Source organism: Neptuniibacter sp. QD37_11 (genome assembly GCF_047778105.1).
Taxonomy (GTDB): Bacteria; Pseudomonadota; Gammaproteobacteria; order Pseudomonadales; family Balneatricaceae; genus Neptuniibacter.
Map to the genome: position 1 here is coordinate 1094676 of NZ_CP180552.1, position 57671 is coordinate 1152346.

General features: G+C 43.6%; 53 protein-coding genes and 8 tRNA genes (2 of these 61 cut by a window edge). 41 read left to right on the forward strand and 20 right to left on the reverse strand.

The features are described 5' to 3' along the window. The 11 genes from thrS to ACMXYT_RS04930 form a co-directional block, all read left to right on the forward strand. Window positions 1-555, forward strand: partial view of a threonine--tRNA ligase gene (thrS, locus tag ACMXYT_RS04880; protein ID WP_415911935.1) — the final stretch only. The gene continues 1365 nt to the left of window position 1, outside the view; the window shows 555 of its 1920 coding nt (coding positions 1366-1920); the start codon falls outside the window, past its left edge; the stop codon is at window positions 553-555. A gap of 27 nt (window positions 556-582) precedes the next feature. Next, on the forward strand, window positions 583-1128 hold the full coding sequence (gene infC, locus ACMXYT_RS04885; protein WP_415901097.1) for a translation initiation factor IF-3: 546 nt from the start codon (window positions 583-585) through the stop codon (window positions 1126-1128). A gap of 104 nt (window positions 1129-1232) precedes the next feature. Continuing rightward, on the forward strand, window positions 1233-1427 hold the full coding sequence (rpmI, locus tag ACMXYT_RS04890; protein WP_007022505.1) for a 50S ribosomal protein L35: 195 nt from the start codon (window positions 1233-1235) through the stop codon (window positions 1425-1427). A gap of 38 nt (window positions 1428-1465) precedes the next feature. After that, a complete protein-coding gene (gene rplT / locus ACMXYT_RS04895) occupies window positions 1466-1822 on the forward strand; it encodes a 50S ribosomal protein L20 (RefSeq protein ID WP_415881844.1) in 357 nt (118 codons plus the stop codon). 163 nt (window positions 1823-1985) lie between these two features. Further along, the gene (gene pheS / locus ACMXYT_RS04900) at window positions 1986-2969 is read left to right on the forward strand and encodes a phenylalanine--tRNA ligase subunit alpha (protein ID WP_415900473.1); all 984 of its coding nucleotides are present in this window, start codon (window positions 1986-1988) and stop codon (window positions 2967-2969) included. A gap of 49 nt (window positions 2970-3018) precedes the next feature. Then, window positions 3019-5415 (forward strand): phenylalanine--tRNA ligase subunit beta, encoded by a 2397-nt coding sequence (pheT, locus tag ACMXYT_RS04905; protein ID WP_415911936.1) that lies wholly within the window; start codon window positions 3019-3021, stop codon window positions 5413-5415. 20 nt (window positions 5416-5435) lie between these two features. Beyond that, complete coding sequence (gene ihfA, locus ACMXYT_RS04910) at window positions 5436-5741, forward strand: integration host factor subunit alpha (RefSeq protein ID WP_415881841.1); 306 nt, start codon at window positions 5436-5438, stop codon at window positions 5739-5741. Continuing rightward, window positions 5719-6072 (forward strand): MerR family transcriptional regulator, encoded by a 354-nt coding sequence (locus tag ACMXYT_RS04915; RefSeq protein ID WP_415881840.1) that lies wholly within the window; start codon window positions 5719-5721, stop codon window positions 6070-6072. Before ihfA ends, ACMXYT_RS04915 begins: the two co-directional genes overlap by 23 nt. Window positions 6073-6231: 159 nt before the next feature. Then, entirely contained in the window at window positions 6232-7461 is a 1230-nt protein-coding gene (locus tag ACMXYT_RS04920) for an FIST signal transduction protein (RefSeq protein ID WP_415900475.1), read from the forward strand. A 79-nt stretch (window positions 7462-7540) separates the two neighbouring features. Further along, a tRNA-Pro gene (locus ACMXYT_RS04925) sits at window positions 7541-7617 on the forward strand. Between the two features lie 240 nt (window positions 7618-7857). Further along, entirely contained in the window at window positions 7858-8484 is a 627-nt protein-coding gene (locus ACMXYT_RS04930) for a class I SAM-dependent methyltransferase (protein WP_415911937.1), read from the forward strand. A 110-nt stretch (window positions 8485-8594) separates the two neighbouring features. On the opposite strand, the gene ACMXYT_RS04935 is transcribed toward ACMXYT_RS04930, so the two are convergent. The 12 genes from ACMXYT_RS04935 to ACMXYT_RS04990 all read right to left on the reverse strand — a co-directional run bounded on the left by ACMXYT_RS04935 (window position 8595) and on the right by ACMXYT_RS04990 (window position 22461). Next, complete coding sequence (locus tag ACMXYT_RS04935) at window positions 8595-9965, reverse strand: glycosyltransferase (RefSeq protein ID WP_415911938.1); 1371 nt, start codon at window positions 9963-9965, stop codon at window positions 8595-8597. Between the two features lie 214 nt (window positions 9966-10179). Further along, the gene (locus ACMXYT_RS04940; protein ID WP_415911939.1) at window positions 10180-11502 is read right to left on the reverse strand and encodes a Na+/H+ antiporter family protein; all 1323 of its coding nucleotides are present in this window, start codon (window positions 11500-11502) and stop codon (window positions 10180-10182) included. 262 nt (window positions 11503-11764) lie between these two features. Further along, window positions 11765-12502, reverse strand: coding sequence for a MipA/OmpV family protein (locus ACMXYT_RS04945; protein WP_415896627.1), 738 nt, complete (start codon window positions 12500-12502; stop codon window positions 11765-11767). 236 nt (window positions 12503-12738) lie between these two features. After that, window positions 12739-14124, reverse strand: coding sequence for a TRAP transporter large permease (locus ACMXYT_RS04950; protein WP_415911940.1), 1386 nt, complete (start codon window positions 14122-14124; stop codon window positions 12739-12741). Further along, the gene (locus ACMXYT_RS04955) at window positions 14124-14657 is read right to left on the reverse strand and encodes a TRAP transporter small permease subunit (protein ID WP_415911941.1); all 534 of its coding nucleotides are present in this window, start codon (window positions 14655-14657) and stop codon (window positions 14124-14126) included. The genes ACMXYT_RS04950 and ACMXYT_RS04955 overlap by 1 nt, the downstream gene beginning before the upstream one ends. 113 nt (window positions 14658-14770) lie before the next feature. Further along, window positions 14771-15841 carry a TRAP transporter substrate-binding protein gene (locus ACMXYT_RS04960; RefSeq protein ID WP_415911942.1) on the reverse strand — a complete coding sequence of 357 codons (1071 nt, stop codon included), beginning with the start codon at window positions 15839-15841 and terminating at the stop codon, window positions 14771-14773. A 75-nt stretch (window positions 15842-15916) separates the two neighbouring features. Next, entirely contained in the window at window positions 15917-17203 is a 1287-nt protein-coding gene (gene eno, locus ACMXYT_RS04965) for a phosphopyruvate hydratase (RefSeq protein WP_415911943.1), read from the reverse strand. Next, window positions 17190-17333, reverse strand: a complete 144-nt coding sequence (locus tag ACMXYT_RS04970; RefSeq protein ID WP_415881830.1) for a hypothetical protein — start codon at window positions 17331-17333, stop codon at window positions 17190-17192. The genes eno and ACMXYT_RS04970 overlap by 14 nt, the downstream gene beginning before the upstream one ends. Window positions 17334-17356: 23 nt before the next feature. After that, window positions 17357-18802: a pyruvate kinase gene (pyk, locus tag ACMXYT_RS04975; protein WP_415911944.1), complete on the reverse strand. Its 1446-nt coding sequence runs from the start codon at window positions 18800-18802 to the stop codon at window positions 17357-17359. A 250-nt stretch (window positions 18803-19052) separates the two neighbouring features. Continuing rightward, entirely contained in the window at window positions 19053-20195 is a 1143-nt protein-coding gene (locus ACMXYT_RS04980) for a glycerate kinase (protein ID WP_415881828.1), read from the reverse strand. A 164-nt stretch (window positions 20196-20359) separates the two neighbouring features. Then, on the reverse strand, window positions 20360-21523 hold the full coding sequence (locus ACMXYT_RS04985; protein WP_415900486.1) for a sugar diacid recognition domain-containing protein: 1164 nt from the start codon (window positions 21521-21523) through the stop codon (window positions 20360-20362). 197 nt (window positions 21524-21720) lie between these two features. Then, window positions 21721-22461, reverse strand: a complete 741-nt coding sequence (locus ACMXYT_RS04990; RefSeq protein ID WP_415900487.1) for a hypothetical protein — start codon at window positions 22459-22461, stop codon at window positions 21721-21723. A gap of 210 nt (window positions 22462-22671) precedes the next feature. On the opposite strand from ACMXYT_RS04990, the gene ACMXYT_RS04995 reads away from it, so the two are divergent. From ACMXYT_RS04995 to ACMXYT_RS05040, 10 genes are all read left to right on the forward strand, one after another. Further along, window positions 22672-22747: transfer RNA gene (locus ACMXYT_RS04995), tRNA-Glu, on the forward strand. A gap of 33 nt (window positions 22748-22780) precedes the next feature. Further along, window positions 22781-22855: transfer RNA gene (locus ACMXYT_RS05000), tRNA-Gly, on the forward strand. Between the two features lie 376 nt (window positions 22856-23231). After that, window positions 23232-23307, forward strand: a tRNA-Glu gene (locus tag ACMXYT_RS05005). A gap of 32 nt (window positions 23308-23339) precedes the next feature. Further along, a tRNA-Gly gene (locus ACMXYT_RS05010) sits at window positions 23340-23414 on the forward strand. A gap of 26 nt (window positions 23415-23440) precedes the next feature. Beyond that, window positions 23441-23516 (forward strand) — tRNA-Glu (locus tag ACMXYT_RS05015). A 33-nt stretch (window positions 23517-23549) separates the two neighbouring features. Further along, window positions 23550-23624 (forward strand) — tRNA-Gly (locus ACMXYT_RS05020). Between the two features lie 26 nt (window positions 23625-23650). Continuing rightward, window positions 23651-23726: transfer RNA gene (locus ACMXYT_RS05025), tRNA-Glu, on the forward strand. A 149-nt stretch (window positions 23727-23875) separates the two neighbouring features. Then, complete coding sequence (locus ACMXYT_RS05030) at window positions 23876-24286, forward strand: hypothetical protein (protein WP_415900488.1); 411 nt, start codon at window positions 23876-23878, stop codon at window positions 24284-24286. After that, window positions 24261-25457, forward strand: a complete 1197-nt coding sequence (locus ACMXYT_RS05035; RefSeq protein ID WP_415900489.1) for a hypothetical protein — start codon at window positions 24261-24263, stop codon at window positions 25455-25457. The genes ACMXYT_RS05030 and ACMXYT_RS05035 overlap by 26 nt, the downstream gene beginning before the upstream one ends. A 5-nt stretch (window positions 25458-25462) precedes the next feature. Beyond that, window positions 25463-28306 (forward strand): EAL domain-containing protein, encoded by a 2844-nt coding sequence (locus ACMXYT_RS05040; protein WP_415911945.1) that lies wholly within the window; start codon window positions 25463-25465, stop codon window positions 28304-28306. A gap of 25 nt (window positions 28307-28331) precedes the next feature. On the opposite strand, the gene ACMXYT_RS05045 is transcribed toward ACMXYT_RS05040, so the two are convergent. Further along, a complete protein-coding gene (locus tag ACMXYT_RS05045) occupies window positions 28332-28727 on the reverse strand; it encodes a PA2817 family protein (RefSeq protein WP_415900491.1) in 396 nt (131 codons plus the stop codon). Between the two features lie 178 nt (window positions 28728-28905). Between ACMXYT_RS05045 and ACMXYT_RS05050 the strand changes: the two genes are divergently transcribed. The 6 genes from ACMXYT_RS05050 (at window position 28906) to ACMXYT_RS05075 (ending at window position 34810) form a co-directional block, all read left to right on the forward strand. Then, window positions 28906-29826: an ABC transporter ATP-binding protein gene (locus ACMXYT_RS05050; RefSeq protein WP_415900492.1), complete on the forward strand. Its 921-nt coding sequence runs from the start codon at window positions 28906-28908 to the stop codon at window positions 29824-29826. Between the two features lie 8 nt (window positions 29827-29834). Beyond that, the gene (locus ACMXYT_RS05055) at window positions 29835-30608 is read left to right on the forward strand and encodes an ABC transporter permease (RefSeq protein WP_415888751.1); all 774 of its coding nucleotides are present in this window, start codon (window positions 29835-29837) and stop codon (window positions 30606-30608) included. Then, window positions 30609-31433, forward strand: coding sequence for an NADPH-dependent 7-cyano-7-deazaguanine reductase QueF (gene queF, locus ACMXYT_RS05060; RefSeq protein WP_415900493.1), 825 nt, complete (start codon window positions 30609-30611; stop codon window positions 31431-31433). It begins immediately after the preceding gene. Window positions 31434-31441: 8 nt separating this feature from the next. After that, window positions 31442-32002, forward strand: a complete 561-nt coding sequence (locus ACMXYT_RS05065; protein WP_415900494.1) for an NAD(P)H nitroreductase — start codon at window positions 31442-31444, stop codon at window positions 32000-32002. A gap of 10 nt (window positions 32003-32012) precedes the next feature. Next, window positions 32013-32474: a YiiD C-terminal domain-containing protein gene (locus tag ACMXYT_RS05070; RefSeq protein WP_415900495.1), complete on the forward strand. Its 462-nt coding sequence runs from the start codon at window positions 32013-32015 to the stop codon at window positions 32472-32474. 122 nt (window positions 32475-32596) lie between these two features. Next, on the forward strand, window positions 32597-34810 hold the full coding sequence (locus tag ACMXYT_RS05075) for a heavy metal translocating P-type ATPase (RefSeq protein WP_415911946.1): 2214 nt from the start codon (window positions 32597-32599) through the stop codon (window positions 34808-34810). Here ACMXYT_RS05075 and ACMXYT_RS05080 read toward each other — a convergent pair. Then, window positions 34796-35377 carry a peptidylprolyl isomerase gene (locus ACMXYT_RS05080; protein ID WP_415900498.1) on the reverse strand — a complete coding sequence of 194 codons (582 nt, stop codon included), beginning with the start codon at window positions 35375-35377 and terminating at the stop codon, window positions 34796-34798. The genes ACMXYT_RS05075 and ACMXYT_RS05080 overlap by 15 nt on opposite strands. A 241-nt stretch (window positions 35378-35618) precedes the next feature. Between ACMXYT_RS05080 and ACMXYT_RS05085 the strand changes: the two genes are divergently transcribed. Then, a complete protein-coding gene (locus ACMXYT_RS05085) occupies window positions 35619-35990 on the forward strand; it encodes a VOC family protein (protein ID WP_415892089.1) in 372 nt (123 codons plus the stop codon). Between the two features lie 136 nt (window positions 35991-36126). Beyond that, window positions 36127-37815 (forward strand): methyl-accepting chemotaxis protein, encoded by a 1689-nt coding sequence (locus ACMXYT_RS05090; protein WP_415911947.1) that lies wholly within the window; start codon window positions 36127-36129, stop codon window positions 37813-37815. Between the two features lie 349 nt (window positions 37816-38164). Here ACMXYT_RS05090 and ACMXYT_RS05095 read toward each other — a convergent pair whose 3' ends face one another. Further along, window positions 38165-38605 carry a hypothetical protein gene (locus ACMXYT_RS05095; RefSeq protein WP_415900501.1) on the reverse strand — a complete coding sequence of 147 codons (441 nt, stop codon included), beginning with the start codon at window positions 38603-38605 and terminating at the stop codon, window positions 38165-38167. Window positions 38606-38826: 221 nt separating this feature from the next. Here ACMXYT_RS05095 and ACMXYT_RS05100 point away from each other — a divergent pair, with 221 nt between their 5' ends. The 4 genes from ACMXYT_RS05100 to ACMXYT_RS05115 all read left to right on the forward strand — a co-directional run bounded on the left by ACMXYT_RS05100 (window position 38827) and on the right by ACMXYT_RS05115 (window position 42999). Next, window positions 38827-40245 (forward strand): PLP-dependent aminotransferase family protein, encoded by a 1419-nt coding sequence (locus ACMXYT_RS05100; RefSeq protein ID WP_415900502.1) that lies wholly within the window; start codon window positions 38827-38829, stop codon window positions 40243-40245. A gap of 97 nt (window positions 40246-40342) precedes the next feature. Further along, window positions 40343-41662 carry a deoxyguanosinetriphosphate triphosphohydrolase gene (locus ACMXYT_RS05105; protein WP_415901098.1) on the forward strand — a complete coding sequence of 440 codons (1320 nt, stop codon included), beginning with the start codon at window positions 40343-40345 and terminating at the stop codon, window positions 41660-41662. Between the two features lie 57 nt (window positions 41663-41719). Next, a complete protein-coding gene (locus ACMXYT_RS05110) occupies window positions 41720-42094 on the forward strand; it encodes a translation initiation factor Sui1 (protein WP_415900503.1) in 375 nt (124 codons plus the stop codon). 134 nt (window positions 42095-42228) lie between these two features. Next, a complete protein-coding gene (locus ACMXYT_RS05115) occupies window positions 42229-42999 on the forward strand; it encodes a retropepsin-like aspartic protease (RefSeq protein WP_415900504.1) in 771 nt (256 codons plus the stop codon). A gap of 4 nt (window positions 43000-43003) precedes the next feature. Here ACMXYT_RS05115 and ACMXYT_RS05120 read toward each other — a convergent pair whose 3' ends face one another. From ACMXYT_RS05120 to ACMXYT_RS05135, 4 genes are all read right to left on the reverse strand, one after another. Next, complete coding sequence (locus ACMXYT_RS05120) at window positions 43004-44206, reverse strand: hypothetical protein (protein ID WP_415911948.1); 1203 nt, start codon at window positions 44204-44206, stop codon at window positions 43004-43006. Window position 44207: 1 nt separating this feature from the next. Then, a complete protein-coding gene (locus ACMXYT_RS05125; RefSeq protein ID WP_415900506.1) occupies window positions 44208-45005 on the reverse strand; it encodes an outer membrane lipoprotein-sorting protein in 798 nt (265 codons plus the stop codon). Beyond that, window positions 44980-47397 (reverse strand): efflux RND transporter permease subunit, encoded by a 2418-nt coding sequence (locus tag ACMXYT_RS05130; protein ID WP_415900507.1) that lies wholly within the window; start codon window positions 47395-47397, stop codon window positions 44980-44982. Before ACMXYT_RS05130 ends, ACMXYT_RS05125 begins: the two co-directional genes overlap by 26 nt. Window positions 47398-47532: 135 nt before the next feature. Beyond that, entirely contained in the window at window positions 47533-48285 is a 753-nt protein-coding gene (locus ACMXYT_RS05135; protein WP_415900508.1) for a TetR/AcrR family transcriptional regulator, read from the reverse strand. 435 nt (window positions 48286-48720) lie between these two features. Between ACMXYT_RS05135 and ACMXYT_RS05140 the strand changes: the two genes are divergently transcribed. Continuing rightward, the gene (locus ACMXYT_RS05140) at window positions 48721-49116 is read left to right on the forward strand and encodes a hypothetical protein (RefSeq protein WP_415900509.1); all 396 of its coding nucleotides are present in this window, start codon (window positions 48721-48723) and stop codon (window positions 49114-49116) included. A 77-nt stretch (window positions 49117-49193) separates the two neighbouring features. Here the strand turns inward: ACMXYT_RS05140 and ACMXYT_RS05145 are convergent, their stop codons facing one another. Then, window positions 49194-50147, reverse strand: a complete 954-nt coding sequence (locus ACMXYT_RS05145) for a methylenetetrahydrofolate reductase (RefSeq protein WP_415900510.1) — start codon at window positions 50145-50147, stop codon at window positions 49194-49196. Window positions 50148-50292: 145 nt separating this feature from the next. Between ACMXYT_RS05145 and ACMXYT_RS05150 the strand changes: the two genes are divergently transcribed. The 7 genes from ACMXYT_RS05150 to rlmF all read left to right on the forward strand — a co-directional run. Then, the gene (locus ACMXYT_RS05150) at window positions 50293-50859 is read left to right on the forward strand and encodes a DUF1285 domain-containing protein (protein ID WP_415911949.1); all 567 of its coding nucleotides are present in this window, start codon (window positions 50293-50295) and stop codon (window positions 50857-50859) included. Window positions 50860-50918: 59 nt separating this feature from the next. Next, window positions 50919-52067, forward strand: coding sequence for a response regulator (locus ACMXYT_RS05155; RefSeq protein WP_415911950.1), 1149 nt, complete (start codon window positions 50919-50921; stop codon window positions 52065-52067). A 186-nt stretch (window positions 52068-52253) separates the two neighbouring features. Next, window positions 52254-53255, forward strand: coding sequence for an ABC transporter substrate-binding protein (locus ACMXYT_RS05160; protein WP_415905460.1), 1002 nt, complete (start codon window positions 52254-52256; stop codon window positions 53253-53255). A 170-nt stretch (window positions 53256-53425) separates the two neighbouring features. Next, on the forward strand, window positions 53426-53821 hold the full coding sequence (locus ACMXYT_RS05165) for a YbaN family protein (RefSeq protein WP_415905461.1): 396 nt from the start codon (window positions 53426-53428) through the stop codon (window positions 53819-53821). A gap of 13 nt (window positions 53822-53834) precedes the next feature. After that, complete coding sequence (locus tag ACMXYT_RS05170; protein ID WP_415911951.1) at window positions 53835-55226, forward strand: diguanylate cyclase; 1392 nt, start codon at window positions 53835-53837, stop codon at window positions 55224-55226. A 359-nt stretch (window positions 55227-55585) separates the two neighbouring features. After that, window positions 55586-56833: an HDOD domain-containing protein gene (locus tag ACMXYT_RS05175; RefSeq protein WP_415911952.1), complete on the forward strand. Its 1248-nt coding sequence runs from the start codon at window positions 55586-55588 to the stop codon at window positions 56831-56833. A gap of 158 nt (window positions 56834-56991) precedes the next feature. Continuing rightward, on the forward strand, window positions 56992-57671 hold the 5' portion of the coding sequence (gene rlmF / locus ACMXYT_RS05180) for a 23S rRNA (adenine(1618)-N(6))-methyltransferase RlmF (protein WP_415911953.1). 313 nt of this gene lie beyond the right edge of the window; only the first 680 of its 993 coding nucleotides appear in the window; the start codon lies at window positions 56992-56994; its stop codon lies off the right edge, out of view.

A 57671-nucleotide genomic window follows, 5' to 3' on the forward strand; every position in this document is an offset into this window, starting at 1 on the left:
GGTGAAGGTGCGTTCTACGGTCCTAAGATTGAATTCTCTCTGAAGGATTGCCTTGGTCGAGTTTGGCAGTGCGGTACAATTCAGGTTGATTTCTCTATGCCGGGTCGTCTTGGTGCACAGTTTGTAAACGAACATGGTGAACGTGAAACACCTGTGATGTTGCACCGTGCAATCCTTGGTTCATTTGAGCGTTTCATTGGTATTTTGATCGAAAACTTTGCGGGTGCATTACCGACTTGGTTAGCGCCTGTACAGGCTGTTGTGATGAATATTACGGACAAACAAGCTGATTATTGTCAAAAAGTTGTTCAAAATATTGAAAATCAAGGATTCAGAGCCGAGTCAGACTTGAGAAATGAGAAGATCGGCTTTAAAATTCGCGAGCGTACTTTACAGAAGGTGCCTTACCTTCTTGTAATAGGCGATAAAGAAGTAGAGGCGGGTGAGGTTGCTGTACGTACTCGTACGGGTGAAAACCTAGGCGCTATGCCTCTAGAAGATTTTGTAAACCTTCTTAGCAGTGATGTCGCTAAGAAAGGTCGTCAGGACTCATAAGTCTAAAAACAGTCAGGAGATAAGACTATCAGGCGTGATAATAGAAGGGGCGCTCGCAGAGAAGAGCCCATGATCAATGAGAATCTACTGAAAGTAGCTAAACAGTGCAGACTTATTGGTCCAGACGGAACACAGATTGGCATCGTACCGGTAAATGACGCTCTTGTGGCAGCACAAGAAGCGGGACTTGATCTGGTGAAAATTTCTGAAGCTGATCCCATCGTTTGTAAAGTGATGGATTATGGCAAGCATCTTTATGAGCTGAAAAAGCAAAAGAATGAAGCCAAGAAAAAGCAGCATCAGGTCCAGATCAAGGAAGTGAAATTCCGTCCTAATACGGAAGAAGGGGATTATCAGGTCAAGCTACGCAACCTGGTACGTTTCCTTGAAGCAGGAGATAAAGCCAAGATAACTTTGCGTTATCGTGGTCGTGAGATGGCCCATCAGGAACTGGGTATGCAGTTACTCCAACGAATCGAGAAAGATTTGGAAGAGTTAGCAGCTGTAGAACAGCGTCCTAAGATGGAAGGCCGTCAACTGGTCATGGTCTTAGCTCCGAAGAAGAAAAAGTAACTCGTTACTTTCCTTAACCCGTGACTGACTTGTAAAAGTTGGCTACGGGTTTTGTCGTTTGTTTCGGGCGAAAAAAAATTAACGAATGCGTGGAGATTTTAGTAATGCCTAAGATGAAATCCAATAGTGGTGCGGCTAAGCGTTTTAAGAAAACCGCTAACGGCTTCAAACACAAGCAGTCTTTCACTAGTCACATTCTGACTAAGAAATCTACTAAGCGTAAGCGTCAGCTTCGCCCTATGCTGCAGGTACATGCTGCAGACAAGGCGTTGGTTCGTCGCATGCTGCCTTATATTTAATCGATTTTTTAGCTAACAGAATTTAGAGGAAGAAAGACATGGCTCGCGTAAAACGTGGTGTTGTTGCTCGTCGTCGTCACAAGAAAGTCCTGAAAAAAGCAAAAGGTTATTACGGTGCTCGTAGCCGTGTATTCCGCGTTGCTAAACAGGCGGTAATCAAAGCTGGTCAATATGCATACCGTGACCGCCGTCAGCGTAAGCGTCAGTTCCGCGCATTGTGGATTGCACGTATCAACGCTGGTGCTCGTATCAACGGTTTGTCTTACAGCCGTTTCATTGCTGGTCTGAAAAAGGCTAACATCGAGATCGACCGTAAGGTTCTAGCTGATCTTGCTGTTCACGAAGCTGGCGCATTTGCAGCGATCGTAGAGAAAGCTAAAGCTTCTCTAGCGTAAGCTAGCACCCAGTGTCGTGTAAGCGACTACTTTGAAATAGGGGAAGGGTGCGAACTCTTCCCCTATTTTTTCGGTTATTTTGCCCAGTTTTCTAGGGAAAACTGGGCAAAGTAACTGATTACTAACCAATTACCGTATTTATCCTTCTATTCGGAGCCGGATAATGGAAAACATTCAAAGCCTTTTGGCAGCAGGTACTGAAGCTGTCGCTATGGCAACTACTACTCAACAGTTGGACGATGTTCGCGTTCAATACTTGGGTAAAAAAGGTGAACTTACTGCACTTCTTAAAGGCTTAGGCAAGCTATCTGCAGAGGAGCGCCCACAAGCTGGTGCTAAGATCAACGAAGCCAAACAAGCGCTTCAAGAAGTGATTAATGAGCGTAAAACAGCACTAGAAGCTGCAGCGCTAGAAAGTAAGCTTGCTGCTGAAACAATCGATGTAACTTTACCAGGACGTGGTCAAGCACTCGGTGGTTTACACCCTGTGACTAAAACCATGGAGCGAATTGAAGAGTTTTTCGGTGGTATCGGCTATACGGTAGAAGAAGGTCCAGAAATCGAAGATGATTACCACAACTTCGAAGCGCTAAATATTCCTTCGCACCATCCGGCTCGTGCTATGCACGACACATTCTATTTTAATGCGAATACACTGCTACGTACGCACACTTCAGGTGTTCAGGTACGTACAATGGAATCGCAAGAACCACCACTACGTATTATCTGCCCAGGCCGTGTATATCGTTGTGACTACGACCAAACGCACTCTCCAATGTTCCATCAGGTAGAGGGTTTGATTGTGGATAAAGATATCAGTTTTGCTGACCTAAAAGGCACACTAGAGCAGTTCCTACGTGAATTCTTCGAAGAAGATGTTCGCGTTCGATTCCGTCCGTCTTACTTCCCGTTCACTGAGCCTTCTATTGAAGTTGATATAGACCGTGGTGATGGTAAATGGTTGGAAGTACTCGGTTGCGGTATGGTGCATCCAAAAGTATTTGAAGCTTCAGGTATCGATCCTGAAGAGTACACCGGCTTTGCTTTCGGTATGGGTGTAGAGCGTTTGGCTATGTTGCGTTACGGCGTAAATGACCTGCGTCTATTCTTTGAAAACGACCTGCGTTTCCTGAATCAGTTCAACTGATCAAGACAACGTTTTAAGCGGTTATTAACAGGATTTTCGGGAAAGCAAAATGAAATTCAGTGAAAAGTGGTTACGCGAGTTGGTTAACCCTGCAATCAGTACGCAGGAGCTAGTTGATCAAGTCACAATGGCAGGTCTGGAAGTAGACGAAGTTGAAGCAGCAGCTAAAGATTTTACCGGTGTTATCGTAGGTGAAATTCTAACGGCTGAGCAGCACCCAAATGCAGATAAACTTCAGGTTTGCACAGTCACTAATGGTAGTGAAGTTGCACAGGTTGTATGTGGTGCACCTAACGCTCGTGCCGGTTTAAAAACAGCTTTCGCAACGGTGGGCGCGGTATTACCGACTCCAGATGGCAAAGAGTTTAAGATTAAAAAAGCGAAACTACGTCAGGTAGAGTCTTTCGGCATGCTATGTGCGGAAGATGAGCTAGGTATTTCAGATGATCACGACGGTATCATGGAGCTTCCAGCGGATGCGCCTGTAGGTACTTGTATTCGTGAATACCTAAATCTAGATGATAAAGTTATCGATGTAGATCTAACGCCTAACCGTGGTGACTGTCTAAGTATTTCTGGTTTAGCACGTGAAGTGGGTGTGCTAAATAAAGCGCCAGTTACTTTTGTTGCTGACAATGCAGTTGAAGCCACTATCGATGCGACTTTCCCTGTAGAGTTAAAAGATGCAGCTGACTGCCCACGTTATGTTGGCAGAGTTATTCGTGGTATCAATCCACAAGCAGAAACACCATTATGGATGAAACAGAAGCTTGAGCGCTCTGGTGTGCGTAGCATCGATCCAGTTGTAGATGTAACGAATTATATCCTTCTAGAGCTTGGTCAGCCAATGCACGCTTTCGATCTGGATAAACTATCCGGTGGTATCGTTGTTCGCCGTGCGGAGCAGGGTGAAAAGCTAACGCTTTTAGACGGTCAAGAAGTTGAGCTTAATGCTGATACGTTGGCAATTACCGACGCTAATGGCCCAGTTGCTATAGCAGGTATCATGGGTGGCGAGCCTACCAGCGTTACTTCTGAAACACAGAATATTTTCCTAGAAAGTGCATTCTTTAACTCGATCTCGATTGCTGGCCGTGCGCGTTCTTATGGTTTGCATACAGATTCCTCTCACCGTTTTGAACGTGGTGTAGATTGGCAGTTGCAAAATCAAGCAATTAACCGCGCTACAGAGCTTCTCCTTGAGATCGTAGGCGGAGAAGCTGGTCCAGCTGTTGAAACTGTTAATCAAGATGAGTTACCAGCTGCGCGTCAGGTATTCCTACGTCATAGCAAAGTGAATGCGATGCTGGCGTTTGAAATGCCAGCTGACGAGATTGAAGAGATCTTAACGCGTCTTGGTTTGGTTGTAGAGAAGACTTCTACGGAAGGTGAGTGGCACGTTTCTGTTCCATCTTATCGCTTTGATATCGCAATTGAAGTGGATCTGATCGAAGAATTAGCGCGTGTGTACGGCTATAACAACCTACCTGTACGTACGCCAACAGCGTCTATGCCAATCAAGGCAAACGATGAAACTAAAGTAACAATCCAGAATGTTCGTCGTGCATTGATCGCACGTGGCTATCAGGAAGCGATCACTTATAGTTTTATAGAGGCTGGCCTACAAAAGCAGTTCGATGACCAATTCGAAGGTATCGCACTAGCTAACCCAATCTCTGCTGAAATGGCGGTGATGCGTACAACAATCTGGCCAGGCCTAGTAAAAGCCTTGCAGTACAACCAGAATCGTCAGCAAGCGCGTGTACGCTTATTTGAAAGCGGCCAGCGTTTCCTACCAACTTCTGGTGATGAGATCATTCAGGAAAACGTAGTTGCTGGTTTACTAGCAGGTGCGCGAGATCCTGAAGGTTGGAATGCTGGTAAAGATCAAGTCGATTTCTTTGATATCAAAGGTGATCTAGAAAGCCTGCTTTCCCTAGGTGGAGCTGAAGATGAGTTTACGTTTGTAGCTGATCGTCATGTTGCTTTGCACCCAGGTCAGACTGCGCGTATTGAACGTAATGGCGAAAAAGTTGGTTACATTGGTGCATTGCATCCTAATTTGGTTAAAGAGTTGGGTCTGAATGGTGCGGTATATCTTTTCGAGATTAACCAAGCTGCTTTGACTCAAGGCAAACTACCTCGCTACCAAGAAATTTCTAAGTTCCCAGAGTCCCGTCGTGATCTAGCACTTATTGTAGATGAGGGCGTAGCTTTCGATTCAGTTCGTCAATTGGCTGAAAAAGAAGCGGGTGAATTCGTTAAAGAAGTAACGCTTTTTGACGTTTACCAAGGCCAAGGTATTGAAAAAGGTAGAAAAAGTCTTGCTGTGGGCTTGACGTGGCAGCATCCTTCGCGCACTCTTAATGATGAAGAAATAAACAGCGCCACAAGTGCGGTTATTTCTGCACTAGCCAGTGAGTTTGGTGCCTCATTGCGAGAATAAGCAGCGAAAGGTGATTTATCATGGGCTCGTTAACAAAAGCTGAAATGGCGGAACGCCTGAACGAAGAGCTAGGATTAAATAAACGTGAAGCCAAAGAGATGGTGGAATCGTTCTTTGATGAAATCCGGGCATGTCTGGCTGCTAACGAGCAGGTAAAATTGTCCGGCTTCGGTAACTTTGACCTTCGCGATAAGCGTCAAAGACCGGGCCGGAATCCTAAAACTGGGGAAGAAGTACCTATCTCGGCTCGCCGCGTTGTAACTTTCCGCCCAGGTCAGAAACTGAAGGACCGTGTCGAAACCTATGCTGGAGACACCCCAGAGTAACGATCCCAACCCGATCCCGGGTAAACGCTATTTTACGATTGGCGAAGTTGCTAAGCTTTGTGATCTCAAGGCGCATGTATTGCGTTATTGGGAGAAAGAGTTCTCACAAATCTCGCCTGTTAAACGAAACAACCGCCGTTATTACCAACGACAGGATGTTTTGTTGATCCGTCAGATCAAAAGCTTGTTGCACGATCAAGGTTACACCCTAAGTGGTGCTAAACAGTATCTTGCGGGTGACAATAATGAAGATGATCAAAGCCAATATAAGCAGTTGCTTCGACAGACTATCTCCGAATTAGAAGATCTATTGGAATCTATTAAGCGCTAGTTTGCTCTTAGTGCTTAATTTTGCCCCTCTATTAAACGCTCGTTTTACTTATATAGTTTATTTCTACTTACACTTTGGCACTGTTTCACGCCTTAGCGGTTGGCTGTGCTCTATAGCTTGATTAGCATCTAGGTTGTTAAACCAGCTAGGAAAGTAGAGATGGCGATTTTAAGAGTAGGTTTAGGTCATGACCAAGATGCTTCTGAGGCTGCAAGTCAGGCCATGGAGTCCACACCTAAACCAGACTTGGTCATCTGCTTTGTTAGTTTCTCTTTGGATGTTGAGAAAGCCTACAGTGACATTAGGTCAGTTGTAGGAGATGTTGTTCCCATTGTAGGCGGTAGCTCCTGGGGAGAAATTTCTAGCCTTAAGCAAGGGCCACAGGAGGCGAGCGTTGTTGTAATGACGCTGCAGAGCGCTTATTTCAGTGTCGGTTTGGGCGTTGGTCAAAACCTATCAAAGCAACCTGAACAAGCTGCCAAAGACGCTATTCGCGAAGCTTATTCAAACTTGCTCTCAAACCCTGCTGTCATGTCTTTGATGGCCATTGCCTTAGACAGCAAAGGGGCAAAAGAGGTCTCTAGAATAAAGCCCTGCATTAATATGGTCTTACCTGATGGCACTTCAGCGCAAGAAGAAGCTTTTTTGCGTAGTCTCATTTTAGAAACAGGCACGGTCTCCCAAGTCATTGGTGGTTCGACGGCCACGGATTTCTCAGATGCTAAAAGTTATCAAATCAGCAATGGTGTTCATCAAGACTCTGCGGTTGTTGCGAGCTTTAGCAGTGGCTTAAAAATTGGTACCGCTATGGGCCATCCTTACGTGGCAGCTAATAAAGGTGCTGTTGTTACTCAGGCTAAAGGGCGGACGGTGCAGATGCTCAATGGTAAGCCAGCAACAGAGGTGCTTCAAAAGCTGTTAGGTGGGGAAGAATTGACGCCAGAGCTGTTTATTCAAAACCCTTTTGGTATTAAATCCTCTGATGTTTTTGCAGAGTACACAATCAAAAGCGCTCAACAGGTTCATGATGACGGTGGCGTGAGCTTTTATGCAGAAATTCCCAAAGGTGCGTTTCTGCGTGAAATGAAAACGGATGCTGATATTGCGAGGGAGCGTTTCAAGGAAACGTTACAGAAGGCGATTATCGATGCCGGTAGCCCGAAGAAGATAGGCGCAGTAATTATTTTTAACTGTATTTTACGTCACCTGTTGAAAGCGCGCTTAGATGTGGATGATGTCTGCTTGGTTAAGGAAGTATGTGGTGAAGACGTGCCTGTCATAGGTTTCAATACATTTGGCGAACAGGGAGCAACTCAGGGCGGTTCAATCGGTCACTATAACCAGACGGCAACAATCATGGTGATAGGTGAAGAGGTTATCACTCAATAAGCGGAAAATATCTTTCCAGATTCAGAGTGTTCAGTTAAGATAACCGCCACTTGAAAGTGTTCATTTTCAAGCTCTTAGTCGGGATGTAGCGCAGCTTGGTAGCGCACCTGCATGGGGTGCAGGGGGTCGTAGGTTCAAATCCTATCATCCCGACCATTTCTTAATAATCCTATGATTTCTCTAAGCTAACTCTCTATGAGGTATTGGTGTTTGATGTTGTATGCCTCAAACTGAACGTTTACGGCATCCTGTCGGCGCTGAACCAATCAATCTTGTCGTGCCTTGTCCATTTGATTCTGTATTGATCCATTTGAAGCGCGCTAAGATAGGGTGATGAGTAAGCTGATGTCATTACTTTAAAAGACAATTTAAAAAATCATTTGTGTGAATTTCTATATGGGCAATCGCTATAGCAAAGAAAGTTTAAGCGAAATCGAACGCGTGACTTTAGGGCATTATGAATCGAATGCAGTGTCTTATTGGCAAGGTACTCGTGATCATGATGTTAGTCAGAATATTGATGCTTTATTAGGTGCATTACCGCAACGAAAAGGGCTGGATATTTTAGATTTGGGTTGCGGGCCAGGCCGCGATCTTCTTTCTTTTAAAGCCTTAGGTCATTGTCCTACTGGGCTCGATGGAAGTAAGGCTTTCTGTGAGATGGCCCGATTACATAGTGGTTGTCCTGTGCTGAATCAGTCGTTTTGTCATCTCGATTTAGGGGAAGAGTGCTTTGATGGAATTTTTGCTAATGCTTCTATGTTCCACGTCCCCAGTCAGATGCTCGGTGAGGTTTTGTCTAAATGCTATATTGCGTTGAAACCAAATGGGATCTTATTTACTTCAAATCCTAGAGGGGCGGCGGAAGGGTGGAATGGTGAGCGTTTTGGTCACTATATGGAGTTAGAGGTGACTGCTCAATATCTAGAGGATGCAGGCTTTCGTATTCTTGATCATTATTATCGCCCAGCAGGTTTACCTTGTGAGCAACAGCCTTGGTTGGCAATTGTCAGTCAGCGTTGAGGTTGTCGGTCTTTGTTAATTCTTTTCTTTATTTGAGAGCCTTGTTTTAAAGAGCTTAACGATGACCAATTTAGAATCCATTAAGAAGTCGAATGAGTAGAGTCTTTTCGTTATAGCATCGGTTTTTCAGGCTCAGTAGGTGATGGATTTGCTAATCCTGTTCTATTCCATGATTGCCATTGAAGACCTTCTTTGCGTTTTAGTCGCTTTAAGCTTCTGATGAGTGCTTGGAACTCGACCGCATCGACGACATACCAGATAAGCCAAGCGATGGGAGCGTAATAGAGCATCCGCACATGGAAACGAGGCTGGGAGTCATACGAAGTCTGGAAACTAACAAGTGCCGAGATTAGTAAGATGCAAAGACTTAGGGTGATATAGTCACCAGTGTAAACAATGTAGGTGAAAAATAGGGTTAGCAAGGGAAGCTCTAGTAGTAATAGAAACTCTGCATAAAGCGCTGTTGGCAAAAGTAACCAGGACAGATAATAGTTATTGGTTTTCGAACTATTAAAAAACAGTTCACGATGCTTGAGAAAGGTTTGAAAACGCCCATACTTCCAGCGCAAACGCTGATTGCAGAGGCTCTTTAGATCCGAAGGGCCCTCCGTATAAATGATGGCGTCAGGTGCGTAACGGCAGTGATAACCCATGCCTAGTATACGGGTAGATATTTCAATGTCTTCAGTAATGACATTGTGATCAAATCCACCTGCCTCAATAAGTACGGATCGGCGATACGCTGCAGCGGCCCCACCAATAATGTAAACCGCATTGAAAACAGAATCAGCTCTTTTCATAAAGAAGCCACAGAGATATTCGAGTTGTTGGATAATCCCGAGCCCAGCATGGCCATTACCGATGGCTACGTTGCCAGCAACAGCAGCTACCTTATCGGATGAAAATTTCTTCACCATGTTCCGAATAGCCTTGGGGTGCATTAGGCTGTCAGCGTCGATAGTGAGTACGATCTCTCCTTTCGCATACTGTAGTGCATGATTAAGCGCTTTGGCTTTGCCCCCGTTCTCTAGTACAAAGTAGCGTAGTTTTATTGGATTGTTGGGGGTGTAATATGTAATGAATTCACTAAGGAGCTGGTGGGTTTTATCAGTTGATCCATCATTGATGACGATCACTTCATAGTTGTTATAGTCGGCAGCTAACGCAGATCGTAGGGTGTTTATAATCCCAACCTCTTCATTCCATGCTGGAATTAATACACTTACAGAAGGTTCTTGGCCTAAAGCGGGTTTGTCTCGAAAGAAATCAATGACTCCTGAGAGGGGAGCTGTGATCAGTTGGATCAAGAACTTTATGATAATTGGGATAAATACAAGCGTTAATACTAAGCGGTAGTTAGCTAAAAACTCAGTTTCATGGCCGGTCTGTGTATAGGCAAGGCATAGAATAAAGCCGGTTAAGCTGTACGCGATGACTGTATTAATAATCGATCGAGAGGAAATTCGGCCTTTCTGCAACATGCTGATGTCTCGACCCCTGAAGGGCGTGTTAAAGATTTGGCGCGGATTATGCGCCTAGTTGCTCAGCTAATAAAGCAATTCCCATAGATCCTTAGTCTTAGTTCTTAAGAATTATTTTCTAATCTTTGCTAAAGAGTAAATGTAGATTGAAGCAGTGCTCTCGGAGGCAGGGTGCAGGCCTTACTTTAAGATAAGGCCTGCCTGTTCTGTGCTTTTATAACGTTACAGCTGCAAACCAACCAAAGGCAAGTAGAGGCAAGTTATAGTGTAAGAATGTCGGTACAACCGTATCCCAGATATGATTGTGTTGCCCATCGACGTTTAAGCCTGATGTTGGGCCTAGGGTCGAGTCAGACGCCGGGGAGCCTGCATCACCTAAAGCTGCTGCTGTGCCGACTAGAGCAACGATAGCTAAAGGGCTAAAGCCTAACTGAATAGCTAATGGTACGTAGATAGCTGCAATAATTGGGATTGTTGAAAACGATGAGCCTATACCCATAGTAATTAGCAAACCCACCAATAACATCAAGAAGGCCGCTATCGGTTTATTTTGGCCAATAACGTCTACTGAACTTGTCACTAGTGCAGCGATATCGCCGGTTTCTTTAAGCACCTCTGCAAAACCTGATGCGGCAATCATGATAAAGCCAATGGTTGCCATCATTTTCATACCATCGGTCAATACGCCGTCAGATTCTTTCCAACGGATCACGCCAGTAACGGTAAATAGGATAAAGCCAAGCATAGCCCCCATGATCATGGAGTTGGTAACTAGCTGTGTTACGAACGCTACGCCGATTGCTAACAGAGCAACGATAATGCTCTTAGAATTAAAGTCATTAACGTTGTTTTCGACAGCTTTAATCTTTGACTGATCATATCGACGTTTCCCGCGATAGCTGATGAAAACTGCGATCAATAGTCCACACAACATGCCTGCAGCAGGTATGCTCATCGCTTGCATCACAGAGATGCCTGTTGTATCGAGTCCGCCTTGACCGATATGTTTAAGTAGAATTTCGTTAAGGAATATTCCTCCGAAGCCTACCGGTAAAAGCATATAAGGGGTTACTAGGCCAAAGGTCAGTACGCAGGCAATTAAACGTCGATCCAATTTCAGTTTGCTCATCGCTAGAAGCAAAGGTGGTATTAAAAGTGGGATGAACGCAATATGGATCGGGATTAAGTTTTGTGACGAAATGGCTACCGCTAAGATGATTAGGAGTAGCAGTGTTTTGATCTTGTTGACGCGTGCTGGTGTAGGATCTTGCCCAATCACTGTTATTGCTTTATTCGCTAACAAGTGTGGTAGGCCTGATTGTGCAATTGCGACTGCAAAGCCACCAAGCAATGCATAGCTTAAGGCAACGCTTGCGCCGCCGCCAATCCCAGCATTAAAAGCATTGATTGTAGCATCTAGACTCAATCCTCCTGACAAGCCGCCGACAAGCGCGCCAATCAAAAGAGCAATAACCACATGGGTTCTAAAAAGGCTCAGTACCAACATGGTTAGCACTGCAATAATCACTGCGTTCATAGTTAAGCCTAGGGCTCCACATTTTAAAAAAAGGGCGCACCATGGGGGAAGAGCGTAGGGGAGTCAATATGTAAAATTCAAAACAGGTTTAGCGGCTAAAATTACTTTTTTCTCGCGCTATTAGCCTAGTTTTTTTACGAAATTCAGGGCGAAATACTACAGATAAAAGGGATTGGTAATGGGTAGTTGAAATATAGAGTTGAGGTCACGGCAATATAAAAGTGGCCTGTTATTTATCTGCCGTAACCTCCAACTAGATCGACTAGAAACGGAAAGTGTAAGCTGCTTTTACTTCAGGGCTGTTGCTGCGATCAACAATAGGGCTATCCTCTACCTCACTGCCCCAACCATTAACGCCGATACCCATCTGGATAGTTTGCTGCTTATCCACTACATAAAAAGCATCCACACCTGCTCGGTAGCTCATACTGCTATCTGCTTTGTACACAGCTCGTTGTGCGGTTGCTTCGTTCGACTTTACGCCGTAGTAATAATTGTTCAGGTCATCACTTCGCCAGCTTAGTTCCATTGAGGGTTTAACCATCCACTTGGCATTAAGCTGATAAGGTTTAGTCCAGCCTACAGATAGTTCATGTCCTTCGTGAGTATTTGAGATATCTGTCAAAAAAGAGGCTGACAGGATACCGTAGTGTGTGTCGAGCGTTGCACTGATACCTGCTTCGAGTGCGCCATCACGTTCTACCATGCCATTTAGGGCAAATGAATCATCAGCTTCATAGCCTTCGAAACGGTATTGGCCCAATAGATTGACTTGGAATTTACTATTACCGTAAAGGCTGTATTGGGCTTTGTTGCCTACTAACAAAAAGTTGCCTTTTTGTGCGTACAGAGTTGGAAATACAAAGGTTTCAGTGCCTACACCTTGATAAGCACTTTCGTGACTTTTAATCCCAGCACCGATACCGAAGATCCATTCTTCATCAGCTGCTGCGTTGAAGCTTAATAAAACGCCTGTAACTATCGCTATTTGTGATTTCAATTTACCTATCTCCTATAAAGGATCTTCCTGAGTGAGTAATCAGTTACTCAATCTAAGCGAAGGGGAGTGCTTTGAAAGAATTAACCTGTACTAACTAGCTTGAGGTTAAGGATGCCAGCATCGGTATAACCTCAAAATTAGGGATTACAGATAGGCGAGTAGGTGTTTATCCATATTGTAAAAACAAAAACTCCTCATAAAGAGGAGTTTTGTAGGTATCTGATATCTAAATCTTATTAGCCATAAGCAAAGGCGGGTAGCCTGGTTACCAATTGAGGCCAGAAGACGAGCATCACTAGTGCAGCTAATTGCAGTAGGATGAAAGGAATCACGCCACGGTAAATTTGAGTAAGTTTTACCTCTGGCGGGCAAACACCTTTTAAGTAGAACAATGCAAACCCTACCGGTGGGGTGAGGAATGATGTTTGTAAGGCCATTGCAACGAGCATGACGAACCAAACCAATTCTGGGTTATCCACTACGCCATAGCCGTTGATATCTAATCCTAGTGCTGAAATAACTGGCGCTAATAGAGGCAAAATAATCAGCGTGATTTCAATCCAATCGAGGAAGAATCCCAGCAGGAATATAATCAACAGAATAAACGCGACAATGCCGTAATCCCCAAAAGGTAAGCCGGTTAGGAAACTTTCGATCAGTTCATCACCGCCCAACTCTCTTAATACCAGAGCGAAACAGGTAGCACCGATAAAGATGGCAAAGATATAAGCAGTAGTGTTGTAAGTGCCGTGTAAAACTTCCTTAAGTACTTTGAAGTTGTATTTGCGATTGTATATTGCAAGCAGAGTAGCACCAAAGGCACCCACACCTGAGGCCTCTGTCGGCGTTGCTATACCAGCGAATATGGAACCTAAAACAACGAAGATAAGTAGTACTGTTGGGGTGATTGCTTTTAATACCTTGATTACCGTCTTCATGGTAACAGGCTGGACGTCCTGAGGAACTGGGGCCGCTTCAGGGTTAATAAAGCCTGTGATCAGGATGTAGGCGATATACAAACCGCCCAAAATCAGGCCAGGGAATACCGCACCCATAAACAGATCGCCTACAGACAAACCTAATTGGTCGGCCATGATCACCAGCATAATACTTGGTGGTATTAAAATACCTAAAGTACCAGCACTGGCGATTGTGCCTAACGCAAGCGGTAGTGAGTAACCCTGTTTTTGCATCGACGGTAGTGACATCATAGCGAGTAGAACTACTGACGCACCGATAATGCCAGTGGAGGCCGCAAGGATGATACCTATCACTGTAACAGTGATAGCCAAGCCGCCGCGGACTTTGCCAAACAGTTCCTGTAGGGATTCCATCAGCTGCTCTGCTACACCTGATTTGTCTAGCATATTGCCCATGAAAATGAACATGGGTAGGGCGACCAGAATCCAGTTATCCATAATCTTAAACAGACGGTTAACTACAAGCCCTAAGGTGGTGAAGTCTAATCCAGTTAAAGTGCCTAAGTAGATATCAGATAAGTAGCCTACTAGGGCAAAAATAACGCCAATACCACCCAGTACGTAGGCAACGGGGATACCGGTAAAAAGTAGTGCGATGAATGATAGGAACATCGCAATGACAAGAATCTCATTGATTTCCATCAGTGCTTACCTCGTAACAAAAAGCAGATATCTCGAATAAATCGTGACACACAAGCTAGGAATAAAAGGCCAAAACTGGCAGGTATGACTGCTTTAATGAGCCAGCGGTATGGAAGTCCAGAAGGGGCGTCGGAATGCTCATTGATGATCCATGCGGAATGAACAAATTCGAGACTGTGGAAAAATACGACGGCAATAAAAGGGAAGACCAGAAATAGCATGCCCAAAATTTCGACCCATGCCCTGGTACGTAACCGGAATTTTCCGTAGAGAAGATCAACGCGGATATGAGCGTTATTGACTTGCGCATAAGCTAAACCAAACATAACGCCGACAGCGTATAGATGCCATTGCAGCTCTTCTAAAGCGATTAAACCACTAGCAAAACCTTTACGCAGAACTACCTGGGTGATGATCACCAGTACTAATACGACATATACCGATGCGATAAGCATCCCAGTCCTGCGTATGAACAGATCGATTGCATCAGCAAATGCAACCTGCTCTTGATGAGAGGAAGACAGATTATTCACGGGACCCACCCTTGGAAACTCTGAAAAGAAAAGAGGTGTTCAGAACGGTCGAATAACCGTTCTGAACAGGTATGACATAGACCTGACTCGGTGTGAATCAGGCTATTTGATGCTTAGTCTTGAGGCTTAGTACGTGGAAGGTAAGCCAAAGACTCCCATAAATCGTAACCACCGCGGAACTGACTCATGTCATCCCATACTTTCTTGAAGAAAGCGTTTTCACTTTGCTCTGCCACCACTTCATCCCAAGAGGATTTGAAGGCTGTTAACATAGTGTCGTTCCAGTAACGTAGTTCAACGCCTTTTTCTGCGGACTGCGCTAACACTTCAAACTGACTTGCTTCACCCTCTGCTAGAGACTCAGTGATAGAGGCTTTACAGGTTGTTTCAATAATTTCTTGTTGAGCAGGAGAAAGCTTATTCCAAGTGTCTTTGTTAATAAGCAGCTCATGCAGTGTTGCTTGCTGGTGCCAGCCAGGGAAGTAGTTATATTTAACGATCTTATGGAAACCTAGGCGTTGATCGATCTGTGGCAGGGAAAACTCAGTGGCATCGATTGCACCTTTTTCCAAGGCGCCAAAGATTTCACCACCAGGTAGCTGTACCGTACCTACGCCCATTTTTTCCATGACCTTAGCGCCTAGGCCAAAGAAGCGCATATTGATGCCTTTAAGGTCTTCCGGTTTTTCGATCGGTTTAGAGAACCAGCCAGAGGTTTCTGGTGGATTAATGGCGCAAGGGATGTTGTGTACGTTATAGCCATGAGAATCGTACATTTCCTGCCATAACTTACGGCCATTGCCATAGTACAACCAAGCTAAGTATTCACCTGCTTCGGGACCAAACGGTACTGCTGAAAACAATGCGGATGCTGGGATCTTACCTTGCCAATATCCAGCCGTTGCATAGCCTGAATTAATCTTACCTGTAGATACGGCATCAAGGATTTCTGGTGGAGCAACAAGTTTACCTGGCTCATACACCTTCATTTTGATATTGCCACCACTAATCTTATTTAGGCGTTCTGCTACTTCAACAATAGGAGAGCCTAATGCTGGCAGGTTGGTCGCAAAAGCAATCGGTGTTTTCAACAGTACTCTGCCTTCTGCTAATACTGTGGAAGACATTGATACAGTAGCTGCAACAATCGCTGTACTCAGAATGGTTTTTCTCATGGTTTTCATAAGTAACTCCAGTTTCTATTTTTATAGTAGTAATGCGGATATCGACTTATTCGCATGGGGTTCTTGAGGTAATGCTTAGTTAAAAATTGTTGCTCCGGGATAAGGAGCTTCGCCGGTCAATTCGGCTTCAATTCGAAGAAGACGGTTGTATTTCGCGACACGATCAGAACGACATAAAGACCCGGTTTTTATCTGGCCCGCAGCAGTACCAACGGCTAAATCTGCAATAGTGGTGTCTTCGGTTTCACCTGAACGGTGAGAAATTATGACGCTATAACCCGCGGCTTTGGCCAAGCGAATAGCATCCAATGTTTCAGATAGAGTGCCGATCTGGTTGAATTTGATCAGTATTGAGTTAGCAACCTTCTGTTCTATTCCCTGTTGTAGAATTTTGCTATTGGTCACAAACAAATCATCACCGACCAATTGGACTTTATCGCTTAGCTTTTGCGTAAGTTCTGACCAGCCCTTCCAGTCGGATTCGTCCATGCCATCTTCGATCGAACGAATTGGGTATTTAGCAGCCAGTTCAGCTAGATAGCTGCTGAATTCACTGGCACTAAACTGCTTGTTTTCACCACTTAGCTGATAGAGGTTATCTTGGTAAAATTCTGATGCAGCGCAATCTAATGCTAGGCTAATATCAGTACCTAGTTGATACCCAGCCTGTTCAACAGCCTGCTGAATAATGATTAACGCCTGCTCATTGCTGCCTAAATTTGGAGCGAAGCCGCCTTCATCACCTACCGCAGTATTTAAGCCTTGTTGTTGTAGTACTGTTTTCAAACTATGGAAAACTTCTGTGCCACAGCGCAACGCTTCAGAAAAACTGCTGAAATTCAGTGGCTGTACCATAAATTCCTGAATATCCACATTATTGTCGGCATGCTCACCGCCGTTAAGAATATTCATCATTGGTACTGGCATTAGGTATTCACCGGGAGTGCCATTCATTTCTGCAATGTGGGCATACAGAGGCATTTGCTTTTCGATAGCAGCCGCTTTAGCAACAGCTAAAGATACCGCTAAGGTGGCATTGGCACCCAGGTTCGCTTTGTTTTCAGTACCGTCCAGATTGATCAAGCATTGGTCTAACTGTTGCTGGTCTAAACAATCCATGCCTTGTAGGGCTTGGTTGATGGATCTGTTTACATTGGCAACTGCTTTTAAAACGCCTTTTCCTTGATAGCGTTTTTTATCGCCATCCCGTAGCTCTAAAGCTTCTCGGGAACCGGTGGATGCGCCTGAGGGAGCACAAGCAGATGCAGAAACGCCCGAGTCCAGAATGACATCCGCTTCAACCGTTGGATTACCGCGTGAATCTAGGACTTCGCGACCGATGATCTGTTTAATCTTGCTCATGACTTTTACCTTCGGTTTCATTCGCAGGGGGATGCGGTATCTCTAGCAATTCTTGCTGCTCGGACACTTCTATTCGAAAGTCAAAATCTCTCGGCCAAGCAGCGGGTTCGTAGGTATTAGTTGGTTCCATGGCATCTCCTCCTGTTATGTTTCTTATTTGATATCACTGCCAACACGAACAATTTTTAGCGTGTTGGTACCACCGTGAACATTGAGGTAATCCCCTTTGCTGATCATGACCAAATCACCTTCGGTGACGATTTTTGCGTCGATTAAGCTGTTTACAGCAGACTGATTAATCTGTTCGTGAGATATGGAAGAGGCATCGAAAAATAGAGGTACGACACCACGAAATATGGCTGCTCGATGCAAGGCTTCTTGATTAGGGCTTAAGGCAAAAATCGGTAAGCCTGAACGGATGCGAGACATTAGTAACGGAGTGGCACCGGTCTCGGTCATCGCAATAATCGCTTTAACCCCAGATAGGTGGTTGGCGGCATACATTGCGGCCAGGCCGATGGTTTCATCAATATTTGAGAATGATTGATGTATTCGGTGACCAGAGGTTCTTGTTTGAGGTTGAGTTTCCGCGCCCTCTATTACACGCACCATGGCTTCAACAGTTTCGATCGGATAATCACCAGCAGCCGTTTCAGCTGATAGCATGACTGCATCGGTGCCATCCAGAACTGCGTTGGCGACATCAAAAACTTCGGCACGGGTTGGCATCGGGTTCGTGATCATCGATTCCATCATCTGGGTTGCCGTTATCACTACACGGTTTAATTGTCGTGCCCGTTGGATTATCTGCTTTTGCACACCGATTAGTTCGGCATCCCCAATTTCGACCCCTAAGTCTCCGCGCGCGACCATAACGCCATCAGAGGCTTCGATAATTTGATCAAGTACTTCTGGATTGCTGACAGTTTCAGCGCGTTCAATCTTTGCTATTAAACCGGCACTACTACCTGTCGGAGTGAGCAGGGCGCGTGCTTCCTGCATATCGGCGGCATCGCGAGGGAACGAAACGGCTAGGTAATCCACACCGATCTCTGCGGCAGCTAAAATATCTGCTTTATCCTTATCTGTTAGCGCGGCTGCTGATAATCCGCCGCCTTGGCGATTTATACCCTTGTTATTCGATAGGTAGCCACCAAGAACAACGGTGCAATGGATTTCAGGGGCGTTGATATGTTCAACACGCATAGTTAGGCGGCCATCATCTAGGAGTAGCATGTCACCGGCTTGGCAGTCTTCAACTAAGCCTTTGTAATCAAGCCCGACTTGATCTTGGTTGCCAGCGTCTGTATCCAACTCTGCATTAAGGGTAAAAGCCTGACCTGCTTTGAGTAGGACTTTGCCATCAACAAAGCGGGATATGCGGATTTTTGGACCTTGAAGGTCGCCTAATATTGCAACGTAGCGGTTAGCCGATTTGGCTGCTTCACGTACACGTTGTGCACTAATTTTATGGTCAGACACAGTTCCGTGGGAGAAATTCAGGCGGACAACATCGACACCTGATTGAATCAGCTGACTGATTACCGCAGGGGAATCAGAGGCTGGGCCAAGAGTGGCAACGATTTTTGTTCTTCTCATGATCTGTGTTCCTGTAGCCTTTTAGGTATGAACACATTATCGGATGATGAGAAAGGACCTGCCTCGGCAGGTGTACAAAATTAATAGCTAATTCAGATCTGTTTTTTGTGCATTTGTACAAAAGTGAGTTGTGAGTAAAGATGGCCGTATTTTGAGTAAAAAAAAGCCGGTCTGAGTATCAGACCGGCAAGAGTACAGCAAAGCGCTGTAAGAGGTCAGGGCCACAGAGCGGTCCTGAGGATGTGATTCTTTAAATGTTACTGTGATTAAATGCCCAGATCGTTGCGATATTTTTGGCACAATTTTGTAGATTGATTTCTGCTTGTTGTAGTGCTTCTGGTAAAGAGACGATGCCAGGTACAACACTAAATATGGCATCAATGCCACAGGCTTTCAGAGGGGCTTGTTCTGGAGTAATGGAGCCAGCTAGCGCTATGACAGGGCAGTTAAAATGCTTAGCTCGCTTTGCAACACCAATAGGCGTTTTGCCGCGTAAGCTTTGGCTATCAATGCTGCCTTCACCTGTAATTACCAAATCAGCAGCTTTCAAGTGTTGGTCTATTTGTACAGCGTTTAAGACGATTTCAATTCCGCTTTTAAGTTGAGTATTAAACAGAGCACATAATGCTGCACCTATGCCTCCTGCAGCCCCAGTTCCAGGGACTTGGGTTACATCAGTGCCGCTAACGCGCGTTAGAAATTGTGCAAAATGTTTTAGGTTTTGATCTAGACGGGATACCTGTTCTTTACTGGCACCTTTCTGTGGGCCAAAGGTGCTTGAGGCTCCTTCTGGTCCAAGTAGAGGGTTATCAACATCGCAGGCTACTTCAAATTGAACATGTTTTAAGCGTGGATCTAGTTGGCTGATATCCAGATCCGCTAGTTTATGTAAGGAGCCACCACCGGGGGCTAAAGGATGGCCCGCAGCATCTAGAAGCTTTGCACCAAGGGCCCGTAGGATTCCAGCGCCACCGTCATTGGTCGCGCTACCACCTAAACCAAAAATGATCCGAGTAACCCCTTTATCTAAAGCTGCGCGAATTAATTCGCCAGTGCCGTAGCTGGAGGTAATCATCGGATTGCGCTGATTCATTGGAATCAGGTCTAGGCCTGAAGCTGCAGCTGTTTCAATGACAGCTGTTTCACCATCGCCTAGAACTCCCCAAGTGGCAGTAACTGTTTGTCCAAGTGGATCTTGTACTTGAGTGTGATGGAAAGAGCCGCGTGTGGAAGAAATCAAGGCGGCAGTTGTCCCTTCGCCACCATCTGCTACCGGAAGTTGAATATATTCGGCCTGCGGAAGAATGTGACTAAAGCCCTGTTTAATGGCTTCAGCTACCTGCTGTGCGGAAAGACTCTCTTTAAAAGAGTCTGGAGCAATAACTATTTTCATAACAATCCTTAAGCAATGCAGGGTGACAGCAAAGTGCTACAACCAGTAATGATTTAAGGATTATTATCCGAAGTTGTGGAGATGACGGCTTCGTACAAAAAAACAAATTAAAAAGGCTTAGTGGTTTTGTTTTTGTCAGATTGCACAATTTAGGGTGATATTAGTTATTCCGGCTTGTTGTCCCATTCGCTTAATCGGGTAGCGATGTATAAACGAAAGAGATCTTGAAGGTTTTTAAGATCGATATCTAAGATATCATTAATTTTCTCAAGCCTGTAGCGCAGAGTGTTGCGATGAACATGCAGACTTTCAGCTGTGAGTGAAAAGTCTGTGTTATTAGCGAAATAGACTTGCAGAGTTTTTTGCAAACTGCCATTACTGTCTTTTTTAACCAGCTTTTCATAGTCCGCTAATAATTGAGGGCCGCTCCAGCTTTCTAATGAGTCTTTCAGAACCAAATCCAACAGCATCTCTCTGGCTGAAAATAGTTGTTGTTTAGGATGGCTCAGCTTGCCGACTTCAAGGGTTTTGAGTGCGCTTTGATAGGATTCAGCTAGACCTTCTATACCTTCAAAATACTGTCCCAGACTGATGTGGAAGTTAATATCAGTTTGCTTGGCGAGTTGCAGACGATATTTCTCTTGGTGTTCTTGGCTTTTTTGATAATCCCAATGTTCATTGCGTAAGAGTATTTTTTGCAAAATAACAATTTGAGTTGGGCTTGATATAGCGAGTAATGTGTCTGGATCACGTTTTTCTAGTAGACGTAAAATCCCTTGCATGGTTGAGAGGGAGATATCTTTTTGTGTTTCAGCAGATCTAAGATCAACGATCATTGCAACACGAGGGATGTTTAGATCTATTTTCATTCGTTCAACACGATCGTTGAACAATGTATCGTTCTGCCAACCTCCCTCAATCAAGCGCACGATAACACTTTCCTGAAGGCGTCGGTCCCAGCGTACCTGCGCAGCGAGCATTGCTTGTTCTAAAACAAGTTCAGCTGTCATTACAACAAGGTCGGCGTATTTACGCACTTCGTTGGGATTACCGGTAATCCCAACAACTCCGATAATCTGACCATCATTAGTGATAGGTATATTGATACCGCCCTGTACACCGGTTAAGGATTCAGCTTGGTCGCAATCAAAATCGATCTCCGCTTTAGCATTTAAAACTTGCAGGGCGCCTTCGTGGAGTTGATCAATCCGATCTGGATCACCAGAACCAACGATGATTGCTTGGTGGTTCATTACATTGACGTTATGACCGATGATTTTCATCGAGCGATCTACGATTTTTTGGGCAATTTGGTGATCAATATACATAGTTTTCTGTAACAGCTTTTTGGGGCAGCTTAATACAGAGCGAGTGAATACGCCAAGAATGGTTACGAAGTATCAGACAGAGTTTCGATGTTATCGGTAGCTAAAATAAGCATGTTTGATCGGGTATTTAGTAAGGCTTTGGCACTTCATGATATGAAGGGAAGGCCCACGTTTATGTAGGCCTCAGAAGGGGGGAGCTAGAAATTAAATTTCTTACCTGAATCTTTTTCTTGCTCTTTGGCGATGCGTTTCTCTTCGTTTGCTTGATCAATATCTTCAGCAAGCCGAGTTAAATGTGTACGAATCTCGTAGAGTTGACGATCAAGTTCTTGATTTCGGTTTAAATTTTGAAGCTTACTAAAACAGCTACGGTAGTGATGGACAACTACTTCAGGTCCTTGTCGTTCTTCAGTTTCTATTGCACTCATGAGGTCAATATCAACCTCAATTCTGCCGTAGATTCGTTTAGCTTCAAGGGTGAGTTGATCGGCAGTATTACCATTGAGTTCACCCTTGTTTTTAATTTCACTAATAAACTGAGCAAATTCTTTAATTACCCCAAGCGCTCTAGCTGCTTCATTGGGGTTAGCGAAAAGAGTCATGGATCCAGAAGGGTGGCTGACAGGATCTTGAGCCGTGCCGACCATCGCTTGAAAAGCGGCTTGCTGTTGTCGGTTGGACTCTGAACCATCAAGTTCGACCACAGCGTTCCAGCGGACTTCTAGATATTTAACCAATAAAGCACGAATTTCGCTGGTAAGAAGAATAGGGGGGAAGGCTTCAAAAAGGTGAGAGGCACGGCGTATGGCAGTTTTCAGAGTAATAAGTCTAAGGCTTCGCTCTCTCTTCTTGTTTTCAATATCTTGAACAGCAAATCCAATACCTGCCATAACGGCGACACCGAGAAGAATTAAAAGTCCAATATAGGTCGGGCTCATAAATGTAGGTCCTGACTGCCAGTGAAAAAGCGATTTCTCAAAAGTCTTAATAGTTAAGAGATTGTATAACGCTATATCTATATAAGTAAGTTTACACTATCAAAAAATGTGTCTGATTTTATAGATAAAAAAAATCAAAAAAGTGCTTGTAATCGGAAAAGGGTATATATACTATATGCACCGCTTTCAGAGCTTATCTGGAACTACAGCGTCCCATTCGTCTAGTGGTCTAGGACACCGCCCTTTCACGGCGGTAACAGGGGTTCGAACCCCCTATGGGACGCCATTTTCTTTCTAACTTCTTGGTTAAAAAGAATATGCGGGAATAGCTCAGTGGTAGAGCACAACCTTGCCAAGGTTGGGGTCGCGAGTTCGAACCTCGTTTCCCGCTCCAAAATGCGGCCAGCTTATTGCTGGTTTTTTTATGCCTGAAATTCTCCTTCTCTTGATTGTTTATTCCCTCTGTTAAGTTTTCTGTTTAGCTGTTTCGGCTTTCTATTTAATTGTTCTTGTTGTTTGCTTTAATGTTTTGGACGCGAAATGAGCAGTTGCAGTTATATTGAGTTTTTCTAATGTGCTAGTCCTATCAATAACACCTTTCTAACCAATAGGTTAGGGCTGTTTTTGTGCGATTTTTGAGCGTTGTTTTAATTATTTTTTCAATAATAAAAAAACTGCAATTTTTTCTTAAAATTAGGGTTGACCCACCAGAATCAGTTCTTTAATATACGCGCCTCCTCACAAGGGAACGCCCTTTGAGGAATAGCAGCGTCCCATTCGTCTAGTGGTCTAGGACACCGCCCTTTCACGGCGGTAACAGGGGTTCGAACCCCCTATGGGACGCCATTTTCTTTATGATTTTTAATCAAAAAGAATAAGCGGGAATAGCTCAGTGGTAGAGCACAACCTTGCCAAGGTTGGGGTCGCGAGTTCGAACCTCGTTTCCCGCTCCAACTCTTCGGAGTTTACAATTTGTTGCGTCCCATTCGTCTAGTGGTCTAGGACACCGCCCTTTCACGGCGGTAACAGGGGTTCGAACCCCCTATGGGACGCCATTTCTCTTGCTGATTTTCAATCAGAGAGATTATGCGGGAATAGCTCAGTGGTAGAGCACAACCTTGCCAAGGTTGGGGTCGCGAGTTCGAACCTCGTTTCCCGCTCCAACTCTTCGGAGTTTACAATTTGTTGCGTCCCATTCGTCTAGTGGTCTAGGACACCGCCCTTTCACGGCGGTAACAGGGGTTCGAACCCCCTATGGGACGCCATTCCTCCTTTATGCTTATTTTTTCCTCAGTTACTGGGCAGTGAATGTGTGTTTAGTCTAAACTAAGCGAATATTCGGCCAAACAAGGTACTTATGCCGTTTGGGTATAATGCTAGGCTGTTTCACATAGGATGTGGTTGGCTTCATTGTATGATCAGAATTCTGGTTTTATTACTGCTGTTGTTGCTGCCTAAGACAGCTTTGTCTGAGGTGATAGTCAATTCAGAGGTGTCTCTGGAAAGTCTGTCTAAGCAATATTTGCTTTCAATCTTCTCAATGCGTACACGAACATGGCCAGATGGTATGCCAGTGCGTGTCTTTATTCTTCCGCCTTACCAAGATAAACATCAGCTTTTTGTTAAGCAGTCTTTGGGTATATTCCCTTATCAGCTATCAAATATTTGGGATCGATCAGTTTTTTCTGGTGCTGGGCAGTCACCGATTACGGTTAATTCCGAAGCTGAAATGCTTCAACGAGTGTCCCAAACCAAAGGGGCAATAGGCTATGTGATGACATCGATCCAAGGAGGGCTGAATGTTAAAGTCATTACAATTAAATAGGTTGCTGTTGATTATAATGGCCTCCTTATCTTTATCAGTGCAAGGAGCACCTGATATAGAATTCAATGGGTTTATCACCCAAGGGTATACCCATACCAGTGACAATAGCTTTTATGGGGATAGTGAGTCAGGAAGCTGGGATTTTCGTGAAATTGCTGGAAATGCGTCTTGGCGTTTAAGCGATCGCTTGTTACTAACAGGGCAGTTAATGTCTCGTAGAGCAGGTGACGTCGATGACGGAGATCTAACGGTCGATTATGGCTTGCTCGATTACCGAATCTATGAAGGTGAACGAGGTTCTTTTGGAATAGGTGTCGGTCGAATTAAAAACCCATTTGGTTTTTACAATAAAACCCGAGATGTTGCCTTTACTCGCCCATCTGCCGTTTTGCCGCAATCTTTGTATTTTGATAAAGCGCGAAACTTAGAATTGTCTTCGGATGGTTTTAGATTATACGGTCGCTACCTGTTTGATCATGGCACTTTAGAGTCTGAACTCGTTATGGGTGAACCGCGTAAAGATCTAAACGTGGAATATGCTTACCTGAATAATGACTGGGATGGTTCCTTTAGTGACAGTACAGGGTATTTATGGCGAACTGAATATAGCTTAAGTGACTATAGCTTTGTTGTTGCAGCGACCATTGGTGGCTTTAAATTAGATTTTGACGGTCCGGATATGCCAGATCTGCTCTCGGGAGCTCCAGGGGATGGCCGTGTCGAGATTGATGTGACTGCGTTATCTATGCAGTACAACTGGCAAAAATGGAGTCTGACCGGCGAATATTTCCAACAGGATATCACTTGGGGTAGCTTGGGCGGCGCTTATGCATTAATTCCTGAAAATACGACCGAGTCCTTTTATCTGCAGCTTGATCACCGTTTAAGTTCGGATGTAACGTTATTTTTACGTCGTGACATGCTTTATTTAGATAAAGATGACCGTGATGGTAAAAGAACAGCTGCACTTCTAGGGAAACCAGCACATACTCAATTTGCCTTTGATTGGACATTAGGTGTGGGTTGGAAACCAAGTAAAAATTGGTTATTGCGCGCTGAGTGGCATCATGTCGAAGGTACTGGTTGGTTAGCGGCTCAAGAAAACCCGGATGATCAGGAGAAGGTTGAGGATTGGGATATGCTTACTCTACAGGCGACCTATAGGTTTTAATCTCTATGTCGATTGAGAGCTCAACTGAAAGGTCTTTTTTAAGTCTGCGCTGGAAGGTTTTTCTTAACCTTGTTTTGGTGCTGGCTGTCTTGCACTTAGCGTATAGCTATTACTCATATGTGCAACTGACCAAAAAGACCACTCAAGAACAGTTTGAGGCGTCAGAACGCGATCTTTTTGTATTGGAAGGTTTGGTCTCTTCGTCTTATGATCGTCTCCTAGAGATGGGGCAGATGATCCCTATCGTTGTCGATTCTAGCGGTGCTTCTGCTGGATCTTATATTGAATCTATTGAACGCTATTTTCCAGGCCTTTTAATGAATGGGGCTATGGATGCTGTTTATCTATATGATCAATATGGCCAAGCACTCCATAAACAGGGAATTACAGTTAAGTTGCCTTTCTCTGTGATCTCTCAAGTTTTATCTAAAGAAACACCATACAATTACTTTTATTGTTTCAAGGAATGTTTGCGCTACGTCGCTATGCCTGTGCGTCTCGAAAATGACAATGTGGGCGTTATGGTGGTTGGGCGAGAAATGCGTGATGTCATCCTGGATTTTAAAAAACAAAGCGGCAGGGGTATTGGGTTGGCTGTGCAGCCAAAAAACCAAGTAAAAGCGGCTCGTTTATGGAAGCTGGACCTCAAATACCTTACTGAAAAGTCTGACAATGTAATTTTGCTCAATAAGTTGGTAAGTGAAAAGAGTATTCCGCCTAAGGGTGGTGTATTTGAAGTTGAACATGGTGAGAAAAGGTATCAGATCATTCTTCAACCGCCTCTTGGTGCTGAGCCAGGTGCTGCATACTGGATCTTAATCGATGATCATACTCAAAATTATCGAGAAGCTCAGGCGGAGCTTTTTCAGCAGCTATTGGTCTCTGGCTTAGGTTTATTCTTAGCGGCATTATTTCAGTTGGCAATGATTCGTTCGCCGCTGAATATGATTACCGAGATATCCGTACTCTTACCTTTATTGGCAGGCAGTGCATTTGCTGAAATGAGACAGCGCCTTGGTGCTATTCAGCGTAAAGCTATCTATGAAGATGAATTAGACCTTTTAAAAGATAGTACATTGGAATTGGCCAATCAGTTAGAGCGGCTTGAGACATCTTTACTCGAAAGGGCGCAAAACCTTACAGAGCGCTCAGTTCAGTTGGAGGCAGAAAGGGATTTTGTTACTAGTCTGCTTGATACAGCTGAAACGATAATTCTAACTTTGGATAATAGTGGCAATATCGTCACCCTAAATAGATTTGGGCAGGAAGTGCTTGGGCTTTCAGCTTCAGAAGCGAGACTGATGCATTTTCTTGATCTAAATCATGACCCGAAACAACACGATCAGCATCAGTTGTTGTTGGATAGTTTGATCACTCGTAAAGACTCTAAAGTTCAGATTGAATCTTCAATCAGGTCGAGTACTGGGCAGATGCTGCAAATATCTTGGTTGCACTCCGTTCTGAATATTCCAGGTGCTGATGCGCAGATACTCTCTATAGGTTTGGATTTCACTGAACGTCTCCATGCTGAAAAGCGTCTTATTTGGATGGCAAACCACGATCCATTGACGGCGCTCCCTAATCGTTTGTACTTTAACGAAAAAGTAGAACAGGCTATTCGTCATTGTGAAGCTGATGACACTATAGTTGCTGTGCTTTTCTGCGATTTAGATTCTTTTAAAGATGTTAATGATTCACTGGGTCATCCTGTTGGGGACGAGTTGTTACAGCAAACCGCTGAACGTATTCAAACAGTGATTGCTAATGATGGTATTTTGGCGCGCCTCGGTAGTGATGAATTTACTATTCTGCTGGAAGGGCGAAATTCTGTTCGTGAGGTAGAGCTGGTAGCTCAGCACATTCTAAGAGCATTTAGGCAGTCTTTCTTTATCGATGGTTATGAAATCTTTAGTACGGTCAGTATTGGCATCTCACTTTTTCCTGAGCATGGGCGGGATGTTATTAGTCTGATACAGCATGCTGATGTGGCAATGTTTGATGCTAAAGAAAGTGGCAAAAACCAATTGCGTTTTTACCATGATGAGCAGGGCAGTCAACGCTATGAGCGTTTCTCTCTGGTGAATGACCTTCGTCGTGCGCTTGAGAAGGATGAGTTTAGAATATTCTATCAACCGCAAATCGATGCGCGTGATGGCAGTGTAATGGGGGTTGAAGCCCTGTTGCGTTGGCAGCATGAAGAGGCGGGTATGATTTCTCCGGCTAAATTTATCCCGCTTGCTGAAGAGCAGGGGCTTATCGTTCCTATTGGTGAGTGGGTATTAGAAGAAGCGTGTCGAAATGGTAAAGATTGGCACGATCAAGGAATGGATATCCGTATCGGTGTGAACATTGCTGGTCAGCAAATAATGCATGAGAGCCTGCTTCCTACGGTGAGACGGGTTATGCGTGAAACGAATATTTCGCCTGACCTGCTGGATTTAGAAGTAACCGAAAACTTCTTGCTTAGACAGCCAGAGATTACTATCCCAAAACTGCATAAATTCCGTGAAATGGGGCTTTCTCTGTCGATGGATGATTTTGGTACAGGCTTTTCATCGCTAAGTTATCTGAAGAAACTGCCGCTGAATACCTTAAAAATAGATCAAAGCTTTGTGCGTGATATTGGCACTAACCCTGAAGGCGAAGCCATTGTTAAGGCGATTATTGTATTGGCCCAGAGTTTGGGTTTGGAGGCTTTGGCAGAAGGTGTTGAGACCAGTGAGCAATTATCTTATTTGCGACAACATGGTTGTCATCTAATTCAGGGTTACTATTTTAGTCGACCTTTGCCTGCTGAAGAGCTGCCTGATTTTGTTATGAATCAGGCAGTTGAGATCTCATTCGAATAGGCATTACATGGCTGATTGAAACTAATTAGTTTTGGCCAAATAAACCCGCACGCTTATTGATGTAATCAAACTCTTGATCATTTTCTTCGGCTTCAAAGCGCATTTCATCAAGCTGTTGGAATTTCTGGATCTCATCATCCGTCATATTGTGAAGATTATTACCGCCAAAGAACCAAAGAAGGTCACGAGCAATAAGGTGCGCTAGCTCTGGATAACGACGGAAAGCTTTATCGATGAAATCAGCACCTTGCTCGTAAACGCCGGTTTCTTGCGATTCGAAATTCTCAATCAGCTGCTGAAATTCCTCGATAAAGTCCAAATCATCTTGAGTTGGTGTTTCTGATTTAAATGGATCTCGATTAATAAAGTTATTGTAAGCAATTTTTAAGAAATTCAGGTGATGAATTTGGTAAGATGTCATTTTGCTCTCCAGATAATGGACAGGGTTATTTTATAAGCTCAGGCTCATTGCAGCCAGCCTTACACCTGACTTAATCCTGTATTTGCACAGTTTGCTGAAATCTTACGAAGAGAGATTCAATTCGCTTAGGTTTTAAGTCGATTTGGATAATTACCTGCTTATATTTTTGGAAAGATAAATGACGTTAGCGCTCTCTATAAAAAACCTGCGTAAAGTCTATGGAAATGGCTTTGAGGCATTAAAGGATATCTCCTTTGATGTTCAACAAGGGGATTTCTTCGCCTTACTCGGCCCTAATGGTGCTGGTAAATCGACTACCTTGGGTATTGTCTCTTCCTTGGTGAATAAAACCTCCGGCAGCGTATCGATCTTCGGGGTGGATTTAGATAAGGACTTAACTCAAGCCAAAAAATATCTGGGTGTTGTGCCGCAAGAATTTAATTTCAACATGTTTGAAAACGTGCGGGATATTTTAATTACTCAGGCGGGATATTACGGTATTAACCGTAAAGCAGCTGGAGAGAGAGCAGATTATTACCTAAAACAACTAGGTTTATGGGATAAGCGTAACGGTGCTGCTCGCATGCTATCCGGTGGTATGAAGCGTCGTTTAATGATTGCACGAGCATTGATGCATGATCCAAAGCTTTTGATTCTGGATGAGCCAACAGCTGGTGTCGATATCGAATTAAGACGCTCCATGTGGGAGTTCCTACAAGAGATCAATGCGGCGGGAACCACAATTATTCTGACGACACACTACTTAGAAGAAGCGGAAAGTCTTTGTCGCAATATTGCGATTATCGATCAGGGCAATATCGTTAAAAACACCAGTATGCGAGCTCTGTTACAGCAGCTGAATACTGAAACTTTCCTACTTGATCTCGATTCGAGCTTAGAAGCTGCACCAGTGGTCTCGGGTTATCCAATCAGATTGCAAGGAGACCATCTGTTAGAAGTGGATGTAGAAAAGCATCAGGGCTTGAATACGCTCTTTGTTGAGCTGCAAAAGCAGGGTGTGAATGTGAGTAGTATGCGTAACAAATCCAATCGATTGGAAGAGTTGTTTGTTGCGTTGGTAGATAAAAGTTTGGATTAGGATTAGGCATGAATACCCAAGATTTATTGGTAGCTTTCTGGACCATTGTTCGACGCGAAATTAAGCGTTTTATGCGGATCTGGGCTCAGACGCTGCTACCGCCTGCCATCACTATGACACTGTATTTCATCATCTTCGGTAATCTGATTGGTAGCCGGATCGGTGAAATGGGTGGCTTTGACTATATGGAATATATAGTGCCAGGCCTGATTATGATGTCAGTAATTACTAACTCCTATAGCAACGTAGTGTCATCGTTCTATAGCACTAAATTCCAAAAAAACATTGAGGAACTACTAGTTTCGCCTGTTCCTAACTGGGTGATTTTGAGTGGTTTTGTTTTAGGTGGAGTGGCGCGTGGGTTGGGCGTTGGTTTAATTGTCACAATATTGTCTCTATTCTTTACCGATCTTCAGGTTCAGAACCTTCTAGTGACAATTGCGATTGTATTCCTAACTTCAGTGCTGTTTGCTTTAGGCGGTTTTATCAATGCTGTTTTTGCGAACTCGTTTGATGATATCAGCATCATTCCGACCTTCGTGTTAACCCCTTTAACCTATTTGGGTGGGGTGTTTTATTCGATACAGTTACTGCCGGAGTTTTGGCAAGGGGTTTCTCAGTTAAATCCGATTCTGTATATGGTGAATACCTTTAGATACGGTATTCTAGGTGTAAGTGATATAAATGTAGGGTTTGCTTTCGGCATGATTATTCTGTTTATCGCCGGTCTATTTTCATATGCCCTATATCTGCTACAAAACGGTAAAGGTATCCGTAGTTAAATGAAAGAACATGATGTAATTGCCAGCTCGCCATTAGGGCAAGGTACCGAATACGTTAACAGCTATGATCCAAATCTGTTGTATCCAATTGCACGCGACGTCAATTGGAAGCAGCAAGGTGTAGAACGTAAAGATCTTCCATTTGTAGGTGTTGATATTTGGAACGCCTATGAGATGTCTTGGTTGAATCAGCGTGGTAAACCCGAGGTGCGTTTAGCTGAGTTTAAGGTCTTCGCTGATTCTGAAAATATTATCGAGTCCAAGTCGTTTAAGCTGTATTTGAACTCATTCAATCTCAGTAAATTTTCCTCTGAAAGCGAAGTAAAAGAGCGCTTAATCGAAGATCTTTCAGCAGCCGCTGGTGGACGCGTAGAGGTTCGCATATACCATCCTGATCAAGCACCAGAATTTGGGCAATTCACGGGTTTCTGTATCGATAATCAGGATGTTGAGATTACCCAATACACACCTGCGCCTGAGCTATTAACAACCGGCGAAGATGATATTGAAGAGGTGCTTTATAGCCATCTTCTCAAATCAAACTGCCCTGTAACGGGACAGCCTGATTGGGCAACGCTTGGTATTAGTTATTGCGGTAAAGAGATCGATAGAGAAGGGCTGTTGAAATACATTATCTCTTACCGCGAACACGGCGACTTCCATGAGCAATGTGTAGAAAATATTTTTATGCACATCTGGGAGCGCTGTAAGCCACAGAGCCTGAATGTTTATGCACGTTATGTTCGCCGTGGTGGTTTAGATATTAATCCATTCAGAAGTAGTGATTCTGAAGATATTGATAATCTGCGTTTGAGCCGCCAGTAGAGGGTAATATGGAAGCTTTAGAATTATTACATAATCGTGTTTCTTGCCCGGTTTTGAATGAGCCAGGCCCAACCGAAGAACAGTTAAAGAATATTTACCAAGCGGCTTTACGTGCGCCCGATCATGGAGCGCTGCGTCCATGGCGCTTTTTGTCTGTGCAAGGCGAAGCGAGAGCAAAGCTTGGTGAGCTTTTTCTCCGCGGTGCTTTAGCCAACGATGCTGAACTGCCTGATGCAAAACAAGATAAAATTCGTGCGATGCCTCTTCGAGCGCCATGCATGTTAGTTGTGATTGCTGCAGTCAAAGATAGTCCTAAAATTCCTGTGTTAGAGCAGGAGGTTTCAGCAGGCTGTGCCGCTCAGAATATGATTTTAGCTGCTTATGCTCAGGGGCTAGGGGCTATGTGGCGAACAGGTGATATGGCTTATAACTCAGTTGTACGTGAAGGCTTAGGTTTAACTGAGCAGGAAACGATTATTGGTTATATCTATCTAGGAACACCAAAGAAATTACGTAAGGCTCCTGTGCATGATCAGCAGGAGTATGTCGTTGAATGGACTGGCGTATAGGTAGCACCCTTTGAGTGAAGCAAACAGTACTACTGAGTTTCTTACTTGGCTTAAATCACAAATCCCATTGGTTAATCATATGGGAGTAAAGCCTTTAGATTGGGATGGCAAGTGCTTGCGAATGTCTGCAGCGCTTGCGCCTAATGTAAACGATAAGGGCACAGGCTTTGGCGGATCTCTAGCAACTTTATCCACACTCTGTGGTTGGAGTGCTGTGACTTTGTATCTTCGCGCTCAGGGCAGAAACGATGATGTGGTTATCAGGGAGAGTAAGCTCGAGTATTTCCTACCGGTAACCTCTGATTTTACCGCAGAATGCCAACTACCTAATGTCGAAGCATTAGCTGTTTTTGATCAAAAAATGCAGGCTAAGGGCCGTGCTCGGATGGATTTAGTGATCGAAATTAAACAGAAAGACCAAGTCGCTATGCGTCTCAGTGGCAGTTATGTTGCTATGGAAAAGCAGTCGTAGACGCCTTACCTCTTATATCCTCTCTAATATATCCTTGACCCTATAGTTAGCTTTAGGGTTTATGCTTAAGGAAATTTCATCACGTAATTTCTCAATCTATTAACCATACGACAGGTTTCATCATGATTTATCGGTTGTCTTTGCAAGGTGTTAAATGTGCAGGCTGTGTTAGGTCATTGGAAAAAGGCTTACAGCAAGCAGATGTAATTGAGGACTTTGCGGTTAATTTTGCTGATCGAAGCTTAAGTGTTTCCTCAAAATCTAGTGTTGAGCAGGTTATCGCTGCAGTCGAAAGTGCTGGATATGGTGCAGAAGAAATTACTGATGAAACTGATTTCGAACAGATTGAAGCGCGAGAAAACGGACAGTATCAGATAACGCTTAAGCGCAGTGTTATTGGTTTGGCTTTTGGGGCTCTGTTAATGCTTCAAGGCTGGCTTGGCATGATGCCTGATATCAAAACAACGTCAGGGTTATGGTTAGGAGCGGTGACAGGTGTTGCTGCGCTGCTTTTGATGTTTTTCTGTGCGGGTCATATCTATCAAGGAGCTTATAAATCGGCTTTTCTGGGCCGATTTAATATGGATAGCTTAATCGCTTTAGGGACAGGGGCTGCGTGGATCTACTCTACCGGTCTATTGCTCGTTTCTGTAGTCGGTATCGAGCTGCCTATGGAAGCGCGCCACCTTTATTACGAAGCTTCTGTGATGATTCTTGGTTTTATTCTACTCGGGCAGGCATTGGAGGCGCGAGCACGAAAGAAAACCGGTGATGCTGTTCGAAGCCTTATGAATCTTCGTCCTGCTACAGCGCTTCGTGTGCGCGATGGTGAGGAAAAAGAAGTAACCGTTGAACTCCTTGCTTTGGGTGATGAAATCCGTGTGCGTCCTGGAGAGCGAGTGCCGATTGATGGTCAGGTGATGTCTGGCAGCAGTTACGTAGATGAATCTATGTTAACCGGCGAGTCAATGCCGGTGAACAAAGAAGTAAGTGACTCTGTAGTGGGTGGGACATTGAATGGATCAGGAAGCTTGCTGATTAAAGTAGAGCAGATTGGTTCTCAAACTGTTCTTGCACAGATCATCGAAGCGGTGCGTGAAGCTCAAAACTGTAAACCGGAGCTTGGTAAATTAGCCGATAAAATTGCAGCTGTTTTTGTTCCCGTCGTAATGGCTTTGGCTGTTATTACGGCATTAATTTGGTGGTGGTTTGGTCCAGAGCCTCAGTTGACCTACGCCATAATTACTATGATGACAGTGCTGATAATTGCTTGTCCTTGCGCTTTGGGTTTGGCTACACCTATGTCTGTTATGGTGGCTGTAGGTAAAGCCGCACAAAACGGTATTTTGATTCGTAATGCAGATGCGCTGCAGTTAGCCGAAAGAATCTCGGTCGTTGTGTTAGATAAAACCGGTACAGTGACCCAAGGCGAACCTGTAGTTACTGATCAGTTGTTTTTGCATGATGATCAGACCATGGTTAGAACAACAGTGGCGGCTATTGAGGCTCATTCGGAGCATCCGTTGGCTGCTGCATTGGTGAAGCAGTTTGGAACTGGGGAACTGTCAGTAGACGTTTCGAATTTTCAGAATGTATCTGGGCAAGGGGTCATTGCCGAAACCAACTCTGGCAGATGGTATATCGGCAATCAAGCATGGATGGACGAAAACCAAGTTGATTGTAGCGAAGTAACAGAAGTGGTTTCTAAATGGAGTAACGAATCTAAATCCCTTGTCTTTGTTGCTCAGAATAATCAGCTGGTTGCGTTGTTTGGTGTTGCAGATCCAATTAAAGAAGATTCTGAACAGGCGATTAGTGCGCTTAAAGCTTCAGGTTTAAACGTTGTTTTACTCTCTGGGGATAACAGTAAAACAGCGAATGCTGTGGCAAAGTCAGTGGGGATTGATAAAGTTTTCGCGGATGTGAGACCTGAGGAAAAGCAGGCCGTTATTCAACGTTTGCAAGAGCAAGGTGAAGTCGTGGCGATGGTCGGTGACGGTGTTAATGATGCGCCGGCACTAGCGCAGGCTGATCTTGGTTATGCGATAGGCTCTGGCTCTGATATTGCGATAGCGAGTTCTGACGTGACTTTGATTTCAGGCTCTTTAAAAGGCGTAGAAAAGGCTATTAACTTATCTAAACAAACGGTTCGAAATATTCGTCAGAACTTGTTTGGAGCATTTATTTACAACGGCTTAGCTATCCCCGTTGCGGCGGGAATATTGTTCCCGGTGGCAGGTATTCTGCTGAATCCGGCCATAGCAGGTGCTGCTATGGCCATGTCTTCAGTGACAGTTGTAAGTAATGCTAACCGTCTTCGTTTAGTTCGACTTTGATTCGGAACCTAAACGTTCAATCTTCTCGATGATCACTGCTTGTTGTGGGACATTGCGGTGACCGCCTTTCGGCGCTGTTGGGCTGCGGCTGATACGAACTACTAGATCAAGGCCGTCAGTAACTTTACCAAATACCGCGTAGCCTGGGCGTCTGCCGCGTGCATCAAGGTTATAGTTATTCACTGCATTGATAAAAAACTGTGATGTAGCACTGTCAGGGAAATTGGTACGTGCCATTGAAATTGTTCCCTGTAAGTTGCTTAAGCCATTTGCTGATTCATTTTTAATTGGATCACGAACTTCTTTTTGCTCTAGATCTTGAGTGAAACCACCACCTTGAATCATAAAGCCTGCAATAGTTCGGTGAAAAATAGTGCCTTCATAGAATCCGTTATCCACATAATCTAGGAAGTTCTTAACCGTGATCGGTGCTTTTTCCGGATAAAGTTCTAATTTGATGTCACCCAAATTGGTTTTCATAACAACCTGTGGGTTAGCTTGATCGGCTAAAGCTACGTTTATAAGAGAAAACGTAAGTGTGAAAATAGCGAGAAATTTTTTAAACATAGTCTTATCAACAATTAGATTTATTTGTTGGCATATTACCTAATTATCAAACCCGCCGTCACCTCAGTTATTTCCCACTCATTTCGGGTGATTTACCTATTGGTTATCTTTTAAGCAATTATCTGATATCAAAAGAGTTTTGCTATCTTTGAGATTCGTTCTATAGTAGTAGAGTATGTAACTCCTAAGTACTGTTGAGCCGTTTCTATGATTTGAATACTGCGCTCTATTGGAGGCGCTTATGAGCTTTACGATTGAAAAGCTAGATCACATTGTTCTAAACACCCTCAATGAGGAAGCGTGTTTAGACTTCTATGTCCGTGTGCTTGGCTGTGAACTGATTCGTAAGGTAGAAAGCCCTCTGTTATATCAACTTAGAGCTGGAGACTCTCTAATTGATATTAAGCCGGTTAAAGAACGGAGCGAGCACTCAAATCTAGATCATTTTTGTTTGAGGATTAAACCATTTGAACCCGAAGTGTTATTTCCTTTTCTGGGGAGGGAGGGAGTGCCTTATGGAAGGGTTGAGAAGAGAAATGGTGCAACAGGCTTTGGTAGTTCAGTTTACATCGAAGATCCAGATGGAAACTGTATAGAACTAAAAGCCGCATAGACTGTGTTAAGAAAACCAAATTAGACAACACTGCTTTGCGTAACAATAACTATAAATGCGGTCTGAAATACGGACATTCTAAGGTGCATACCTATATGCCCTAAGCCGCAAGACAAGAGTTGGAGTGGGTTAACTCATGGGCAATATGGCGTTAAAACATAAAATGCTTTTATTAACACTAATACCGTTGATTGCGGTATTAGCTGTCGTCATGGTCGTTGTAAATTTTCAACTAAGAGCGCTCGGTGAGCATGAAATTGAGGAGCTACGCTCCGAATTAATGGCGAGCAAGCAAGAGTCATTAAAGAGCTATGTTGATCTAGCAACATCATCAATTAAGCATATTTATGAGGGGACAGGTAAAGAGGATCTGTACGCGCAAGAGCAAGCATTGAATATCTTGACCGAGCTGACGTATGGCGAGAAAGGTGACGGTTATATTTTTGCCTACAAGTATGATGGTACCAATTTAGCTACTCGTCCGAAGCCACAGTTGCGGGGTAAAAACCTGATGGGGCTTAAAGATAAAAATGGCGTACTGATCATTGAAGAGCTAATTAAAGCCGCTAAAAAAGGTGGCGGTTATCTAACTTACGTTTGGACTAAACCATCTAAAAATGCTGATGTGGATAAGTTGAGTTATGCCATTGGTCTAGATAATTGGGAATGGATGGTAGGTACCGGTTTCTATATAGATGATATTGAAGATCAGGTTGCTGCGGCAACGGAAAAACTAGAAGCTGAGATCACAAATACCATGCTGTTTATTTTAATGATCGGTGGCGGCTTTGTGATTGTCTTCGGCTTAGTCTCAGTAATGATGGCAAATAGTATTGCCAATCCATTGGCGGCTGCAGCGGCTGCTCTGAAAGATATAGGCGAAGGGGAAGGTGACCTTAGTAAGCGTTTAGATACTAGTGCTAAAGGTGAAGTGGGTGAGTTAGCGCATGGATTTAACTCTTTCGCAGCTAAAATTCAGTCACTCATTGTTGAAGTTAAATCTTCAATCGAAGAACTTTCAAGAGCAACGGCTCGAATGACTGGCGTAGTTGATGATACTAGGCAAGAGGTTAATGATCAGCGCCAAGAAACCGAGCAGGTGGCTGCTGCAATTCACCAAATGGCTGCCGCTGTGCAAGAGGTCTCTACAAACGCAACCAATGCCTCGCACTCTGCGCAAACTGCAGATGATTCCGCGCAGGGTGGTCAGATCGTTGTTAATGAAACCATCAACTCAATTCAGTCATTACAAAGCGGCGTGAATAATGCGGCTGATGTTATCGGTCAGTTAGATCGTGATTCTGAGCACATTGGTACGGTTATTAATGTCATCAAAGAGATTGCAGACCAAACCAATTTACTCGCTTTAAATGCCGCGATTGAAGCTGCAAGGGCGGGTGAACAAGGCCGTGGTTTCTCTGTTGTGGCGGATGAAGTAAGAACGCTAGCCAACAGAACACAGCAGAGCACAGATGAAATTCAATCGATGATTGAAAAGCTTCAATCAGGTGCCCGTCAAGCTGTTCAGGAGATGGAGCGTAGCCGTGAACAAACAGATCGCACAGTTGAAAAAGCGAGTCATACTGGGGATCAGTTAAACACAATAACTACGTCAGTTAGTGATATCAGTGGCATGAGTACTCAGATAGCGACTGCTGCAGAACAGCAAACAGCTGTGGCAGATGAGCTAAGCAGAAGTATTCAGCACATTGCTGATATCTCTGAAAAAGCGAGTGGTAATGCCGATAGGCTATCTGCGACCACTGCGGAAATGTCGCAGCTCGAACAGCGCTTAACAACTTTGGTAAACCAGTTTAAAACGTAAAAGAAACTAGGTTTTTAAAGCGGGCATTTATGTCCGCTTTTTTTATGCCAATTTTCTTGGAGAGAATAGATAATAGCGGACTAAATTACTAAGTATTTGGCTAATAACGATCTGGGTCAGCGAAGGGATCGGTTTTTAAGGAAATAAAGGAAGTATGGCAAAGCCTAATAAGAAAGGGCCAACAACTACGGTAGATGTGTATTGCGCTAAATGTAAGGCGTTGTTATTCAAGTATCGTAAAGGAGGAAAAGGAGCCTTAGTAAAGTGTTTCAAAGAGCGTATCAATGAAGACCATACCAAGACTCCTTGCGAATGTCCGGGATGTCAGATGGTGTTTGCGCGTGAAGCATTAATTCGTGGCGCTCCCGCTTTCAAGTTGATCGGAGGAAAAGTGTTTGCCAAGTAATACTCTATCCTTGATTACTGCCTTGTTTGCTAAATTAGGAGCAAGGCAGAGGATATCCCCTTTAACTTGATAGGTAGTGCTTTCTGGGGGGAGTATGTTTCCGCCACCGTACTGTTTTAACGCTTGCTTTTCAGAAGTGCGCGAAAAGATCTGATGCTGATATGCTCCGCCTCGGCACAGTTCTCTTGCCGCATGATGCCACATTGTTTCGACATCTTTCTGACTGCTCTTTTTGTCCCCAAAGTATTCTACGCTGTATTCATCGCTATTGATCGGTGTAAAGCTGAAGCCGCTTTTACCGTCAAATGCATGATAGCTGCTATCACAACCGCTAAGCAGCAGCCCTCCTAATAACAAGCTTGATAGTTTTAAGTGGCGTTGCATTGTTTGTACTCCTTTATCTGTAGTGTTTAAGGTCTGTTTGTATACTTTAAAATATGTACAGATATTGATTTCTGATCATGGAGTAATGTTAAATTAGGCGGTAAATAGTATACAGATTTAGAAAATTATTATTTAGGCGTTACAGATTTGTAAAATTATTTCTGTGATGCTAATTTTTATTTTATCTGTACTGTAATATTTCACTGTAATGGTCATTTGTAATGAAACTGTATGAACAGCTCCAAGAAGCTTTGATTAAGCGTATAGAGCAAGGGTATTACCCTGTAGGGAGCAAGCTGCCTTCTATAAGATCGTTAAGCAAAGAGAGAGAAGTCAGTATTTCGACAGTTCAAGAAGCTTATCTTCGCCTAGAAGAGAATGGGTTTGTTGAAGTCAGGCCTAAATCTGGGTACTACGTAAAGTCCAGAGGAGAGGCGCCGGAATTACCAGAAGTGAGCCGACCGGCACAGCGTCCCCTAGAAGTGTCACATTGGGAGCAGGTTTATCATCTTCTAAATAGTGCCAAAGGACATGGACACATTGCTTTAGGGACTGCGAGCCCCGAAATTAATACTCCGACATTAAAGCCCTTACTGAAAGCGCTAACCAATTCAGCGGGCTTACAGTCAGAACAATTTCTCAATTACAGTGAGATTCAGGGGAGTGAGAAGCTACGTAAGCAGATAGCGCGACTAGCTTCAGATTCGGGATGTAAGCTTCATCCCGATGACATCATTATTACCAGCGGTTGTCAGGAAGCTCTAGTTTGCAGTTTGAGAGCAACTACAAAACCAGGTGATGTTGTAGCAACAGATTCACCCAGTTTCTATGGTTCGACTCAGGCTATTAAAGCGCTGGGATTAAAAGCTATGGAGATTCCGACGCACCCTGAAACGGGCATCAGTTTAGAAGCATTAGAATTGGCATTAGAGCAGTGGCCTATCGCGGCGATTCAGGTAACTCCAACCTGCAATAACCCACTTGGATATACTATGCCTGAAAGCCGCAAGAAAGAGCTGCTTAGACTGGCGCAGCAGTATGATATTCCGATCATCGAAGATGATATTTACGGCGATCTTTTCTATAAATCACCTCGTCCGAGAACGATTAAATCCTTTGATGAAGAAGGTCGTGTTCTGCTTTGTTCCTCTTTTTCTAAAACCATTGCTTATGGTTTGCGATTAGGTTGGGTCGCGCCTGGCCAATGTACTGAAAGGGTACTGCATAAGAAGTTTGTTTCGACTGTGAGTAACCCTCCAGTTCAGCAGGAAGCAGTTGCTGAGTTTATTGCTAAGGGATATTACGAGCGCCACCTTAGAAAGGTGAGAGCTCAATATCACCATAGCCGGGATATGATGATCGACCTTGTCAGACGTTACTTCCCAGAAGGCACTCGTATGAGTTACCCCGAAGGCGGTTATCTGCTTTGGGTGGAATTTCCTGTAGCAGTCGATTCAATAAAACTAAATAAAAGGCTAGAGGCAAAACAAGTGAGCATTGCGCCTGGGGTTATCTTCTCTGCGTCAGGTAAGTATCGTAATTTTGTTCGATTAAGCTTTTCCAAAAAGTTGACTGAAAAAACAGAAGAAGCGTTAAAAGCGATTGGCGAGGAGGCTAAAAAGCTGATAGCAGAAGCGTAATCAATTACGCGTATGGTTAACCAAAAAGCTTATATAGAAAGCCTGTAAATGGCCGACAATATGAGTCTGAATGAAGTTGCTGAGCGGAGAGTACAACATGGAAATGCAGTGGCAAAAGTTACTCACAACCAAGCGTTACGGCCATGCAGAAGTAACTGAAGATGAGTTTGGGAGAAGCCATTTTCATAAAGATCAGGATCGGATAATTTTCTCCAGTGCTTTCAGACGCTTAGGGCGAAAAACACAAGTTCATCCGATGTCCTTGAATGATCATATCCACACGCGTTTGACCCACTCTATTGAGGTGGGAAGTTTAGGAAGAACCTTAGGTATACGCGTAGGGGAGTTAATTCAGGATCAGCTTCCGGAGTGGGCAACGGCCTACGATATAGGAATGATCGTACAATCGGCCTGCTTAGCACATGATATTGGCAATCCTCCATTTGGGCATGCGGGCGAGTATGCAATAAGGGATTGGTTTAAACGCCAAGAAAACAGTGCACTGCTGGAAAATCTTTCTGACTCAGAACGCCTAGATCTGATGACCTTTGAAGGTAATGCCCAAGGCTTCCGAGTTGTTACGCGTATTGAAAATCACCTGTTTGATGGCGGTTTGCGTTTAACTTATCCAACCCTTGGCGCGCTTTTAAAATATCCTTGGAGTGCTGATTATGCAGGGGATAAAGGTAAATTCAGCGCCTATCAAACCGAAGTCGAAATACTAAATAAGTTAGGTAAAGAATTAGGTTTAATTGAGAAGTCTAAAGGCTGCTGGTGTCGCCATCCGCTGACCTATTTGATGGAAGCTGCTGATGACATCTGCTACGCCATTCTAGATCTGGAAGATGCTATTGAGCTGAATATTTTGACCTTCGATGAGATCAAACCGATCTTACTCACACTCTGTGGTGATACCTCTTATGAAGCAGAGATTTTTACCTCTCAAGCGTCTGCACGTCGTAAGATCTCGGCATTAAGAGGTATGGCGATGAAGCATATGGTGAGTTCTGCGGTTCAAGCTTATATGGATAACCAGTATTTGATTATGCGCGGTGAATACACTGGCGAGCTTTTAGCTGATGGTGATCCCGGTGTGCGAGATGGCCTGTATCAAGCTAAAAAATTAGCACGAGAAAAGGTATTCCCTGATACCCGAAAAACCGAGTTAGAAGTTGGTGCGTATACAACCCTAGGGGTATTACTCGAAGCGTTTTGCCATGCTGTATATGACAACTATCAATTACAGGGCGAAGGTTTGAGCTATCGTAGCGATCGCATTATCAGTTTGATGGGGATTCACGCTCCATCGCCGAAGCTGCCGCTTTATAAAGCCTATATGCGCGCTTTAGATTTTATTAGTGGCATGACAGATAACTACGCGACCTACCTCGCTCGACAAATTGGCGGCTTAAGTTAGGGGCCAGCAGGAATTTCTCATATAATAAGGTTTTTACATCGAGAAAAGGCTTATCCAGTGGCTTCATTAAAAGATCAATTAGGTAGTTTGGTTTATTCCACAGAAAAAGGGCAGCTTTGTTCTGGCTGTGGTGAAGCTTTATCTGAATGCGTATGTGCAGAGCTGGAGGATAAAAACAGACTGGATAATTTAGATGGCATCGTCCGTATCCGCCGCGAAACCTCAGGCCGAAAGGGTAAAGGTGTAACGACTATTACGGGTATTCCTCTGCCTGAAAAAGAGCTTAAAGCTTTATCTAAAAAGCTTAAAAAGGTTTGCGGTACCGGTGGTGCATTGAAAGATGGGATTGTAGAGATCCAAGGTGATCAGCGAGATAAACTTAAAACGTTGCTGGAAAAAGAAGGCTTTACCGTCAAATTGGCAGGAGGCTAGGGTTGATGGCTAAGAAAAACTGTACACGTTGTTTAGTCATGCGTTTTGCCTTAGTTTTTATGGCAATTGTTGTGTTGTTTATGCTGAATGGACTTAGCCAATTTTTTAACTAAACACTTATAGGAAGGATAATCATGGATAGAAAACTTCTGTTAACACCGCTATTAAGCGCTTTATTGATTATGCCGACCTTGGCCGAAGCGCGGATCTACGAATATGTAGATGATAATGGTCGTAAAGTGTTTGTGGATCGCCTTTCGAAAATTCCTCTTAAATATCGCGATCAGATGGAAACTCGCGAAGAACAGAAAGATAAGCTAGATCCCTTAGAGCTCGAAGCCTTCAATCAAGGAGCTGATCTTAAACAGCGTCAATTGGAGTTGGATAAAGCCAGATCTGGCATTCAAGATGCGATGAAAAAGTGGATTACGCCCTTTCAGTTCCACGCCAACCGTATCGTTTTACCTGTAAAAGTCTTCTATGGAGCTCGTTCGGCTCAATTATCTTTGGTTATGGATACTGGCGCTTCGAATACGGTTGTTCATAAACAAGCGTTAGGTTCATTGAACCCTCAATTACGCAAAGGTGGTTCTGCCAGAATCGCTGATGGCAGCCTAGTTGATACACAAAATGTACATTTCGATCGCGTAGAGATTGGGCCGTATAAAGGTAAAGGAGTCACGGCGAGTGTTCTGGATTATCAGGGAGGAGGAAGTACCGATGGTTTGCTTGGAATGGACTTCCTATATCAAGCGCGCTATGAAATAGATCGGGAAAAGAAACATATAGTTTGGGATCCGGAGCGTTATAAAGAGTTACAAGAGCAGCTCGTTGAGATTGACAGGCTGGAGCAGGAATTGAAGGGGGCACTCACTGCTCCAGCAGCCAATAATCCACAGGAATAAAACCTTAGAAATAACGTTCAACAGTCAGTTGAAGGTGGTCATCTTGTTTTAGGCTATAACTCAGGTCTGCTGGGTTATCAGCCGAAAAGAATCGACCATCTAAGCTTAATTTCCAGTTATCACCAAAACGTCTGCTCGCTTCAATAATCATACTATTACTGTAGTAGTCCAAATCATGGCCAATACCGGCTAATACTTCGGTGCTTGCTGCATCGTTTAGGGTTAATCGTGCGCCCATAAAGACGTCATTTTGGATAGCAGCGTCAGCTGATTTACCTCGCTCATCCCTGCCATATTCCAGTAAAACGCCAATGTCGGCAGAGCTGTCTTGAATACCGTAAAAGGTATATTCAAAACCACCTTGAGCAGCCCAATAGTTTTCACTTTTAGTGTCGCGATGAATGGTTTCTAACTTCCAAAGCCAACTGTCTAACGTAGCTTGTAAGTCAAAACCAATCTGGTTCATCTGCTCGTAATGGGGTACTAAGATTGTCTGGCCATTCACTGACTGGACTTGTAATTTAGGATCTCGGTTGGTGCCTCTAAACCAATAAGCACCTAAATCAAAATCACCAAGCGTATGGCTCCAGCGAATTGCTGTATCTATATGTTTATTACCTGCGCTGGATTCAAAGGTTGCTCTATCAGTGTCGACTACTAGACCTCCGCGGAGGCGGCCATTCGTGCTAGCAAAGGTGCGTTCTCGAAACCCAGGTAAAAGGTAGAGATCGATGATGCCCCAGTCTTTGACTAGGGATAGGTTGATCATCTGCTGACCAAGTTTATCTTCACCATCAAAGTCTTCGACACCATCTGTCTGGTTGATCACATCAACTAGATGCTGGAATTCGGTAACCCCCCAAAAGACTTTACGTAGGCCTGTACGCAGTTCCCAGTCGTCAGAGACATGCACCCAGCTTAACTCACGAATATCTCCGTGAGTTCGCTCGCTGTCATTTTCATCTACACGAAGAAATGGGGTGAAGGTTAAGCTATCAGCGCCATCGTTCCACTCCCAATAAAGCTCCGGCTCGAAAGAAAATGACAAATTGGTGTCGTAGTCTTGTCCTGCGAATTGAGCGCTTTGAGTGAAGAGGCGTAAATCGGCGGTGGCTTTACCCGACAACTCAAAGTAGGTTTCTGCCTGAGCAGGCAGGGCTGTTAAAAGCCCCGCTGCCAGTGCAGTCGTGAACGTCTGCCTAATCATCTTAGCGCGCTCGTTTTAGCGTGTTTTTATTGAAGTCTTTATCAGTTAAACCTGTTTTGAACTGATAAGAACCGTAGGTAAGGTCGGTGCTTTTACCTGTTTGGTGGTTCACCATTTTCATTAGATCTGGACGCCAGTGCTTACCTTCATACTCTTTGTATTCATGGTAAGTCAGGGTCTTAAGTTCAGAGTCTTTACGGTCGTAGAAATCGATTTTCCACGGACGGTACTCCGCTTGATCTAACCATACTACGCGTCGGGTATAACCAGAGTTCTTATCCACTGGGTATTGTTCTACAACAAAACACGTACCGCCTTCACAAGCTTCGTCACGTAGATACTTGTAAGTGTATTTTTCTACCTCAAAGGAAGATAGATCTTCGTAAGCAAACTCAGAACCCATAAATGGACCGGATTTGTTACGCGAAGCAATACGTTTTACGCGTTTAAGAGCAGGCAAGTAAAGCCACTGATCGTCCGCGCCAATAGGGTGGGAGAAGCTTAAAAACGCTGTACCTTTAACATCTCTAGGCTTGTCGAAAACCGATAGGCTTTTGTCACCATCGTTATCAACTTCTAAAGACTTCATGCGGATCTCACGCACGCTTTCCTGACCCTGTTTATTACGCAGAATCATATTCATCTGCGCTTGCATATCAGTCCAGCCAAGATCGCTTGCTTTAGCTTCTTCTGCAATACGTAGACCTTTTTCTTCAGCGGTTTCAGCAATAGCAACGCCTGAAGTGAGAATCATGCCTGCAATGCATACAGATTTAAGCGGGTTGGTTAACAGAGTCATCTTTATCTCCTTCAGAATTTTTTAGTGCTGCATTGGCTGGTTGTACAGGGCCAGTTTGTGTCGGATCGTTTTGTGCAGAGTCATCGCTTTCTGCGTCTTCTTGCTCTTCTTTTGCTGTTTTATCCAACAGCATCAGAAGTGGAGGCAAGAATAGGAAGTCTACAATTAACGCGATCAAAATAGTCAGTGCTGTTAGTAGGCCCATATCGGCGTTCACTTTAAAGGTGGACTGAGCCAACACCATAAAGCCTGCTACCAATACAAATGTGGTTACCCATAGTGCTCGACCTACGCTGGCAAAGGCATAACCAACAGCTTCTTTACTGTTCTTGTTACGGTCTCTGCGAGCATGCAGGTACTTGCTCAAGAAGTGAACCGTATCATCTACCACGATGCCAAGTGTCATGCCGGCAACAACAGAAAGTGCTAGACCTACTTGGCCATCAATCAAGTACCAAACACCAAAGCCCATTGCCGCTGGCGCTAAGTTTGGAATCAGACTGATGAAACCGAATTTCACCGAACGTAATGCAAAGCCAAGCAGTACAGATATCAGTACAAGGGCCAAAGATGTGCCAATCAACATGCTGTAGATATTACGCTGGCCAATGTGTGCAAACATAAGGCTAGGGCTTGCAATATCCACTTCATAGTTTGATGCATTCTCTGCAAACCAGTTATAGATGCGGCTTTCCAACTCAATCTGCTCGGTACTGGTCATATTATTGAACGTAGCGATGATGCGAGTAGAAGACTTATCCACGTTTAACTGGTTATTTAGATCCAAACCGTAAGGCAGAGACATTTCGTACAGCAATAAGTATTGCGCTGACAGTTCACGTTCATCCGGTAGTTTGTAATACGCAGAATCGTCACTGTGCATGTTTTTGTTTAAGCGTTTAATAATATCGCTCAACGTATTCACGTGATCAGTTTCCGGTTGAGCACGTAGCCATTCTGTTAGATCTCCGACTGTTTTTAGGAACGCAGGGGAGTTAATCCCACTAGCTTCTTTGGTATCGATGGAGATCTCCATTGCCGTCATGCCTGATAGATTATCCTGCATGTAATCTGTTGCCTGACGGAATGGCACGGTTTCATCGAAATACTTTACGAAGTCATCATTCAGTTTGTTTAACGGAACGAGGAAAACGGCCGCAATCATTAAAACTGACATCGCTGGAAGTAGAACTCGACGCTTCGAGATTACCAGATCTGCCAATTTGTGCATGAAGTCATTTTTGCCTTCTTCCATCGGTTTAACGTGGACAGGCAGTAAACGCAGCATTGCAGGGAATACTGTTACCGAGAAGATAAAGGCAAGCATTACACCTGCAGCGACCATGTTACCCAGATCGCGGAATGGAGGGGAATCTGAGAAGTTCAGGCTTAAAAAGCCGATTGCAGTGGTCAAACTGGTTAAGAAAATTGGCTGGAAGTTAATCCGTAGACTGTCCTGAATCGCTTTCTCTTTCTTAACGCCCTGACGCATCTCGTAGAACATTGTTGTTAGGATATGCACGCAATCTGCTACAGCTAACGTCAGTACCATAATTGGGGTACTTGCAGATGGTCCTGTTAGGTAAAAGCCTGTCCAGCCAGCTAAACCCATGGTTGCAGCAATAGAGAAGATGATCACGACAACAGTTGCTAAGGTGCCGCTAAAATTGCGTAACAGAAGTACCATGCCGATGATGACGACTAAGAACATCAAAGGCACAAGCGTCGCGTTGTCCTCAATAGATGCTTCAGCAAAGCTGTTGTTCATCATTACCATGCCTGAAAGGTGAACTTTCAGGTTTGGATTCGCTTGAACAAATTCATCGCGCATTTCACGAACTTTACTGACTACCTGAGGTACTTCAACAACTGGGTCAACGCCGGGTAGTTGTACGGTGATGTTTACAACCGTGACATGAGCCTCTGGAGAGATCAGTTTGTTTACCAATAGCGGTTCATTAACAGCGATCTCTTTAAGCCTTGGCATATCCGCATCAGTCAACGTTTCAGCGTCTAATACCAGATCTTCAACGATCATATCGTCTTCTTCAGACCATGTATGCTGATAGTTGGTAATCGAATCTACGCGGGTAGAGTAGGGTACCTGCCAAGATTCAGTCGTCAGCTCTTGAATCGCCGCAAGGGTTTTAGGAGTAAACACTTCACCACTTTCAGGTGATATAACAAAAGCAACATTGTCACTTTTGCTGTAAATCTTCTGCATCGCTTCGAATGCTGTCAGTTGAGGATTCTCATCACTGAAAAACACGCGATAGTCGCTTTTGAAGACCAGATTTTTAGCGCCGTAAGTTGCGCCAACGACGAACATTATCGAGAAGAGAACGACCCAAATAGGGTGGTTCAACACGAATCGGAAAAGGCGATCTCTCATTTTCCTGCTCCAAGGGCCCTTGCGGGGTTGATTGCGGTTAAGCAATATTAGTTATTTCTTTTTTAATGACGAAACGTCATTAACTAAGGTTTAAAAAACGGTGCAAGCACCGCGTTTTTTAATTCATCGCAGTTTTTAAGAACTGCACATCAACTGCTTTTGCTGAAGCTGTTTAACTTCTTCTGCAAAAAGTTCGGTTTTAAAGCGCTGAATGCTCTCATGCCACGGATGATCTTGGGTAAAAGGCTTCCAATTTAGGCCATCCAGTAAAATATTTGAGTGATTAACTAGCTCTCTTTCTAGTTGCATTTCAGCTCTAACGTTACAGCGATCAAGGGTCTCATGAAGCAAGGCAATAGTACCGAAGCTCATAGACCATAAAGAAAAAGCTACTTGAGCAGGGCATAGGTGTGGCTGTAACGATAAATCACCACTCGCAAGGCCTGAAGAGATCACCTCCAACATGCCGCCCAATAACTTGTTTTCTAAAATAAGGTGTTCTTCTTGACGCTTTTCGGTTGATTTTTCCCGAACTGACGGTGTCTTAGCAGAAAGAACCAACATAAATTCTGTAGGGTTTAGCTGCGAATGGAGCATATAGCCATACCCAACGGCGAGCATCTTCTCGCGACTACTGCCGTCATATTGAAAGGCGCGTTCGAATAGCGCCCCTAGTCGTCTTACACAGCGGTTACATAGACCGGTTAATAGGTCTTCTTTACAGGTAAAATGGTTGTATACCGTGCCTTTAGAGTAAGGCAGCCTTGCTACTACTTTATCTATAGTGAGCCCAGCTACACCTAATTCACTGATGATCTGTATAGCAGCTTGCATAATTTCTTCTTCACGGGCTTCTAAATCGGCTTCGTGAATAACTTTGGGGCTCATATTATTTCTATTACCTATAAATGACGGTCCGTCAAAAATACTGTTTTTTACTCAGCTGAGCAAGTGTGAAATTTGCAACAATCCGTTGCTATTAAGAAACAGTTTTGCAACAACCAATGCCTGCTAATCGCTACTATTAGTGATTTTAATAATCTTTAATATATTAATTGTCTAATTCAGCTATTCATGATGTTTTGTAGGGGCTTTATTTAAGAGGGTTCGAGCGTATTCCTAGCCGAAAGGTCTTCTGAAAGCAGGTGAAATATATTAATAAATCTGCTTTTGTCACGAAGTTGCATTGTTCAGTGTCTAAACTGCTTACTGTCAAAAATGATAGTTCTTATCTTTTTCGGCACCTGTTCCCCGGTATGGAACCAGGGGGAGTTGATTCATAGATGAAGAAACTGTTGTTCAAACAGGAAAGGAGTGCTTGATATGAAAATACCAACCTACGTGCTTGCAGTAAAAAATGAACCTGAAGGTCAACTTCAGCTCGCTCCACAAGGGGTAAAGGCTGCAGACATGCCGGTGTGTTTTTCGCCAGAATACGCATCCCATCTTTTTAATTTCAGTGAATCTCGTGTTCAGTGTAAAGAGGGTGAGAGTGTTTTTCTGTTAAAGGGAGATGTGGATATTTCTGGCATCGCTCAGGAATCTGATTTTCCCGAAGCATTTAAAGCATTACTGAAAAATAATAACGACTTAGAGGATTGGACTGTGCTTCGGCAAAAGTCTGCTCTTTCTTCCGATTCACAAGAATATAAACGCAAAGTGCAAGAAGATCTCGCTCGAACACATATGTTGTTGAAAATAAACAAAACACTTATGTGAAGGGCTGAAAAGATAAGGCCGCGATTAATCGCGGCCTTTTTCTATCTTACTTTTTCTATCTTAATAGTCGCAGCGGATCAAATATCCGCTTCTGCTAACTTAAGATCTACGACCGATTTAAGTAGCTTAAATAGACGAATCGATGCGTCGATCTCTTCTTTACGGTTGGTCAAACTTTCGATATTCAAACCAACAGGAATGCCAAGCGGCATCACTGCTTCTAGAATCTGCTCTAAATTGTTACGGCAGATACGAATAGATTCCTGCAGTGGGCTATGGGCATCCATAATACGGAAGCGAGTAGCTTCTGGTACAGATATGCCTAACCATTCCATAAATTCAAGCGTCTTAGTGCTACCGCATGGTGTGAATGTCAGAATAACACGCTTTGGTTTAACACCATCTTCGCGGCATTTACGCGCATAACTGCTCAACATATCGATAGTTGCTTGGGCATCGTAAACGGCTTGCGAGATAAAGAATTCACAGCCTTGTTCTGTTTTGCTGACCAAGCGCTCATGTTCATTGCGTTTAGAAGCGTGACGCTCAGCAATAGTTACGCCGCCTAACTGAAATTCTGCTGGGTGTTCAGCAAGCGCAGCGTAAGCATCATTCAAGCTAAGTTGGATATCGCCATCAGAAGAAGGGCTGCCAACAAGCACCGTGTCACGAACACCGTATTCGTTCCATGCTTCATCTAGCCAAGCAATAAATGCTTCTTTATCACGCTGAGAAACACTCTTGTATGTGATAACCGGCTTATCTGCTTTTTCACGGATTAGCTTAGAGTATGCGCGTGGATCTAGGGTGCGCATAAATGGAAACGGACGAGGTTTGTCGATACGGCTGCTTTCATCCTGAATGTCATAAACAATCAGACCATCAAAATCGACATGCTGTAGACGCTCTAGCAGTTTATCCGCAATACCTTGAGCGGTCTCTTCTGCAGTACCATCTTTCGGAGGTGTAGTACCAAATAGATATACTCCGCGGCGGTCGTCAGCAAATTTTGTTCTTAAATCCTGTTTCATTGTAGTTTTTCAATTTCTTTCTAAGCTTTAATTGCTGGCTATTCTAACAATTAATATTATTCATGTGTTTAAGTTATAAGATGAAAGTTTTTTGGTTAGAGTTGAGCAAATTTAATAGGCTGTTGAAAAAGTTGGGAGTAATGAGTTGAGCCAACCAGGTTTTGATCTATCTGAAGCAAGTAAAGCGATTGAAAAATCAGGCGAGGGGATACCGCCATTAGACAAGTGGAACCCTGATTTTTGCGGTGATATCGATATGCGTATCGCCCGTGATGGTAAGTGGTTTTACCTAGGCACAATTATCAGTCGGCCCGCAATGGTGAAACTCTTTTCTAAAGTGCTTTGGCTAGAAGAGGGAAAGTACTTCTTAAAAACTCCGGTGGAGAAAGTCGGGATTGAAGTAGAGGATGCCCCTTTTCTGATGACCGAAGTCCAAGTACAAGAGGGCGAAAATGGACCTGAGTATCAATTTGTAAGTACAACTGGGGATAAAGTTGTTATCGGCAAGGAGAATTCGCTTTGGGTTGAAGAGTGTAGCGAAACCTCTGAACCATCCCCTTATGTTGATGTTCGTTTTGGAATGAAAGGTCTACTTCACAGAAATGTTTTTTATGAATTAGTCGAATTAGCGATAGAACGAGAGATCGATAATAAACAGGTACTGGTTATCGAAAGTCAGGGTGTAACTTTCATATTAGGAGAAGTATCCTAAATTTAATTTAGGTAAAGTGAATTTAATCACGCCTAAGTATGAAGTTAAGTGGGGAAGTAATGGCGTCAGAGAATCGTTTTTCAATCTTACTGATAATTAAACAATCAGAAGAATTAGAGTCTCTTTGTAATATGGTGAAACGGCATTTTCCACGTTTCTATATTGCCCACAATGAAGAGGATGCTCTTTCCCTTATTGTAGAGCATAAGATAGATGTTCTATTGATGGGGTTACATACGATTCAGGAAAATGAAATTTGTTATCTCCATCTGATTAGCGCCAAGAAGAACATTGAGAAAATCCTTTTCAAGAAGATTGTCTTTTGTAGTCGTGAAGATCTCAAAGAAGCCTTTTCTATCTGCAATAAGGACGTGTTTGACGACTACTTTATTGTTCGTCCACTATACGACCCATATCATTTGCTACTTCGCTTACGCTTTATCCGTCGTGCCCTGCATGAGCAATCTAGTTCAGAGCATAATGATTTCTCAGTGGAAAGCTTATGTGACTATTTTGACCAGATCATCTCCTGCAATGAAGAGATATCTGACCTCAATGCTGAAAGTTATGAAAAGCTAATGCATCTGGTTTCTTTCTCTATGGATAGGATGAAGGAGAAAGTAATCGAAGAGGGAGGGTTGCATGAAGATCATCATGCCGATATGCGAAGTCTGTTTGATCAGCATAAAGAACAGCATCTGCGTGAGGTAGAGTTGCAACAAACTTCTGTTAAGCAGAGCCTTCAAGCGAAGGTTGATCGTTCAACTAATCTCACAAAACAGCAAAAAGAGACTCTGCAAACTAGCGATACCGTTGTGTTTGACGATAGCAACATTTTGCTGCTTGAGGACGAGAGTGAACAACGAGATCAGATTAAAGCAATTCTAGATTCAGGTGGCTATAAGGCACAGGTTTCGGGATGTGCGACTCACTCACTCAAACTGCTTCAGAGTTGGAAGCCGGATATAGTTTTACTGGATTTAACACTTCCCGATATGAGTGCGTTATTTGTGATCGATAAGATCAAAAATGATCCTGAAATGACACACACACGCATTATGGTTTTGGCCAAGCCGGGTGATACCCAAAATGCGCAAGAAGCAATGAAGCAGGGTGTGCATGAAGTGATTTTAAAACCGATCGACCGCGATATGCTGCTTTATAAGATGGGCCATAATCTGCAAGCTCTTAATGCCAAAGGTAAGTAATATTAAATATTGGGGAGGCTCCTGTTTTGTGAGATCCCCTTTGTTCTGAGAGTACAGTAACGATCCCATCTATTCGTTTTATCCTTCCAAAAGATTCCTTTGGGCTTTTAGCGCCTACCTTCCCACCTAATCTCAAATAATCATCTATATTTTATAAGTAACCTATTGAATGCATACAGGGTTGATATGCGAAAAGTTGTATCTTTGATTTTTTGGCTGTTGGTAACACTTGGGACAGCAGGGGCGGCTGCGGCTGAAACCAAAATAATGCTGATCCACAGTTACCATCAAGAGATGAAGTGGGTAGAAGACCTAACAGCAGGAGTAAAACAGGAATTAGGTGATGAATATCAGCTACTCATTCATCACATGGATACCAAACGCTTACCCAAAGGGATGTTTAAATACAGTGCCGCGAGGGCCTTTAGTGAGTTTCAGGAACAGAAGCCCGATTTAGTCATTATCTGTGATGATAATGGTTTTAGTTTACTTGGTGAGCGGATAGCAAAAACAACCCCTGTGGTTTTTTGCGGCATCAACTCGGATATTCGTCGTGATTATCCTTGGGTTCTCAATTCTCAGAATATTACCGGTGTCGTTGAGCGTCCAATGATAAAGCGCTCAATCGTTGAGTTTGCTCGTGCCACACGTATTAACCTGCACCAGGTACTCATTTTATTGGGTGATAGCTTAACAGCTAATGCAATTTATCATTATGACTTAGGCGGTAAATCACATTTTAATATTGCTAAGAATATTCGTGCTGATGTTGTCAGGGTTTCCAATGCAGCTGAATGGAAAGAGCACATTAAACTTAGCAAGAAACAAGGATATGATCTTATTTTGATTGCGGGCTATGCGGCTATGCATGAAGAGAATGGAGAGTACGTTAGCTTTGATGATTTAAGCCGATGGGTTTCGGCAAACGCGCCTGTGATGACCATAACAGCTCATGAACAAGCGATAGGAAAAGGAAGAGTCATGGCCGGGATGGTGGTTAGTGGTATTTTAATGGGCCAAGATGCAGCAAATTTAGCTAAGCAATTACTGGTGTTACCTAAAGATAGCCATCAGATCCCAATTCATTTTCAGAGTCAGGGAAAGATGATTTTAAGTCGTCATGAGTTGAGAAACTGGGGCCTTAAGGTAGATAACATCACATCAAGATCGCTTATTCTTTTACCTTAACTGGAAACTAAAGGGATTTAGTTATTTTGAGGGCATTTTCTCCCAAGCAATTGTTCATGTAATCTAACCGTATTTACTAAATTCCTGCTATCTTATAGTTACATGTCCACGACATACGTACTGCTGTATTGATATATTCTTTCTAGGTGGCTTGGTACAGGGAGTATCTGTTGAGAAAAACGATTGTACGTACCCTATATTTGATCGCCGGATTTATTTGCGTGCTTCTCGGTTTGATCGGGGTTATTTTACCTTTACTGCCAACAACGCCATTCCTTTTAGTAGCGGCTTTTTGCTTTTCTCGAAGCTCCGAAAGGCTTCATCAGGCGCTGCTGCAAAACAAGCTATTCGGCAAAATAATCCAAGACTGGGAAACGGACGGAGTAATTCCGTTAAAGGCTAAATGGTTAGCAACAGTGATGATGCTTGCTATGGTTAGCTATCCGCTGATTTTTAAAACCTTTCACTACGGCTTAAAATTGATTGTTGTTGCCACGATTATCTTCGCTCTCTGTTATATCTGGACACGCCCATCGGAACCTTTATTCAAAGGCAATGAGGGATAGTATGAGGGATAGTATGAGGGTAATCCAATTCCTCCTTTTCTTCCTATTTAGCAGCCATCTTCTAGCCGTAGAACAGCTATTATTTTCCGACAAAGAGAAGGAATACCTCGCTTCTAAACAACAGATTACGATGTGTATTGATCCCGACTGGTTACCCTTTGAGGCTATAAACGCTCAAGGTAAACATGTGGGGTTGTCTGCTGATTTTATGGAAGAGTATTCGAAGATGATGGGGATTCCTATTCAGCTAGTGCCGACTAAAAGCTGGAGTGAATCTTTGCACAAAGCTAAGGCTAGAGAGTGCGATATCTTATCGATGTTGAACGAAAGCCCAGAGCGTAGTGCTTATCTCAATTTTACTGCCCCTTATGTGACGGCTGCCGTTGCGTTGGTAAGTCGCTCGGATGTGCTTTTTATCGATGGTTTGTCTGCGTTGCAAGGCAAAGTGCTGGCAATGCCAAAAAATTACATTTATGAAGAGCTTATCCGCCGAGATTATCCTCTGATTCAAGTGGTCTACACAAAAAACCAAAAAGAGGCGATTAAGCTCGTATCATCTGGAAAGGCTTATGCGTCCATCGGTACGCAAATTAGTATGTTGCGGGATATCCAAGAAGTTGCGACGACTAACGTAAAAGTGGCTGGCTTCACTGAATACAAAAGTGTTTTGAGGGTTGGGGTTAGAAAAGATGATGAGCTTTTACTCAGTATATTTTCTAAAGCGGTAGATAATTTACCTCCACAAAAGACCAATCAAATTTTACAGCGTTGGTATAGCGTGACGGTTCAAAGTAAAGTCGATCAAACTTTGTTGTGGCAACTGCTGGTGGTCTTTTTCCTAATCTCCATGATCTTTGTTGTTCGATTTAGAAGTATCAGGCAATTTAACAAGATTCTTAAGGAGAAGAATAAACAGCTAGAGCGTATTAGTCAGACTGACCACTTAACTGGCTTATTTAATCGATTAAAAACCGATGCTGTGATCAAAGCTGAAGTCGCCCGAGCAGAGCGCTATGGTGGTAGTTTCTGCGTTATGCTGTTTGATATTGACCACTTTAAAGCAGTGAATGACAACTGTGGTCACCAGATAGGGGATAAAGTGCTTATAGAGATTAGTAACTTGGTGAGAACTAATATCCGAGAATCAGATATCCTTGGCCGCTGGGGTGGTGAAGAGTTTATGTTAGTGACACCTGAAATGGATATCAGTGGGGCCGAGAAGTTAGCTAATAAGCTCCGATTGTTAGTGCAGGATCATATATTCCCAAATCAAATTGATATCACGGTTAGCTTTGGTGTAGCAGAGTACAAGATGGGAGACAGCCCTGACGCGCTGTTAAACACTGCAGATAAAATGTTATACAAATCTAAAGAAGCTGGTCGAAACAGAGTCACGATTAGCTAGAAGGATCTCACAAATCACCTTTCGCAAGGGAGGTGATATTTCGGTTCTTTTCCCCCTTTCCATCAAAAAATCTATTTTTTTATTGTTTTTCAATGTGAAAGTTTCTCATTAAAAACTAGATAAAATTTTATTAAAAACACCTAAATGCCCAGTAAACCAAGGATTTACAGAGGTTTAAGGTGTTTTTAAAACAATGTTCAAAAATTTATGTACAAAATAGATAAAATTTTACTAAAAACGCGCTTTTAATAAGGTTAATTGGCACTAGGATTAGGGTATCTACAGTTACTGAGGCATATAGAGCGACAGTGATTGGTAACAGCAGTAATGATTAATCGAAAAATGTGCAGGTAAACGTTATGAGCACTATCAACAAAGGCTCTTCACAAAAATTTAGAATCGCGATGCTGGACGAACAGGGCAGCTTAGCGGGCTGGAGTCGTGAGATAGAGGGATCTGAATTTAATTGGGCGTTTGTCCGTTTAGATTCTAAACAGAGCTTAATCGACCAATTAGAACAAAACACATTTGATGCGGTTATCCTGCCTTGCTCTATGCGTGCAGTAGTCGATATAGAATTGATGGCTAAGTTAGCTCGCATTCAGCCTCAGGCTGTTAGAGTGTTTCTAGGAGCTGAGTTTTGGAATGCAGGACATAAAGCAAAAGCTGCTGAAATTGCCCATCGAATTTACCCAAACAATGTTTCGATCAAGCAGGTTGGAGAGGAGTTGGAATATCAGGTTAAGTTGGTGAAACTGCTTAATCGTTCCTCCTTGCAGGCGTATGTATCCACAGTGGGTTGTTTGCCGTCACCACCCAGTATGTATCGTCAACTGACTGAAGCGGTTAATTCTGATGTCGCAGATCTGACTGAGATTAGCGAGATCATTGAGCAGGACCCATCGGTTGTTGCGCAAATAATGAAACAGGTTAATTCGGCTTTCTTTGGTTTCAATCGCCAGATTTCTGATCTGAGAGAAGCAATCTCTTTACTGGGGGTAAGAAACCTTAGAAGTATGGCTTTGAGTAGTCAGTTAAATAAGCAATTTAAGCAGGGAGATGATTGGAATCAGTTCTCCTTTGAGCAAATGGGCCAGCGTTCTTTATTGGTAGCACGTTTAGCTCAAGCGTTATCTAGAAGAGCGGGCGCGAGCAAGGCGGTGCAGGATCAAGCCTTCTTAGCTGGGTTGTTACACGATTTAGGCGTCATGATTATGGCTGCTCATGATCCGGCTCAGTATAAAAAATTGATTACTTATGCCGTTAAAAAGCAAAAGCCAATTTATTTAGTTGAAAAAGCGGCATGTGGTTTCTTCCATGGTGAAGTGGCAGCTGCCTTATTGGCACTATGGAATCTACCACCGCAGGTCGTTGAGGCAGTCATGTTACATCATGTCCCTCATCTATCGTCGGCAACAGAGTTTAGTCCGTTAACTGCAGTACATGTGGCGGACGCTATGCTGCCATCAGTTGATGTGGCAGGAGAATGTGATCTGGCGAGTAGCTTATCGCTACGCTACCTAGATCAAGTGGGAGTTATGGATGAGGTCCCACAATGGCGCATTGTCGCTAACGAATATCGTGTTCGCATGGTATCCAATTTATAGAGAGGATCTCTTTTTCGCTGGAAAGATGCCAGTCCTTACCGGGAACATACGTCGGGGTCTGTGAAAGGTAAGGGTTGGCTTTCTTTTATTTTCGTTGTTTAACCAGTAACTCAATAATCTTGTTACAATCCTGCTTTTCACCTTCTACTGGCATCGTTGTGGCTAGAGCTAATAATTCGTCTTCTAAAACGCCTTCTCAAAAGAGCAATCGAAAATCGGGTCTGCATCCGCGCAATCCGCATGCTGCACCCTATGATATACCTCGCTTGGTTAAAGCATTTCCTGAGTTAGCTGAATACACCTATGAAACGCCACGAGGTGAAACCTCTATTCGCTTTGCTGAACCTAAAGCGGTAAAGCTGCTCAATCAGGCGTTATTAAGCACTGAATATAATATTCAGTTTTGGGATTTTCCTGAAGGTTATCTCTGCCCGCCAATTCCAGGTCGTGCTGATTATCTTCACTATATTGCCGATCTTTTGGCTGAATCGAATGGCGGTAAAGTGCCGGTAGGTGCTCAAGTTCAGGGTCTAGATATAGGTACAGGGGCTAACTGTATCTATCCATTGATTGGCAGTCAGAGTTACGGTTGGAAGTTTGTCGGTAGTGATATTGACCCTGTATCTATTGCTTGCGCGGAACAGATCGTCAAAGCCAATCCGGTTTTGAAAGGGAAGCTTAAGTGTCGACTACAACCATCTTCTCAGCAGGTCTTTCAGCAGATCATTAAACCGTCTGATCGCTTTGCCTTTACTATGTGCAATCCGCCGTTCCATGCATCGCTTCAAGAAGCGACAGCAGGGACTAAACGGAAGATTAGAAATTTGAATCGTGGCAA

What these genes read in the sequence shown, in the direction of transcription:
- rpmI (WP_007022505.1), top strand. Translation starts at nt 1,233, where the DNA reads ATGCCTAAGATGAAATCCAATAGTGGTGCGGCTAAGCGTTTTAAGAAA.
- rplT (WP_415881844.1), top strand. Translation starts at nt 1,466, where the DNA reads ATGGCTCGCGTAAAACGTGGTGTTGTTGCTCGTCGTCGTCACAAGAAA.
- pheS (WP_415900473.1), top strand. Translation starts at nt 1,986, where the DNA reads ATGGAAAACATTCAAAGCCTTTTGGCAGCAGGTACTGAAGCTGTCGCT.
- pheT (WP_415911936.1), top strand. Translation starts at nt 3,019, where the DNA reads ATGAAATTCAGTGAAAAGTGGTTACGCGAGTTGGTTAACCCTGCAATC.
- ihfA (WP_415881841.1), top strand. Translation starts at nt 5,436, where the DNA reads ATGGGCTCGTTAACAAAAGCTGAAATGGCGGAACGCCTGAACGAAGAG.
- ACMXYT_RS04915 (WP_415881840.1), top strand. Translation starts at nt 5,719, where the DNA reads ATGCTGGAGACACCCCAGAGTAACGATCCCAACCCGATCCCGGGTAAA.
- ACMXYT_RS04920 (WP_415900475.1), top strand. Translation starts at nt 6,232, where the DNA reads ATGGCGATTTTAAGAGTAGGTTTAGGTCATGACCAAGATGCTTCTGAG.
- ACMXYT_RS04930 (WP_415911937.1), top strand. Translation starts at nt 7,858, where the DNA reads ATGGGCAATCGCTATAGCAAAGAAAGTTTAAGCGAAATCGAACGCGTG.
- ACMXYT_RS04935 (WP_415911938.1), bottom strand. Translation starts at nt 9,965, where the DNA reads ATGTTGCAGAAAGGCCGAATTTCCTCTCGATCGATTATTAATACAGTC.
- ACMXYT_RS04940 (WP_415911939.1), bottom strand. Translation starts at nt 11,502, where the DNA reads ATGAACGCAGTGATTATTGCAGTGCTAACCATGTTGGTACTGAGCCTT.
- ACMXYT_RS04950 (WP_415911940.1), bottom strand. Translation starts at nt 14,124, where the DNA reads ATGGAAATCAATGAGATTCTTGTCATTGCGATGTTCCTATCATTCATC.
- ACMXYT_RS04960 (WP_415911942.1), bottom strand. Translation starts at nt 15,841, where the DNA reads ATGAAAACCATGAGAAAAACCATTCTGAGTACAGCGATTGTTGCAGCT.
- eno (WP_415911943.1), bottom strand. Translation starts at nt 17,203, where the DNA reads ATGAGCAAGATTAAACAGATCATCGGTCGCGAAGTCCTAGATTCACGC.
- ACMXYT_RS04970 (WP_415881830.1), bottom strand. Translation starts at nt 17,333, where the DNA reads ATGGAACCAACTAATACCTACGAACCCGCTGCTTGGCCGAGAGATTTT.
- pyk (WP_415911944.1), bottom strand. Translation starts at nt 18,802, where the DNA reads ATGAGAAGAACAAAAATCGTTGCCACTCTTGGCCCAGCCTCTGATTCC.
- ACMXYT_RS04980 (WP_415881828.1), bottom strand. Translation starts at nt 20,195, where the DNA reads ATGAAAATAGTTATTGCTCCAGACTCTTTTAAAGAGAGTCTTTCCGCA.
- ACMXYT_RS04985 (WP_415900486.1), bottom strand. Translation starts at nt 21,523, where the DNA reads ATGTATATTGATCACCAAATTGCCCAAAAAATCGTAGATCGCTCGATG.
- ACMXYT_RS04990 (WP_415900487.1), bottom strand. Translation starts at nt 22,461, where the DNA reads ATGAGCCCGACCTATATTGGACTTTTAATTCTTCTCGGTGTCGCCGTT.
- ACMXYT_RS05030 (WP_415900488.1), top strand. Translation starts at nt 23,876, where the DNA reads ATGATCAGAATTCTGGTTTTATTACTGCTGTTGTTGCTGCCTAAGACA.
- ACMXYT_RS05035 (WP_415900489.1), top strand. Translation starts at nt 24,261, where the DNA reads ATGTTAAAGTCATTACAATTAAATAGGTTGCTGTTGATTATAATGGCC.
- ACMXYT_RS05040 (WP_415911945.1), top strand. Translation starts at nt 25,463, where the DNA reads ATGTCGATTGAGAGCTCAACTGAAAGGTCTTTTTTAAGTCTGCGCTGG.
- ACMXYT_RS05045 (WP_415900491.1), bottom strand. Translation starts at nt 28,727, where the DNA reads ATGACATCTTACCAAATTCATCACCTGAATTTCTTAAAAATTGCTTAC.
- ACMXYT_RS05050 (WP_415900492.1), top strand. Translation starts at nt 28,906, where the DNA reads ATGACGTTAGCGCTCTCTATAAAAAACCTGCGTAAAGTCTATGGAAAT.
- ACMXYT_RS05055 (WP_415888751.1), top strand. Translation starts at nt 29,835, where the DNA reads ATGAATACCCAAGATTTATTGGTAGCTTTCTGGACCATTGTTCGACGC.
- queF (WP_415900493.1), top strand. Translation starts at nt 30,609, where the DNA reads ATGAAAGAACATGATGTAATTGCCAGCTCGCCATTAGGGCAAGGTACC.
- ACMXYT_RS05065 (WP_415900494.1), top strand. Translation starts at nt 31,442, where the DNA reads ATGGAAGCTTTAGAATTATTACATAATCGTGTTTCTTGCCCGGTTTTG.
- ACMXYT_RS05075 (WP_415911946.1), top strand. Translation starts at nt 32,597, where the DNA reads ATGATTTATCGGTTGTCTTTGCAAGGTGTTAAATGTGCAGGCTGTGTT.
- ACMXYT_RS05080 (WP_415900498.1), bottom strand. Translation starts at nt 35,377, where the DNA reads ATGTTTAAAAAATTTCTCGCTATTTTCACACTTACGTTTTCTCTTATA.
- ACMXYT_RS05085 (WP_415892089.1), top strand. Translation starts at nt 35,619, where the DNA reads ATGAGCTTTACGATTGAAAAGCTAGATCACATTGTTCTAAACACCCTC.
- ACMXYT_RS05090 (WP_415911947.1), top strand. Translation starts at nt 36,127, where the DNA reads ATGGGCAATATGGCGTTAAAACATAAAATGCTTTTATTAACACTAATA.
- ACMXYT_RS05095 (WP_415900501.1), bottom strand. Translation starts at nt 38,605, where the DNA reads ATGCAACGCCACTTAAAACTATCAAGCTTGTTATTAGGAGGGCTGCTG.
- ACMXYT_RS05100 (WP_415900502.1), top strand. Translation starts at nt 38,827, where the DNA reads ATGAAACTGTATGAACAGCTCCAAGAAGCTTTGATTAAGCGTATAGAG.
- ACMXYT_RS05105 (WP_415901098.1), top strand. Translation starts at nt 40,343, where the DNA reads ATGGAAATGCAGTGGCAAAAGTTACTCACAACCAAGCGTTACGGCCAT.
- ACMXYT_RS05115 (WP_415900504.1), top strand. Translation starts at nt 42,229, where the DNA reads ATGGATAGAAAACTTCTGTTAACACCGCTATTAAGCGCTTTATTGATT.
- ACMXYT_RS05120 (WP_415911948.1), bottom strand. Translation starts at nt 44,206, where the DNA reads ATGATTAGGCAGACGTTCACGACTGCACTGGCAGCGGGGCTTTTAACA.
- ACMXYT_RS05125 (WP_415900506.1), bottom strand. Translation starts at nt 45,005, where the DNA reads ATGACTCTGTTAACCAACCCGCTTAAATCTGTATGCATTGCAGGCATG.
- ACMXYT_RS05130 (WP_415900507.1), bottom strand. Translation starts at nt 47,397, where the DNA reads ATGAGAGATCGCCTTTTCCGATTCGTGTTGAACCACCCTATTTGGGTC.
- ACMXYT_RS05135 (WP_415900508.1), bottom strand. Translation starts at nt 48,285, where the DNA reads ATGAGCCCCAAAGTTATTCACGAAGCCGATTTAGAAGCCCGTGAAGAA.
- ACMXYT_RS05140 (WP_415900509.1), top strand. Translation starts at nt 48,721, where the DNA reads ATGAAAATACCAACCTACGTGCTTGCAGTAAAAAATGAACCTGAAGGT.
- ACMXYT_RS05145 (WP_415900510.1), bottom strand. Translation starts at nt 50,147, where the DNA reads ATGAAACAGGATTTAAGAACAAAATTTGCTGACGACCGCCGCGGAGTA.
- ACMXYT_RS05155 (WP_415911950.1), top strand. Translation starts at nt 50,919, where the DNA reads ATGGCGTCAGAGAATCGTTTTTCAATCTTACTGATAATTAAACAATCA.
- ACMXYT_RS05160 (WP_415905460.1), top strand. Translation starts at nt 52,254, where the DNA reads ATGCGAAAAGTTGTATCTTTGATTTTTTGGCTGTTGGTAACACTTGGG.
- ACMXYT_RS05170 (WP_415911951.1), top strand. Translation starts at nt 53,835, where the DNA reads ATGAGGGTAATCCAATTCCTCCTTTTCTTCCTATTTAGCAGCCATCTT.
- ACMXYT_RS05175 (WP_415911952.1), top strand. Translation starts at nt 55,586, where the DNA reads ATGAGCACTATCAACAAAGGCTCTTCACAAAAATTTAGAATCGCGATG.